This window comes from Streptomyces jeddahensis, assembly GCF_001642995.1.
Classification (GTDB): domain Bacteria; phylum Actinomycetota; class Actinomycetes; order Streptomycetales; family Streptomycetaceae; genus Streptomyces; species Streptomyces jeddahensis.
Genome location: NZ_LOHS01000089.1, coordinates 1 through 56,361 on the forward strand (window position 1 = coordinate 1; position 56,361 = coordinate 56,361).

A 56,361-nucleotide genomic window follows, 5' to 3' on the forward strand; every position below is an offset into this window, starting at 1 on the left:
CCTCTTCGAGGTCGTCCCGCAGCTCACCGAGGAGATCAAGACCCGCAAGGGCTGACAGCCCGACGCGCCGGGCGGGGCCGCCGCGTCGGCCCCACCCGCGCCGAGCTCGCCACGACGGATCCGTCATCCCAACAGACCCGCCATACCAACAGACCCACCACATCAAGGGATCCGTCAACCAAGGGAATCCGCGAGGAAGCCGCGATGCCGCCGCTGCACGACGACATGGGAACCGCCCTGAATCTGGCTCACTCGCCACGCCGGGTGGTGTCCCTCGTGCCGTCACTGACGGAGGCGATCGCCATCAGCCGCCCGGACGTCCTCGTCGGGGCGACCCAGTGGTGCACCCATCCCGGCGATCTCGACGTGGCACGGGTGCGAGGCACGAAGAACCCGGACCGCGCCGCGATCGTGCGACTGCGGCCGGATCTCGTGATCGCGAACAAGGAAGAGAACCGTGAGCTCGACGTCGCCAGGCTGCGCGCCGCGGGGGTGCCGGTGTGGGTGACCGTCATCGAGACCGTCCCGCAAGCTCTGGACTCGCTCGAGCGGATGTTCACCGAGGCCCTGGAGACCTCGGTCCCCGACTGGCTCGACGCGGCACGAGCCCTCTGGTCGGGCCCGCTTCCCGACGTCACCGCCACCGCCGCGATCCCGATCTGGCGCGACCCCTGGATGGTGGTCGGGAGGTCCACTTTCACCGGCGACCTGCTACGCCGGGCTGGGCTCGCCAATGCGTTCGCCGAGGACCCGGACCGCTACCCGCACGTGGCGCTGGAGGAGATCGACCGGCCGGACGTGGACGTCGTACTGCTGCCCGACGAGCCGTACGTGTTCAGCGAAAGCGACGGCCCCGAGGCGTTCCATCGGACACCGACCCGGCTGGTGAACGGCCGCCTGATCACCTGGTACGGCCCGTCACTGCTGCCGGCGCACCGCATGCTGCAGCAGCTCGTGGCGGCGCTGTGAGCCCGGCCGGAACACCGGCGGCCGACAAGTAGGCCCGCTCACCCGCCCCTGTGCTTCTCCTCACACCGCCTCCCCTCCCCGAGCATTACTAGGGCGTCCTACTATCTATTACTAGGACGTCCTAGTATCTCTTCAACTCGCGCTCCCGCGACGTGCTTTGGGAAGGCCCTCCATGAGCGATCTGCACCGTCCCGTGCACCCCGTCCGCATGGTCACCGCTTCGGCCCTGTTCGACGGACACGATGCGTCGATCAACATCATGCGGAGGATCTTCCAGTCCCAGGGCGCCGAGGTGATCCACCTCGGGCACAACCGGTCGGTGCAGGAGGTCGTGGACGCGGCGCTCGAGGAGGACGTACACGGCGTGGCCGTCTCGTCGTACCAGGGCGGGCATGTCGAGTACTTCGAGTACCTGGTCGAGTCGCTGCGCGAGCGGGGAGCGGAGCACATCCGTGTGGTAGGCGGTGGCGGCGGCGTGATCGTGCCCGAGGAGATCGCCCGGCTGCGCGGGAGCGGGGTGACCATCTTCTCTCCAGAGGATGGCCAGCGGATGGGCCTCGCCGGGATGGTCAACTCGGTGGTGCGTGACTGCGACTTCGACCTCTGGGACGGCAAGCCGGCCGACGCCGCCGCCGTACGCGCCGGCGACCGTTTCGCGGTCGCCCGTGCCCTCACCGGTGCCGAGCTCGGCAAGTTGCCCGCGGATCTTCTGGGGCAGCTGCGTGCCGCCGCGGGAGCCCGGACCACGCCGGTCCTGGGCATCACCGGCACCGGCGGCTCCGGGAAGTCGTCCCTGACCGACGAGTTGGTGCGCAGGTTCCGTGTCGACCAGCAGGACAAGCTTCGTATCGCCGTGATCGCCGTCGACCCGACCCGCCGCCGTGGCGGCGGCGCGCTGCTCGGCGACCGGATCCGTATGAACTCCCTCGACGGGGACCGGGTGTTCTTCCGGAGTCTGGCCACCCGCGGCAGCCACGAGCTGCCCGAGCATCTGTCCGACGTGGTCCACGTGGTCAAGGCCGCCGGTTTCGATCTGGTGATCGTGGAGACGCCGGGCATCGGTCAGGGCGACGCGGCGATCGTTCCGTTCGTCGACACCTCGATGTATGTGATGACGCCGGAGTTCGGGGCCGCCTCTCAGCTCGAGAAGATCGACATGCTCGACTTCGCGGACGTCGTGGCGATCAACAAGTTCGAGAGGCGCGGCGCCAAGGACGCGCTGCGCGACGTGGGCCGCCAACTGGTCCGCAACCGCGAGGCGTTCACCAGCAGGCCCGAGGACATGCCGGTGTTCGGCACCTCGGCGGCGACGTTCAACGACGACGGGGTCACCGCGCTCTACCAGCACCTGAAGACCACCCTGACCGAGAAGGGGCTACGGCTCTCCGAGGGCACGCTTCCGCGCGTCGACGTACGCCACTCCTCCGGCATCCGGCAGGTGGTGCCCGCGGACCGGGTGCGCTACCTCGCCGAGATCACCGAGACGGTCCGCAGGTACCACGACGAGACCGAGCGGCTCGCCGATGCGGCCCGGCGGGTCCAGCGCCTGGACATCGTCAGGGGCGAGCTCGTCGCGGCCGGATCCGACCCGGGGGACGTGGAGTCGTTGCTGGAGGGCGCCCACAAGCAGCTCCCGCACGACGTCGCGGAGCAGATCGAGAACTGGCCCGCCGTCGTGGCGTCCTACTCCGGTGACGAGCAGGTCGTGAAGGTCCGGGACCGGGAGATCCGCACCAAGCTGACCCGCGAGTCCCTGTCCGGCAACAAGGTGCCCCGCGTGGCGCTCCCGGCGTTCACCGACCATGGGGAGCTGGTGCGGTTCTGGCGCCGGGAGAACCTGCCGGGCTATTTCCCGTTCACGGCCGGGGTGTTCCCGTTCAAGCGGGACGGCGAGGACCCGGCGCGGATGTTCGCCGGTGAGGGAGATCCGTTCCGCACCAACCGGCGGTTCAAGCTGCTGTCCGAGGGCCAGCCGGCCACGCGGCTGTCCACCGCGTTCGACTCGGTGACGCTCTACGGCCGTGATCCCGACGAGCGCCCGGACATCTACGGCAAGGTCGGCACATCCGGCGTCTCGGTCGCGACCCTGGACGACATGAAGGCGCTCTACGACGGCTTCGACCTGGTCGCGCCGACGACCTCGGTGTCGATGACCATCAACGGCCCGGCCCCCACCGTACTGGCGTTCTTCCTCAACACCGTCATCGACCAGCAGGTCGAGAGGTTCCGCGCCACCGAGGGCCGCGACCCCTCCCCCGCGGAGGCGGCCGAGCTGCGCGCACACGCGCTGGCCAACGTGCGCGGCACGGTGCAGGCCGACATCCTGAAGGAGGACCAGGGCCAGAACACCTGCCTGTTCTCCACCGAGTTCTCCCTGCGGATGATGGCCGACATCCAGGAGTGGTTCATCGCCCACAAGGTCCGCAACTTCTACTCGGTGTCCATCTCCGGCTACCACATCGCCGAGGCCGGCGCGAACCCCATCAGCCAGCTCGCGTTCACCCTCGCCAACGGCTTCACCTACGTCGAGGCCTACCTGGCACGCGGCATGCACATCGACGACTTCGCGCCGAACCTGTCGTTCTTCTTCTCCAACGGCATGGACCCGGAGTATTCGGTACTGGGCCGGGTCGCCCGTCGGATCTGGGCCGTCGCGATGAAGGAGAAGTACGGCGCCAACGAACGCTCACAGAAGCTGAAGTACCACGTCCAGACCTCCGGCCGCTCCCTGCACGCCCAGGAGATGGACTTCAACGACATCCGCACCACCCTGCAGGCGCTGATCGCCATCTACGACAACGCCAACTCGCTGCACACCAACGCCTACGACGAGGCGGTCACCACACCGTCCGAGGAGTCCGTGCGCCGGGCTCTGGCGATCCAGCTCATCATCAACCGCGAGTGGGGCCTGGCGATGAACGAGAATCCGCTCCAGGGCTCGTTCATCATCGACCAGCTCACCGACCTGGTCGAGGAAGCGGTGCTCGCCGAGTTCGACCGGATCAACGAACGCGGTGGCGTGCTCGGCGCCATGGAGACCGGCTACCAGCGCGGCCGTATCCAGGACGAGTCGATGCTGTACGAGCAGCGCAAGCACGACGGCTCATTGCCGATCATCGGTGTGAACACCTTCCGCCGGCCCGGCGGCGACACCCAGCCCCAGGAGCTCGAACTCGCCCGCGCGACCGAGACGGAGAAGGAGTCCCAGCTGCGGCGCGTCCGCGACTTCCACACCGCGCACAGCGAGCAGGCCGCGCACGCGATAGCCCGCCTGAAGGATGCCACCATGAACGGCGACAACGTCTTCGCCGTCCTCATGGACGCCGCCCGGGTCTGCTCACTGCAGCAGGTCACCGAGGCGTTCTTCGAGGTCGGCGGCCAGTACCGAAGGAACGTGTGACGACCGCGCCGGCTGTCCCGTCGTCGGAAGCCGGCTGAACCACGGCGAAGGGCGCCCCTGGGCCTGAGTATGACTTCCGACCTGGGCGCCCTTCTGGACGACACTCTACGTGTCCATGGACGGCGGTGTGACTCCCTGTCACCGGATCGGGCGACCTGCGGAACGCATTGCGGACGCTGACCGATGCGGGACAGTTGCGTCTGGCTTTCGCACGTCGGGCCGTTGGTGAACGCGTCCGACAAACAGTCGTCACCGCTCGTGCTGACGCCGCGACGCTGCGTCAGCACGAGCGGCTCGATCGACCTATCTACTCACAGGCTGGAGGCGAGACCCGTGACGGCCGAGGTGTCGACGTGACCGGAACCCTGTCCGGACAGGGCGAACTCGGCCGGGACGAGACCGCCGATGCCGCCCGAGAGCCACGCGCCCTCGCTGTCGACGCCGGCGGAGATCCAGCCACCGGTGCCACCGGACACGTTGTCCAGGTCGGTCTCGGAGATTTCCTGGGTCGCAATCTGGGGGATGGAGCTCATGATGTGAGGTTCCCTTTCGCATGGCGTTGAGCGATGGATACGGCCGTCCTGCCAGGCAAGACGTGCACACAGTGCGGGCCGCAGTCGCGGGAGTCGATGCAGCGTCACGTGCCCGGAAAGGGCATCTTTTCGTACGACTTCCGCGCCGCGAAAAGCAAAGCATGCGCGCTGCCTGCAATGCCAACGGAGCCGCGTTCACTTGTGAAGCATTTCGCTTCCGGAGTGCGCGGTGTGCCCGCGCTTCCACGAAGTGGTGGCGGATTCTTCACGCGAGGGAAGGTGTACTTTCCGAGACCTCTGCAACCTGCCGTAACGAACAAGGCATAACGGCTCCAAGAGAATTGGCTGCCCCCTCGGCACGGCCGGGAATGCCGGAGACGGTGTGCCGTCTGCGTCACCTGTGTGCAGATTCGCTGCAGGATGTCGACCTGCGGGGAGTCCTCAGCGACTCTTCACATACGGGCTCGGCGCCGTAACGTCTCGTCACTCCGACGGCGCACAGTTCCCGCCCGTACCGGAAATTCGACGTCCCGGTCGCTGATATGTATAAATCGGGACATGATCTATCACGCCGTTCCGCTCGGTGAGTGGAATGCCCTTCCCGACCGTCCGTACGCACCTGCCTCCCTGGCCGAGGACGGCTTCGTCCACTGCTCCCCCGACGAGGAGACCACGCTGGCCGTCGTCAACGCCTTCTATCGGACCGCGCCGAGGCCGTTGCTGGCACTGATCGTCGACGATGACCGACTCGCCGCCAGGCTGGAATGGGAGCAGGCGGTCCCGGCCCCGCCCCCCGGGGTCGCTGAGGGCACCTTCTTCCCCCACGTGTTCGGGCCCATCAACCGCGACGCCGTCGAACGGATCCTGGAAGTCCAGTGGGATGAGCACGGCCGGGCTACAGGGCTCAAGGACATGAGCTGACGGATCTCAGAACACACCGCATGCCCGCGTTGTCGGTGGGGTGGGCCAGAATCCGGGGCATGAGCATCAACATGCAGCTGCGCGCCACGCCGGAGTCGGAGATCCGGGAGGACTGGACTTGGCTGGCGGAGTTCATGGGAGGCGCCCTCGACCACTTCCAGGACGAGCTCCGGGCTGGAATCGCCGAGATGGTGGAGTACCACTTCCACGCCCTCCATGAGGTCTACAGGGCGGCGTACGAGCCCCAGGGCTCCTGGGAGTGGGAGCTCCCGATCTTCGGCGGCAGCCCTGTCTTCGAGGCCACGCGCGACCACCCGCCGTTCGTCATACTCCGCCCTGCCGTGGTCCGCGAAGCGGCGGACTTCCTGACCACGGCATCTTTCGACGATCTCTGGGAGGCCGCCCGGCCGACGGTCCTTCCCCCCTTCTCCGCCTTCGACGAGGCGGAGGTCAAGGGCTGGTTCCTCGGGCACCACACCGACCTGCATGCCTTCTACTCCCGTACCGCCTCTGCAGGTCAGGCTGTCGTCAAGGCCTTCTGGTACTGACGGGCGTCGCTGTCAGCGGCGTCGGCGAGTACGTACGAGGCGGGTGCGGGCCACCATGAGGGTGGCGGCAGGCCCGCCCCCACCGGTCTCGCGTTCACGAGTGGAGGTCGGCTTGTGCGGGGCTGTCGTCGAAGGCGCTGTCGTCGAGGAAGCCGCCCGACTGGTGCTGCCACAGCTTCGCGTAGGCGCCGTCCGACGCGAGCAGCTCCTGGTGCGTGCCCTGTTCGATGATCCGTCCCCGGTCGAGGACGACGAGCTGGTCCATGTTCGCGACCGTGCTCAGCCGGTGCGCCACCACGAGCGCCGTCCGCCCCTCCATGAGCCGCCACAGCGCCTCCTGGACGAGGATCTCGCTCTCGGAGTCCAGGGCGCTGGTCGCCTCGTCGAGCAGCAGGATCGGCGCGTCGCGCAGGATGGCCCTGGCGAGTGCGACGCGCTGGCGCTGTCCGCCGGACAGCTTGACTCCACGCTCGCCGACCATGGTGTCGAAGCCGTCCGGCAGCGCGTCGGCGAACTCCGTGACGTGCGCCGCCTCGGCCGCGCGGCGGATATCGGCCTCGGTGGCATCCGGTCGGGCGAACGCGATGTTGTCGCGCAGCGTGCGGTGGAACATCGCCGGGTCCTGCGGCACGTAGGCCATCAGGCCCCGCAGGTCGGCCTGGCGCAGCCTGCTGATGTCCTGACCCCCGATCAGGATCCGGCCGTCGTCGATGTCCGTCATCCGCAGCAGCAGCCGGGTGAGCGTGGTCTTGCCGCCGCCGGACCGGCCGACGAGACCGATCTTCGCCCCGCTCGGTACGGCGAGGTCGAGGCCCTTGAAGAGCGGCTCGGCGCCCGCGTGGGCGAAGGTCACCTTCTCGAAGCGGACGTCGGCGGCCCGGGGCCGCAGCGGCTCCGGCGACGCGGGGTCGACCACGGTCGGGGGCGTCAGGAGCAGCTCGGTGAACTGCGCGGCCTCCGTCATCGAGCTCTCCAGGCGGCGGTAGATCTGGTTGAACTCGAACATGATGCGCGTCGCGTTGGTGTAGTACGTGAAGGCGACCACGACCGCCTCCACGCCGGCCCCGCCCCCGCCGAGTGCGATCGCGAGGAGCAGGCCCAGCGCGTTGGTCAGTACGGACATCGGCGCGACCAGCGTGTCGATGCGCAGGTTGCCGTAGTCCCATGACCGCAGGGTGAGCCGCCGTGATGTCGCGACGCGGGACCGGTGTTCGGCGGCCTCGCGTTCCTCGGCGGCGAAGGCGCGGACCGTGTCCATGTTCATCAGGCTGTCGGCGACGTGGCCGGACACCCGGGCGATGGCCTCCTCGCGCTGGTCGACGAGCGCCTGGCGGCGGCGGATGAGGGGCGCCACGATCAGCGCGGTCACTGCGATCATCACCAGGAGCCCGACGACGAGCAGTGGTTCGTAGCGCCAGAGCACCACCGACGCGAACAGCAGCGGCACGAGGCTGCCCACGACCGAGAACGTCAGGGTGTCGATGAACTCCTCGAAGCGGGAGGCGAAGCTCAGGACCCGCTTGGTCAGGGATCCGGCGAAGTTGTCGTGGAAGAACGCGGCGTCCTTGGCGAACAGCTCGTCCATGCCGATCACGTACAGGTGCTCGATGCCGAGGGCGTCGAGGCGGTTGAGGCAGTGGAGGCCGATGCGCCACAGCGTCTCGCCGAGCAGCAGGACGCCGGCGAAGCCGAGGATGTAGGGCATCGTCGAGCCGATGCTGAGGTCGGCGTCGTCGGCGATTTTGCCGACGAGCTTCGCGACGACCAGCGGCGCGATGTAGTTGAGGCCGATGTTGCCCAGCGCCGGCAGCAGCATCGCGGGCACCGTCAGCCGTCGGAGCCGGGCTAATTCCCGTCCGTAATAACGAAGTGCAAGAAGTACCGGGCCTTTGCCCGGCAGACTCTTGCGCGATTCAGGCGATCCCATCCCAACCCTGGTTCGTCGTGCGGCAGCCCGGCACGTGCTTCTCCGGGGAGATGCCGTTGCCTCGCCAGCCGCGCGGATCTTCGGTTCGCGTGAGTGCCCTCCCTCGGGTCGCCTTCCGACAGGCGGGGCACGACGACGGGGCCCCCGCGCAGCCCGCGGCAACGCGTCAGTGCGAGTACGGGGAGGCCAGGAACCGCAGTCTCCCGCGACGGCGCCCGCGGAGTCCAAGCGTTTTTCTCAGCCGGCGGCAGGTCGCACACAGGTGCGATCCTCGGGGCCTTCGGGGCCTCCGGGGATCGCAGGAACCGCGTGCCCGTGGCTCAGAACCACTCGGGCCGGCTGTCGGCAGCGGTGCGATCCAGGCTGTCGAGCAGGTCGAACTGCGGACCCGTCCGCGGCAGTTCCACTCGGAAGAAGTAACGGGCCGCCTGTCGCTTGCCCTCGTGGAAGTCGTCCGCGCCGTCCTCGAGTGCGAGGAACTGCTCCAGCCAGATCCAGGCCAGCACCACGTGGCCGACGGCTTCCAGGTACACGGAGGCGTTGGCCAGGGCGGTCGCCGGGTCTCCGGTCGACCACAGCGTGGCCGTGGTCCGCTCGACGCGGGCTGCGGCCTGCTCCAGACGGGCGGCCAAGTCGGCCGCCTCGCCACCGGCCGCCGTGGCCCGGGCGGCGGTCGCCGACAGGGTCTCGAGGAGCAGCCTCAGGCCCGCACCGCCGTTCATGACGACCTTGCGGCCGAGCAGGTCGAGGCCCTGGATGCCGTGGGTGCCCTCGTGGATGGGGTTGAGGCGGTTGTCCCGGTAGAACTGCTCGACGTTGTACTCGCGGGTGTAGCCGTAGCCGCCGTGCACCTGGATGGCGAGGTCGTTGGCGGCCAGGCACCACTGCGACGGCCAGCTCTTGGCGATGGGGGTCAGGACGTCGAGCAGCAGCCGGGCGCGAGCGCGTTCGGACTCCTCCTCGGCGGTGCGCTCCTCGTCGAGGAGGCGGCTGCAGTAGAGGCTGAGCGCGAGGGCGCCCTCCACATAGCTCTTCTGCGCCAGCAGCATCCTGCGCACGTCAGCGTGCTCGATGATCGGGACCTGCGGGGCGGTCGCGTCCTTGCCGGTCAGCGGGCGGCCCTGCGGGCGGGTGCGGGCGTAGTCGAGGGCGTGCAGATAGCCGGTGTAGCCGAGCGCCGTGGCGCCGAGTCCGACGCCGATGCGGGCCTCGTTCATCATGTGGAACATGTACGCGAGCCCGTGGTGGGCCTCGCCGACCAGGTAGCCGACCGCGCCGGGGGCGCCGCCCGGCGTGTGCCGGCCCTCGCCGAAGTTGAGCAGGGTGTTGGTGGTGCCGCGGTAGCCCATCTTGTGGTTGAGGCCGGCGAGGACCACGTCGTTACGCTCGCCCAAGGTGCCGTCGGGCTCGACCAGGAACTTGGGCACGATGAACAGCGAGATGCCCTTCACGCCCGCCGGGCCGCCGGGGATCTTGGCCAGCACCAGGTGGACGATGTTCTCGCTGAGTTCGTGGTCGCCACCGGAGATCCACATCTTGGTGCCGGTGATCCGGTACGTACCGTCGGCCTCCGGCACTGCCCGCGTGGTGATGTCGGCCAGCGAGGACCCCGCCTGCGGCTCCGAGAGGCACATGGTGCCGAAGAAGCGGCCCTCGACCATCGGCCGCACGTAGGTGTCGACCTGCTCCTTGCTGCCGTGCGCCTGGAGCAGGTTGGCGTTGCCGATGGTGAGGAACGGATAGGCGGCGGTGCCGACGTTGGCGGCCTGGAACCAGGCCGTGCAGGCGTTGGCGACGACGGTGGGCAGCTGCTGCCCGCCGACCTCGTAGTCCATGGCGGCGCCGGTCAGTCCGGCCCCGGCGAAGACCCGCAGGGCCTCCTTGACCTCCGGGATGATGTGCACCCGCTCGCCGTCGAAGCGGGGCTCCTCCGCGTCGTTCTGCTTGTTGTGCGGGGCGAAGTGCCGGGTCGCGATGGACTCGCTGAGGTCCAGCACCGCGTCGAAGGTGTGCCGGTCGTGGTCGGCGTAGCGGGGCCGGCGGGTCAGGGCCGTGACGTCCAGCCAGTCGTGGAGCAGGAAGTCCAGGTCGCGGCGCGAGAGCAGCAGAGAGTCCATGGCATCGGTCCGATCGGGAGGGCGGCGGAAAGGAGGAAAGGGCGTACGAGTACGAGTCCGGGCGGCGGTTCAGACGGTGGTGCCGGGCGGCGGTTCAGACCGTGGTGCCGATGCCGCCGTCGACGGGGATCACCGCGCCGGTGACGTACGCTCCGGCCCGGCTGGACAGGTAGACCGCGACGCCGGCCATGTCGTCAGGGCGTCCGATCCGGCGCAGTGGAGCGGCCTCGGCCACGGCGTCGCCGTGTGCCTTCAGCGTGGCGGCCATCATCTTGGACTCGAACGGACCGGGGGCGATCGCGTTGACGGTGATGCCCTGCGGGCCGAGTTCCTTGGCCAGTACCCGGGTCAGGTGGTGCAGCCCTGCCTTGCTCGCCGCGTAGGAGTAGGTCGGCAGGGCGCTCACGTGGAGCCCGTCGATGGAGCCGACGTTGATCACGCGCGCCGGGTCGTCATGGGAGCCGGCCTTGCGCAGCAGCGGCAGCAGCGCCTGGGTCAGCAGGAAGGGGCTGCGCAGGTTGAGGTCCATCACCTTGTCCCAGCCGCTGACCGGGAACTCGTCCAGCGGAGCGCCCCAGGTCGCGCCGGCGTTGTTGACCAGGATGTGCAGCCGGTCCTTCCGATCGGCGATCTCCGCGGCGAGCCGGTGGCACTCCTCCTCCCGCGACAGGTCCGCGGGCAGTGCGATCGCCTCGATCGACTCGCCGAGCGCGGAGAGCTCCTGCACGGCTTCCTCGCAGGCGGCGGCGTTACGGGAACTGACGTAGACCCGGGCCCCGGCTTCGACCAGTCCGCGGGCGATCATCAGGCCGATGCCGCGGGACCCTCCGGTGACCAGGGCGGTTTTGCCGGAGACGGAGAACAGTGAGGTCACGGCGGACTCCAGGGGTGGTGATCGGCGGGGTTCGGCGGTGATTGGGTCAGGCGGGCGCAAGAGCCAGCTGGATACTAAGCGGTTGCTTAGGAGCCGTCAACCGTCAGGCCTCTGTGCGACCGGAGCCGGGCTCTGCGCGACCGGAGCAGGGCGGCAATACTGAGTCCGTGTCGGCGTTCTTCCCTGGAAACGCAGCGGTCGCCGTCAGCCTGTCGTTCGACGACGCCCGAGAGAGCCAGCTGCAGGGAGCGCGGATTCTCGACGAGCACGGGATCCGGGCGAGCTTCTACGTCCTGCCCTCCGGAATCGCCGCAGCACCCGACCGCTGGTCCTCGGTGGCCTCGGCGGGCCATGAGATCGGCAACCACACCAGGACGCATCCGTGCAGCGGGAACTACGCGTTCTCGCGCACCAACGCGCTCGAGGACAAGACCATGGAGGACATCGCCGCCGACATCGACGAGGCCGGCCGGATGATCGAGGCCATGCTCGGTGTGAGACCGACGACGTTCGCCTACCCGTGCGGCCAGTCCTTCATCGGCCGGGGGTCCCGACGGCGCAGCTACGTCCCGCTCGTCGCGGAGCGCTTCGTCGCGGGACGTGGCTACGGGGGCGAGACCGGCAACATGCCGGACGTCTGCGATCTGGCGCACCTGGACGCGTACGTCATCGACGGGCTCAACGCCGACACGCTCATGTCCCTGGTGGACGGAGGTATGGCCCGCGGCGAGTGGGTGATCATGGCGGGCCACGACATCGGCAGCGACGGCCCGCAGACCGTCAGCGCGCGCGACCTGTCGGAGTTCTGCCGTCGGCTGGCGCGCGACCCCCGCATCTGGGTGGCACCCGTGGCCGAGGTCGCCGAGCACGCGCGGGCGGCTCGCGCGCACTGACTGGGCGGGGAGCGGTCCGCGGTCCCGGTCGAGCAACCCCCCTTGGTGCAGAGGGCGCCGGAAGCGATGAGGCGGAGTCACTCACGCCCCCGCGAACTGCTCACAACCCCGCGGAACCACACACGCCTCGTCCGGCATCTTGGTCAACAGCAGTACAAACCAAGGCGGTTAGGCGACATTTCCTGATCAGCTCACAGACCGAGCGAGATCGAGCAAGAACACCCAGCCCAGGAGGCAGTAGTTGAGCACCAAGACAGGACCCCAGCGTTTCCCGGGCGCGAGCCGTGCCAACTGGTACCAGGACGACTTCGGCGGTGACGCGATGGAGGTCAACGTCGTCGTTCTGCACACCACCGAAGGCCGCACCCTGCCCGGCTACGGCGGTGGTTCCTCGGCGCCGAATCTGACGGCGGTGCCTGATCTGGGTGCCAAGAAGTTCAAGTGGTATCAGCACTTCGACATCGAGACCTCGTCCAGAGCACTGGTCAACCTGCGCGGCGGCGTCGAGACGAACACCCTCAACGTGTGCCAGGTCGAGCTGGTCGGCACCTGCAGCCCGAAGACGCATGAGCAGTGGAAGGCCGCCGGCCAGGAGCACATCTACTGGCCGGACGCCCCCGATTGGGCGCTGCGCGGCATAGCGCGGTTCCTGGCGTGGATGCACGAGGAGCACGGCGTACCTCTGTCCGGCCCGAAGCAGTGGCCCGCGTACCCGGCGTCGTACGGGAACGGCGAGGGTCAGCGCATGACCGGCGCCGAGTGGAACGCGTTCAAGGGCGTGTGCGGGCACATGCACGTGCCCGAGAACACGCACGGCGACCCGGGGGCGATCGACTTCTCCAGGATCATCAAGTACGCCAAGGCCGAGCTGGATCTCGGCGACGACGCCCCGGAGGACGACACGCCCTCGACGCCGTCCAAGCCGGCCGTCCCCGTGTTCCCCGGCCGCAAGTACTTCCGCGACGGGGCCTCGAACACGTACGTCCTCCAGCTCGGCAAGCAGCTGGTGAAGCGCGGCTTCGGCGACCACTACAAGGTGGGCCCGAGCAGGACGTGGAGTGAGGCGGACCGGTTGAACGTGCGCGACTTCCAGAAGTCCCGCAAGGAGTTGCGCGGCGACGCCGACGGGTACCCGGGCCCGCTGACCTGGCGCCTGCTGTTCTCCTGAGCTCTCCTGAGCCACGAACGCGGAGCCCCGCCGGTCTCCGATGTCACCGGTCCGGCGCGCGTCGGGCGCCGGACCGGTCGCCGTCCAGGTCACCCTCACCCGCGGGCTCACGCGTACGCGCGGGCCTGGGCGGTGTAGAGCTCGGCGTAGGCGCCACCCGCGGCGAGGAGTTCGGCGTGCGTGCCGTGCTCGACGACGCGGCCGCCGTCGCCGACCGCGATGCGGTCGGTCATGTGGACGGTCGAGAAGCGGTGTGAGACCAGGATGGTGATCGCACCGCGCTCGCCGGCGGCTTCGCGGGCGTGGGCGATGAACTGCTCGAACAGCTCGTGCTCGGCCTGGGGGTCGAGGGCGGAGGTGGGCTCGTCGAGTACGAGCAGGAGCGGGGATGTGCGCAGAGCAGGCCGCGGGCGAGTGCCAGCTTCTGCCACTGGCCGTGGGACAGGTCGGCGCCCTCGAAGACCGTGCCGAGCTGGGAGTCGAGGCCGTTCGGAAGGGCGTCGACGAGGGGGCGTGCCTGCTGGACCAGGAGCGCGAGACCGAGAGCGGCCAGGTACGGCAACAGCGCCACCACCTCGGCGCCCTGCGCCGCGCGGTCGACGACCTCGGCGGTGAGCAGGGCGAGCGCGGGCATCGCGAGGGCGGAGCCGAGGGTGAGGCCCGCCAGGCCGAGCAGCGCGCCGCTCCCGGCGTGCCGCAGCAGGGCGAGGAGACGCAGCCGCTCGGCCAGCATGGCCCGCAGCTCGCGGGGGCGGAGGGGGCCGAGGGTGAGACGAGGATCGGGGGGGACGGGCGGCGCTGTCGTCATCTGCGGCGGCTCCGGGACGCGTTGGATCCGCTGCAGCGGAGCCTTGATTTTGCTGCTTGCCTGGCCGATAACACTGTTCGTCAGACAAGGGACCACGCCAGGCGGTCCTGCCCGGGTAAGGACCTTGCGGGTAAGGACCTTACGAGGGTAAGGGCCTCCCTACACGGGCAGATGGCAAAGCCCGATCGGACTGGTGCGCCGTGCGGGATTCCGGTGGACACTGGCCGATGGTCCCCGTTGGACGACAGGGGAGAGACCATGTCACAGCGCAGTGACCTCAGGCGTCGCAGGGCCGAGCTGGAGGACGAGTGGTCCCGGTGGGTGCCGCGGATGAAGGCGGCGCGCTGGTCCCCGACCGGTTCCGGAGCTCTGCGGTCCGAGGTCACCGAGTCGTGGGTCCGCTCCCTCGTCAGCGTCGATCCGGGCCGGGACAGCGCGCCTGTCTCCGACGGGGGCGCGCTGCGTCAGCGCTGGGCGGTCTCCCCGCTGCGCCGGCCGGTCGACGACCTGTCCGACGAGCTGCGCAGCATCGCAGAGGACGCGGGATTCGTCACAGCCGTCACCGACGAGTCCGGAACCATCCTGTGGACGTGCGGCGGCCGCACCATGCGGCGGCGCGCAGAGCAGGTCAACTTCGCGCCGGGCGAGCGCTGGGACGAGGAGGCCATGGGCACCAACGCCCTCTCCCTCGCGCTGCGCACCGGCCGTCCCAGCAGTGTCTTCTCCGCAGAACACCTGGTGACCGCGCTGCACGGCTGGGTTTGCTACTGCGCGCCGGTCCACGCCCCCGACGGGCGGATCCTGGGCGTACTCGACCTGTCCACCACCTGGGACCGCTCGCACCCGCTGGCCATGTCCACTGTGCGGACGCTGGTGTCCACGATCGAGACCAGGCTCCGCACCGAGCTGCCCGCGCAGGGCGACCGGGACGGCACTCCGGTTCGGCTGACCTGCATGGGCACCGAGGAAGCCGCCAAGGGCGGTCGGCCGCTGGCGCTGCGTCCGCGCCAGCTGGAGATCCTCACGCTCCTCGCGCTGGAGCCGGACGGCTTCGCACCGGACCGGCTGCGCGAGGCGCTGTACGGTGAACGGCCCGTCACCGCCTCCACGTTCAAGGCCGAGATCTCCCATCTGCGCCGGGCGCTCGGCGGCGGCATCACCCCCCGTCGGTACGCGCTGACCGCACCGATCTCCTGTGACGCCGTCGACGTGCTGTGTGCTCTGGAGAGGGGCGACACGGCGACCGCCCTGCGCCATTACCGCGGACCGCTGCTCCCCCGGTCCGAGGCACCGGGGATCGTCGAATGGCGCGCCCGGCTGGAGGTCACCGTGCGCGAGGCCGTACTGGCCAGCGCTCGCCCCGAGCACGCCCTGCGCTACGGCGAGCGGGCACCGTACGACGCGGAGGTCCACGAGCACGCGCTGCATCTGCTGGGCCCGGGCGACGCGCGCCGGGCCATCGCGGCCGGACGGCTGAGCACCGCCCTGCGCGACTGAACCCGTACGAACCCTCGCGACTGACAGGCCGCCGGGGCGCACGGGCGGCCGGCGCGCCAACCTGACGCCAACCTCTCGGGATCAGAGTGAACCGCACACGGCGGCCCGGGCCGCCGTACGACCGCACTCGCATCACCGAGGAGAGCCGCCATGGTGTACGCGCAGCCAGGAACGGAAGGCAGTCTCGTCAGCTTCGCCCGCCGCTACGACAACTTCATCGGCGGCGACTGGGTCGCGCCCGTCGAGGGCCGGTACTTCGAGAACCCGTCGCCGGTCACGGGAAAGGTCTTCTGTGAGGTCGCCCGGTCGTCGGCGGCGGACGTCGAACTGGCCCTGGACGCCGCCCACGCGGCGGCCGGCCAGTGGGGCCGCACGTCGACGACGGAGCGGGCGAACATTCTCAACAAGATCGCGGACCGGATCGAGGAGAACCTCGAGAAGCTCGCCGTGGCCGAGACCTGGGAGAACGGCAAGCCCGTACGGGAGACGCTGGCCGCCGACCTCCCGCTGGCCGTGGACCACTTCCGCTACTTCGCCGGGGTGGTTCGCGCCCAGGAGGGCAGCATCGCCGAGATCGACGCCGACACCGTCGCCTACCACTTCCACGAACCCCTGGGCGTGGTCGGCCAGATCATTCCGTGGAACTTCCCGATCCTCATGGCCGCCTGGAAACTGGCGCCCGCGCTGGCCGCCGGCAACTGCGTGGTCATCAAGCCGGCCGAGCAGACCCCGGCCAGCCTGCTCCTGGTCATCGAGCTGATCGCCGACCTGCTGCCGCCCGGGGTGGTCAACGTCGTCAACGGCTTCGGCGTCGAGGCGGGCAAGCCGCTCGCGTCGAGCCCGCGCGTGGCGAAGGTTGCGTTCACGGGTGAGACGACGACGGGCCGCCTGATCATGCAGTACGCGAGCGAGAACATCATCCCCGTCACGCTCGAGCTGGGCGGCAAGAGCCCGAACATCTTCCTGCCCGACGTCATGGCCGCCGACGACGACTTCCTGGACAAGGCCGTCGAGGGCTTCGTGATGTTCGCCCTCAACCAGGGCGAGGTGTGCACCTGCCCGTCGCGCGCCCTGATCCACTCGTCGATCTACGACGACTTCATGGCCCGCTGCGTCGAGCGCACCCAGGCCATCGTCGGCGGCGACCCGCTGGACCCGGCGACCATGATCGGCGCGCAGGCCAGCAACGACCAGTACGAGAAGATCCTCTCCTACATCGACATCGGCACGAAGGAGGGCGCAGAGGTCCTCACCGGTGGCCGTCCCCGTTCCGTCGCCGGTCTGGACGGCGGCTACTACATCGAGCCGACGATCTTCCGCGGCACCAACGACATGCGGATCTTCCAGGAGGAGATCTTCGGCCCGGTCGTCTCCGTCACCACGTACGACTCGGTCGACGAGGCCCTGAAGATCGCCAACGACACCCTGTACGGCCTGGGGGCGGGCGTGTGGACGCGGGACGGCAACACCGCCTACCGCCTCGGCCGGGAGATCAAGGCCGGCCGGGTGTGGACCAACTGCTACCACGCCTACCCGGCGCACGCGGCCTTCGGCGGCTACAAGAAGTCCGGCATCGGCCGCGAGACCCACAAGATGATGCTGGACCACTACCAGCAGACGAAGAACCTGCTGGTGAGCTACTCGCCGAAGAAGCTCGGGTTCTTCTGATGAGCGCCCGCACCAGGCGCGTCGAACTCACCGAGGCCGCCGGGGACCTGGTGCGGCAACTGGTCGCCCGGCACGGCCCGGTGATGTTCCACCAGTCCGGTGGCTGCTGCGACGGCAGTGCGCCCATGTGCTATCCGCGCGGGGAGTTCCGGGTCGGTGCTTCGGACGTGCTGCTGGGCCATGTCGGCGGTGACACCCCGTTCTGGATGAGCGCCGACCAGTACCAGTACTGGCGGCACACACACCTCACGGTCGACGTGGTCCCGGGCCGGGGCAGCGGCTTCTCGCTCGAGGCTCCCGAGGGCGTGCGCTTCCTGCTCCGCTCCCGGCTGATGACGGACGAGGAGTGGGAGCGCATCGAGGGGGAGCCGCCGCTTCCGACCGGTGCCGAAGTGTCGGAATGATCTCGCAGGTCGGCGGGGCAGGACACCCAGGTGTCCTGCCCCCGGCCCGCAAAGTCCGGCCTGCAGCCGCGCGATACGGATCACGCGATCTCGACGAGCAGGTCACCGCCCTCCACCTGCTGGATCTGGTGGATGGCCAGCCTGGCCACCGTCCCGGCCCTCGGGGCGGTGATCGCCGCCTCCATCTTCATCGCCTCGATGGTGGCCACCGTGGCCCCGGCCGCCACCTCGTCCCCCTCGGCGACCGCGAGCGTCACCACTCCGGCGAACGGCGCGGCGACATGGCCGGGGTTGGTCCGGTCGGCCTTCTCGGTCGCCGGGACGTCGGAGGCCGCTGCGTTGTCGCGTACCTGGATCGGCCGCAGCTGACCGTTCAGGGTGGACATCACGGTGCGCATGCCGCGTTCGTCCGCCTCGCCGACGGCCTCCAGCTCGATGAGCAGCCGGACACCGGGTTCGAGGTCGACGGCGTACTCCTTCCCGGGACGCAGCCCGTAGAAGAAGTCCTTGCTGTCCAGGACGCTGGTGTCGCCGTACGCCTGACGGTGCGTCTCGAACTCGCGCGTCGGCCCGGGGAACAGCAGCCGGTTGAGCGTCGCGCGCCGGTCCTTCGCCAGCGCCGTGCGGTCGTCCACGGTGAGCTCCTGCACGGGCCTGGGGTCGGCGCGGCCCTCCAGCGCCCTGGTGCGGAACGGCTCCGGCCAGCCCCCGGGCGGATTGCCCAGCTCGCCGCGTAGGAAACCGATGACGGAGTCGGGGATGTCGAACCTGTCCGGCGTCGCCTCGAAGTCCTCCGGGGACACGTCGGCGCCCACCAGATGGAGCGCGAGGTCGCCGACCACCTTCGACGAGGGGGTGACCTTCACGAGCCTGCCGAGGATACGGTCGGCGGCGGCGTACATCGCCTCGATCTCCTCGAACCGCTCGCCGAGGCCCAGCGCGATCGCCTGGGTGCGCAGGTTGGAGAGCTGCCCGCCGGGGATCTCATGGTGGTAGACGCGCCCGGTCGGCGAGGCCAGGCCCGCCTCGAAGGGTGCGTAGATCTTGCGGACGCTCTCCCAGTACGGCTCGAGATCGCCGACGGCCTGCAGGTCGAGACCGGTCGGCCGCTCGGAGTGGTCGGTCGCCGCCACGATCGCCGACAGCGACGGCTGCGAGGTGGTGCCCGCCATCGACGCCACCGCCCCGTCCACCGCGTCCGCACCCGCCTGGATCGCGGCGAGGTAGGTGGCGAGCTGACCGCCCGCGGTGTCGTGGGTGTGGATGTGCACCGGCAGGTCGAACTCCCGGCGCAGGGCCGATACGAGCGTCGCGGCCGCCGGGGCGCGCAGCAGCCCCGCCATGTCCTTGACGGCCAGGACATGGGCGCCCGCGGCGACGATCTGCTCGGCCAGCCGGAGGTAGTAGTCCAGGGTGTACAGCCGCTCGGACGGGTCGGACAGGTCCGATGTGTAGCACAGCGCGACCTCGGCGACGGCCGTTCCGGTCTCCCGCACGGCCTCGATGGCGGGCCGCATCTGCTCGACGTCGTTGAGCGCGTCGAAGATGCGGAAGACGTCGATGCCGGTCGTCGCGGCCTCCTGAACGAAGGCGTCGGTCACCTCGGTCGGGTACGGCGTGTAGCCCACGGTGTTGCGGCCACGCAGCAGCATCTGCAGGCAGATGTTCGGCACGGCTTCGCGCAGCGCGGCCAGGCGCTCCCAGGGGTCCTCGGCGAGGAAGCGGAGCGCGACGTCGTAGGTGGCGCCGCCCCAGCACTCCAGGGACAGCAGCTGCGGCAGCGTCCGCGCCACCACCGGGGCGACCGCGAGCAGGTCCTTGGTACGGACGCGGGTGGCGAGCAGCGACTGGTGGGCGTCCCGGAACGTGGTATCGGTGACGCCGATGGTCGGCGACTCGCGCAGCCACCGGGCGAAACCCTCCGGGCCGAGTTCGGCGAGCCGCTGCCGGGAGCCGGCGGGCGGTTCGAGGGCCGGCAGCGGTGGCAGCTTGGTGATCGGGTCGAGCAGCTCGGGCCGCTCACCGTGCGGCTTGTTCACCGTGACGTCGGCGAGGTAGGTGAGGAGCTTCGTACCGCGGTCGGCGGAGTGGCGGGCGGTGAGCAGGTGCGGGCGCTGTTCGATGAACGACGTGGTGACCCGTCCGGCCTGGAAGTCCGGGTCGTCGAGGACTGCTTGCAGGAACGGGATGTTCGTGGCCACGCCGCGGATGCGGAACTCGGCCACGGCACGCCGGGCGCGGCCGATCGCGGTCGTGAAGTCCCGGCCGCGGCACGTGAGTTTGACCAGCATGGAGTCGAAGTGCGCACTGATCTCCGTACCGGCGTGAGTGGTGCCGCCGTCCAGACGGATGCCCGAGCCGCCCGGCGAACGGTAGGCGCTGATCCTGCCGGTGTCCGGACGGAAGCCGTTGGCCGGGTCCTCGGTGGTGATACGGCACTGCAGTGCGGCGCCGCGCAGTGTGACCGTCTCCTGCGACAGCCCTAGATCGGCCAGCGTCTCACCGGCCGCGATACGCAACTGCGACTGCACGAGGTCGACGTCGGTGACCTCCTCGGTCACCGTGTGCTCGACCTGGATGCGCGGGTTCATCTCGATGAAGACGTGGTTGCCGTCGCGGTCGAGCAGGAACTCCACGGTGCCCGCGTTGCGGTAGCCGATCTCGCGCGCGAAGCGGACCGCGTCGGCGCAGATGCGCTCGCGCAGCGCCGGGTCGAGGTTCGGCGCGGGCGCGAGTTCGATCACCTTCTGGTGGCGGCGCTGCAGCGAGCAGTCGCGCTCGAACAGGTGGATGACGTTGCCGTGTCCGTCGGCGAGGATCTGCACCTCGATGTGGCGGGGATCGACGACGGCCTTCTCCAGGAAGACGGTGGGGTCGCCGAACGCGGAGGCCGCCTCACGCGCCGCCGCCTCGATGGACTCGCGCAGCGCCGCCGGGTCCTCGACGCGGCGCATGCCGCGCCCTCCTCCCCCGGCGACGGCCTTGACGAACACGGGAAAGCCGATGTCATCGGCGGCACGGACCAGTTCGTCCACGTCGGTGGAGGGCGCTGACGAGCCCAGCACCGGCACGCCCGCCGCACGAGCTGCGGCCACCGCGCGCGCCTTGTTCCCCGTCAGCTCGAGCGTTTCCGCGCTCGGCCCGACGAAGACGATGCCCGCCTCCTCGCACGCGCGCGCCAGGTCGGGGTTCTCGGACAGGAACCCGTAACCCGGATACACCGCGTCGGCTCCCGCCCGCTGCGCCGCACGGACGATCTCCTCGACAGAGAGGTAGGCCCGCACCGGGTGTCCCGGCTGGCCGATCTCGTACGCCTCGTCGGCCTTCAGCCGGTGCAGCGAGTTGCGGTCCTCGTGCGGGAAGACGGCGACGGTTCTCGCGCCCAGCTCATAGCCGGCACGGAACGCGCGAATCGCGATCTCACCACGGTTGGCGACCAGCACCTTGCGGAACATTCCGGATCCCTTCAGCCTGCCGGTGTCGGGGACCATGCTGTCGGCCACGCCCCTTCCGTGCCATATGAGCCACGCCACTCATGTGGATCATTCTGGCGGGCGGAGCGGCCCTCGGAACGCAGGCGGCCACGGCTCGCCTACCGGTGCTCGGGGTTCGGGAAGTCGAAGCGGCACCCCGCGTCCCACTCCGAGCGCTGGTTGCCGTGCGCGGGGATGCCGCCCGCCTGCTTGAGCAGGGCGGCCATGTGCAGCAGGTTCCAGGTCATGAAGGTGGTGTTGCGGTTGGTGAAATCGTTCTCCGGTCCGCCCGAACCCGGGTCGAGATACGAGGGTCCGGGGCCCGCCTCCCCGATCCAGCCCGCGTCGGCCTGCGGCGGAATGGTGTAACCGAGGTGCTGGAGGCTGTAGAGCACGTTCATCGCGCAGTGCTTCACACCGTCCTCGTTGCCCGTGATCAGGCAGCCGCCGACGCGCCCGTAATACGCGTACTGCCCACGGTCGTTGAGCAGTGTCGAGCACGCGTACAGTCGCTCGACGACCTGTTTCATCACCGAGCTGTTGTCGCCGAGCCAGATCGGCCCCGCCAGCACCAGGATGTCAGCCGCCATCACGCGCTCGAACAGTGCGGGCCACTCGTCGCTCGCCCACCCGTGCTCGGTCATGTCCGGCCATACGCCGGTCGCGATGTCGTGATCGACCGCCCGCACCAGCTCGGTGGCGACGCCGTTCGCCTCCATCACCTCGCGGCTCTTGTCGATCAGCCCCTGGGTGTTGCTGACTTCGGGCGAGCGCTTGAGCGTGCAATTGACGAACAGCGCACGCAGATCGTCATAGCGGGCGGGCGGCTGGGCGGTCACGAAGCCTCCTGGATCCTGCCACCGTGCGGTCACGACGGCGCGACGCCGTCCATCGTGCTGACCGGGCGACCGCTGCGGCTGCTCCGGCACAGCCTGCCGACGATGATCACTCCGACGGCCGTTCCGACCGGCCCGTTCCCTAGTCCCCGCCGTCCCAATTGTTTCGAAAATTCGTCAAGAGTCTTGACGCAGATTTGGCGCAACACTGAAGCTCATCGCGCCCATACACCACATCTGCACGAAAGGCAGAGGCTCTGCCTGCACGCCGCGCGGGGGCCGCGCAAGGCGGCTGCAGCACCGGGGTCTCCGCCTCCGGCCACAGATGACCACGCCCACGTTCCGTCAAGGAGTCACCATGAGCTCGTCCCTGTCCCGGCGAACCACCCTCCAGGCCGCCGGCGCCCTCGCTGTCGCCGGCCTGGCCGGCAGCGTCGCCGGCACAGCACAGGCCGCCGCTGCCACGGCGGACGAGACCGGCACCGTCGACGACCGAGTGGTCATCCACCCGACCCTTCCGCAGGTGCCCGTCAACAACTCCTTCACCGTCAAGTTCCGGCCCGTCGGCGGCACCTGGCAGAGACTCGACGTCTATCTGGCCAAGCTCGCGCTGATCGACCCCGTCACCGGCAGCAACAGGGCCCAGAACTCCTCTGTGGCCATGTTCGACTTCTCCGGCACCGTCGAGGTCGAGGTCACCTACAACCCGGGCGCCTTCGAGAAGGTCCGTATACGCCCGGACTCGTACGGCATCAAGCCCGAGGTGCTCGGCAGCACCGCGCGCTTCACCCTGGACCGGCCCCGCAACATCGTCGTCCAGGTCGACGACAAGATCTTCGACTGCCTCCACCTGTTCGCGAACCCGATCGAGCAGGACGTGCCCGCCGAGGGCGACAAGAACGTCATGTACTTCGGGCCCGGTTTCCACACTCCCCCCAACGGGGAGCTGAAGGTGCCCAGCAACACCACCGTCTACCTGGCTCCGGGTGCGGTCGTCCAGGCCTTCGTGGACATCCAGGGGGTGGAGAACTCCCGGGTGACCGGCCGTGGCGTCCTCTACAACTCCAAGTGGGGCGCGATGCTGATCCGCAAGTGCGAGAACGTCACGATCGACGGCGTCACGATCCTCAACCCCCGGTACGAGAACATCAGGGTCGCGGAGTCGCAGAACATCACCATCAAGAACCTGCGCGCCTTCAGCCACCAGGGCTGGGGCGACGGCATCCAGCTCTACTGCTCCGAGAACGTCACCATCGATGGCTGCTTCCTGCGCACCTCCGACGACTCCATCGCCCTCTACACCCACCGCTGGGACTTCTACGGCGACACCCGCAACATCACGGTCAAGAACTGCTCCCTCTGGGCCGACGTCGCCCACCCGATCAACATCGGCGTGCATGGCAACACCGACACCCCCGAGATGCTGGAGAACCTGAACTTCGAGAACATCGACATCCTCGACCACCGCGAGCCGCAGGTGACCTACCAGGGCGCCATCGCCTTCATGGTCGGCGACAGCAACCTCGTCCGGGACGTCAGGTTCGACAACATCCGTGTGGAGGACTTCCGCTGGGGCCAGCTCGTCCACATACGGGTCGAGTACAACCCGAAGTACAACACCTCGGCCGGCCGCGGCATCGAGAACGTCTACGTCAAGGACCTCAGCTACAACGGCAAGAACGCCGACCTGTCGATCATCACCGGTCTGGACAAGGATCACGTCGTCAAGGACGTCACCTTCGAGAACCTCCGCGTCAACGGCAGGGTGATCGCCGACAGCACGGGCAAGCCGAGGTGGTACCTGGCCTCGGACGGCGTGCCCATGTTCGTCAACGAGTACGTGCAGAACCTGCGCTTCCTCACCACCGAGGAGGCCGCGGCCCTGTAGCCGCCTGGCCTGTAACCGCCTGGCGGTCCGGCTCCGGCGCCCCTGAGGGAACGCCGGAGCTTTTTTGCGAGTTCAGCGGGCTGACCCGCGCCGCCGCCCTTGGTGCGTCGGCTAGCCGAGGTACCTGCCTGCGAGTTCGCGTGCCCTGCGGCGGACGCGATCGTTTCCCGAGGGGCTGTTGAACGCGGCGTAGGGCGGCCACAGGAAGACGAAGATCGCGAGTTCTTCTGCCACCAGTGCGCGTTCCAGAGCGCGGCGGTCGCAGGGGCGAACGTCCAGATAGGCATCGACCAGGGCCCGGGGCACAGCCGTCCCCGATGGGGTTGCGCGCACGCTGAGGAAGGCCAGGTCGGAGGCGGGCCGGCCGACTCCCACCGCCTGCCAGTCGCAGAAGACCAGCGACCCTGCAGCGTGGACGATGTTGTCCGTGTGGCAGTCCCCATGGATGAGCACCGGTGGTAGCGCGCTGATCTGATCGTGTAGCTCGGTGCGGCCGGAGACCAAGGCGGGAAGCTGGGGAAGCGTGGCCGCCCAGAAGTCGTTGATCTCCTTCAGGTTCGGCGCGGCGAGAGCCTCCAGCAGCGCATCAGGACGGCTCGAGTCCCCGGCTTTCGGCAGCGGCATGCTGTGCAGGGCGGCCAAGTCCCTTCCCAGGTTCGTCCACATGTCCCGGGTCCACGACGCGACGCCCTGAGGCGTGCCGGCCGCCGTGAGCAGCATGGCCACACCCTCCTCGGTGTCCAGGGAGTTGAGGAGGCGTGGTGTGCGAATGGGGGCGACGGGTGCGAGGTCCTGATAGAAGCGCAGTTCCCGCCGGGCGGCTGCCAGCGCTTCTGGACCCAGCGCGACCGGAGTGACTTTGAGGTACGCGGCCTCCGCGTCGATCGTTCGTACGGCCTGAACGCTGGCGCCGGACCGGGACTCTACCTGCACTTCGAATCGCTCGACGGCCACTCGGAACTCGCCCAGCGCCAATTCCATGAGGTCACTCGGCACGCGGACAGCTCCTCCTGAGCACTACGAGCGTCGGTACAGCACAGACCGGAACCAGGCTCCCGGGTGTGGCCGAATGCCGGAACCGGGCACGCCCTCCTGGACAGGGGGCTTCCCCGTGAGGGGTACGCGGGGAGCCCTTTGGTCGTGAATCTTCACCTTACTTCCGCTCGGCAGCTCTTTCTCCCCGGCCAGATGGATCGTGACAGAAGAGGCAGGGACGGCCCGCAAAGCCGACACGTCCGCGTCCAGAGTCGTGAAAGAGCGGTGGTCTATCTGGGCACTCAACGTCCTGAGGTTGGGAAACACCTCCAGGAGTTCGCTGAAATCAATGCGGCTTCGGACTTCCGCCCTGAGGTGCAGGGACTGGATCTGCGGAAGCGGCGGCAGACGAAGTTCGGCGAGACGGGAGATCTGGGCGAGATCGATATCCAGCTCGTTGAGCTCGTGCAGCGCCACCAGCTTCCTCAACTCGTCTGGGACGAAGCGAGAATCGGTGTCCGCGGCCAGATGGAGCTTCGTGAGACCCGGCCAGCGTTCGATGCCGTCGAGCGACGATGTGCTCAGAGTCGACGGCACCAAGGTGAGGGCCTGCAGGCCCGAAGGCAGGGGCAAGTCCCTCAGGGCGCCCCAGGCCTGGCGGCTGTTGACGGAGACCGATCTCAGGCCCTGCAGTTCGGCCAGCGGGCTCATGTCGGGCCCTACAGGCATCATCTCCAGCTGCAGATGCTCGATGCTCACCTCGGAGATAGAGGAATAGTCCTTGAGGCTCCGCAGTCGACGAATCCCAGTGAGCGAAGACGCGGACGGCGCAGCTCGACCGTGAACTCGAGATCGATGTCCCCCACCTCGAAGCGCAGGTCACGCCCCGTCCCGCGCGCCCCAGCGGTGAGCAGTTAGTCGCGTACGGCCTGGACGGCGTCGGCGAGCTCGATCCCGTCCATCAGATTCCTTTCGAGGGGACCACCGGCTTTAGTACTCCAGTGCGACTTCGTGATCGAGTCCGTGGCGTTCGTGCCCCTTACTGTGGCGGCATGGGCTATGACGTGCACATCACCAGGCGTACGCCGTGGTGGGAGGAAGAGGGCGAGCAGATCACCACGCAGGAGTGGGCGGCGGTAGTCGCTGCCGACTCCGACCTGGAGATGGTTCAAGTGGCCCGAGTTTCTCCGTGCGGCCAGGACGCCGTGTTGGAGTACCGACACGAGTGGCTGGCACAGATGTGCACCCACCCGCAACGGGACACTCACGGTGCCTGGTTGGACTGGGAACAGGGGCAGATCGTGGTGAAGAACCCGGATGAGATCCTGCTCAAGAAGATGCGGGAGATCGCGCGGGTACTGGGGGCGCGCGTCCAGGGCGACGACTGTGAGTACTACGACGAGTAAACACTGCCGGTCCGCCGCAGGGACGGCCACCGCGTGATCATCGGGGGTTGTGTGGACTCCTGAAGATCGTGTGGTGGCCGCAGGCCATAGCGTAGACCCTGCCCGCTGGCGGGCGATGTTCGACCAGGTTATGGCCCGGATCGCAGGCCGATTCAGGCGAGTTGAGCCCAGGGCCGCGGCCCGCTCCTATCTGCTCGGGCTGCTGTCGGGCGTGGAACGAAAGAACTGCTGGCAGCTGGCCGAACAGGCGGGCCATACGCGGCCCGGGCCGATGCAGCGCCTGCTGCGCTGCGCCCGCTGGGACGCCGATGCCGTCCGCGACGATTTGCGTGCGTACGCCGCCGAACACCTCGGCACCGACGGCGGCGTTCTCGTCGTCGACGAGACCGGCTTCCTGAAGAAGGGCCGGTCCTCGGCAGGAGTGCAGCGGCAGTACACCGGCACCGCAGGACGCATCGAAAATGCCCAGGTCGGTGTGTTCCTCGCCCTGGCCACCAGCCGGGGACGGGCCCTGATCGACCGACGGCTCTACCTCCCGGAACACTCCTGGTCCACTGATCCCGAACGCCGCAACACGGCCGGGATACCCGAGACGGTGCAGTTCGCCACCAAGCCCCGTCTGGCCGAGGAGATGATCGAGGCCGCACTGGACGCCGGAATCGGTGCCTCCTGGGTGACCGGCGACGAAGCCTACGGACAGGACCCCCAGCTCCGCGCCGCCCTCGAGGCACGCGGTATCGGCTACGTGATGGCCGTCGCCTGCTCGATGCGCGTGAGAATCAACCACGGCCGCACTTCCGTCCGCGCGGACACCGTCGCCGGCCGCCTGCCCGCCACAGCCTGGCAGCGGCGCAGCGCCGGAAACGGCGCGAAAGGGCCGCGATACTACGACTGGGCCTGGATCCGCATCGGCACCGGCAACCACCGGCACCTGCTCATCCGACGCAACCGGTCCACCGGCGAACTCGCTTTCTATCTGTGCTGGTCGCTCACCGAAGTGCCCGCGTCGGAACTGGTCCGCGTCGCCGGTGTCCGCTGGAGCATCGAGGAGTGCTTCCAGGCCGCCAAGAGCCAGGTCGGACTCGACCACTACCAGGTTAGGCACTGGACTTCATGGCACCGGCACATCACGCTCGCCATGCTCGCCCTGGCCTTCCTGACTGCCCTCGCCGCCGACGCGGCCCGCGAACGGCCCGCCGACGCGCACCAGCTTGCCCGCAGCAGCGATCCGATCACGCTGACCGTCCCGGAGATCCGCCACCTACTTGCCGCTCTCTTCAACCCACCGGCCGTGACTCCGACCAGGCCGCTGCACTGGTCCAACTGGCGCAGACGGCACCAGGCAACAGCCCGACGCAGCCACTACCGACGACGGACCGCCAGCGAACCCACTGGGTAGATCACGAAGCCACACTGGAGTATTAGCCGGTGGGGGAATCGAATCCGCTCCTGCGCTGCGGAGCAGCGCAGCGTCTGGTCTTGGACGTGAGCCACCGCCAAAAAGGGTGGCATTTTGGTTGTGGCTAGAGGTGACCGCCGGGAGTCGCTGAACCTCCGCGTACCCCCAGACTTGAAGCGGCAGATCGAGGAATACGCCCACCGGGCGGGCATTTCGATCAACGCTGCTGCGTGCGTGCTCCTCGCCGACGCCTTGCGCCTTGAACGGAGGCGCAAGGGGTGATCCGCGCCTACAAGTTCCTTCTGCGTCCCACGGCCCGTCAGGCGGTCGCGTTGGGCGAGATGCTGCGGGAGCACTGCTCGCTGTACAACGCCGCCCGTCAGGAGCGCCGGGACGCCTACCGGCACAGCTCGAAGATGAGCATCAAGTACGGCGAACAGTCCGCCCAGTTCAAGGAGATCCGCGCGTTCGAACCCGACCGCCAGGGCCGCTGGTCTTTCTCCTCCCAGCAGGCCACCTTGCGCCGCCTGGACAAGGCGTTCGCCGCGTTCTTCCGCCGGGTCAAGGCCGGGCAGAAGCCCGGGTACCCGCGGTTCAAGGGCGTCGGGCACTTCGACACCGTCGTCTTCCCCAAGGACGGCGACGGCTGCCGCTGGGACTCCACTCCGCACGATATGCAGACCCGCGTCCGCCTCCAGGGCATCGGACACGTCCGTGTGCACCAGCACCGGTCCATCCAGGGCCGCGTGAAGACGATCAGCATCAAGCGTGACGGCAGCCGCTGGTACGTCGTCCTCTCGTGCGACGACGTGCCCGCCGAGCCGCTGCCGGCCACCGGCGCCGTGGTCGGCATCGACATGGGCGTGTCGCACTTCCTGACCACCTCGGACGGCGCACACGTCGCCAACCCGAAGTTCCTCGACGCGGCGGCGGACGAGCTGGCCGACGCCCAACGGCACCTCGCCACGTTCCCCAAGCGCACCCGGCAGCGCACGAAGAGGCACCGCGCCCCCGCCCGCAAGGTCGCCAAACTCCACGCGAAGATCCGGCGGCAACGCCTCGACTTCCACCACAAGACCGCGAACGCGCTGATCCGCGACCACGACCTGATCGCGCATGAGCGACTCAACACGGCGGGCATGACGAAGGCGCCAGCACCCAAGCCCGACCTCAGCACGCCCGGCGCGTTCCTGCCGAACGGCGCCGCCGCGAAGACCGGGCTCAACCGCAGCATCCTCGACGCGGGTTGGGGGCAGTTCCTGGTGATCCTGGCGAACAAGGCTGAGAGTGCCGGTCGCCTGACCATCCCGGTGGACGCCCGCAACACCTCCCGCACGTGCTTCGAATGCGGGCACGTCGCGAAGGAGAAGCGCGTCACCCAAGCGGAGTTCCAGTGCACGGCGTGCGGCTTCACCGCGAACGCGGACCACGTCGGCGCGACGAACGTCCTCAACAGGGCCGGGCTGGCCCTCTGCGACGTGGCCTAGCTACCGACGCAGGAAGCCCGCGCGTTTACGCGTGGGTGGAGTCACGAGTTCGGAACCCGGCGATCCGGCGCCGCAGAGCCGCCCGCTCTCCGGTCCGCTGGAGCCCTCTTCGAAGCCCCTGAGTGGGCGTCAGGACCTGAGAACCGTGCTGGCCAGGAGCACGTGGACGGCCGTGCCGCCGAGGATGCTCAGCAGGGCGTTGCGGCGCCACAGGTGCAGGCCGACGGTGACGGCCAGGGCCGCCGACGGAGCCAGGACACGGGGCTCGGTGAGGGGCAGGTCGCGCAGGCAGTAGACGACCAGGATCACCATGATGCCGGCCGGCATACGGGTGCTGAGGTACTGCACGGTGCTGCTCGCGCGCAGCGGAGCGAGCACGGCGAAGGGCAGCGCACGCAGGCCCCAGGTGACGGCGGCGGTGACGAGAACCGCGGCGATGAGGTAGGGGGTGTCAGGCATGGCTCGGCTTCCTCCTGGTCGTGTTCCCGCTGGTCGTGTTCCTGCCGGTCATGACGTGGCGAGCCAGTAGCCCGGCGGTGAACAGGGCGAAGGCGACGAGGAGCATCTGGCTCGGATAGACGAGCCGGGCGGCCAGGGCGCTTAGGAGGGCGAGCACGGGGGTCGGCAGGTCGCCCCGCCGGTCGCGGACGGCGTCCAGGGCCAGGACGGTGAACAGGGCGGTCAGCGCGAAGTCCAGGGCGGTGACGCTGTCCGGAATGAGGGAGCCGAGCAGGGCTCCCGCGGTGGCGCCGCCGGCCCAGTACAGGTGCATGAAGAGCTGCAACCACAGGATGCGCCGGCTGGACCAGGAGCGGGCCTGCTCGGCGGCGGTCAGGGCGTATGCCTCGTCGCTCAGGGCGAAGGTGCTGTACGTCCTGCCGAGGCGCCCCCTCACACGGTCGAGCGGGAAGGACAGCGCGTAGAAGACGTGCCGGACGTTCACGAGGAACGCGGACACCGCGATCGCCCCCAGTGGGGCGGCGGCGGTGACCATGCCGATGAGCAGGAACTCGAACGATCCGCCGTAGATCACCGCGCTGGACAAGGCCGTCCACCACCAGTCGACGCCGGAGTGGGTGACGAGCACCCCGTAGGCGATGCCCAGCGGGACGAATCCCAGGCCCACGGAGGCGGAGTCCTCGAAGGCGGCCCGCGCCTCGGAGGGCGTCCGGGACGGAGGGACGGGTGCAGACCGCGATGGGCCGTCAGCCACGTGAGGCGCTATCTGCATGCAGACATTTTAGGACGAGTTACGCCTTATATGGTTGCGGATTATGACTCTATGATCGCTTCATGGGCAATGAAATCAACCTGGACGCCACTGACCGAGACATTTTGTTTCACCTGCGTCAGGACGGGCGGCTGACCAACGTCGAACTGGCCAAACGAGTCGGCCTGACCCCGCCCCCGTGCCTGCGCCGGGTCAAGCGCCTGGAAGAGACCGGCGTGATCACCGGATACCGGGCCGTCATCGACGCCGGAGCCCTGGGCCGCGGGCTGGAAGTCCTCATCGACGTTGAGATCTATGCCCAGGACCGCAAGACCGTCGAGGAGTTCGAGACCACCGTGGCCTCCTACGAGGACGTCATCGAATTCCGTCGCATGTACGGCCGCCCCGACTATTTCATCCGCGTCGCCACCGCCGACCACGCCGCCTACGAGGCCTTCCTCATCGAGAAGCTCAGCGGCCTGCCCGCCGTCCTGCGCCTCGAATCCCACTTGACCATGAAGGTGATCAAGGCGGCCCCGTAATGGGCGGTGCAGAGGTACCCCCTCCCGGCCCCTTCCGGCTACTTCCGGGTGACTTCCGGGCCGAGGGTGTTGCCCCAGAGGGACGTGTCGTCGCTCTTGAGACTGGGCACGCCGTCGTACGTCCCGCCGTCCGCGGTCACCAGCGGTGCGGACAGCTGGTCCTCCAGCACACCGTCGCGGACCTTGACGATGGTGCTGTCGTGGTCGGTCTTGCCGGGCTTGAATGTCTTGCCCTCGATCGCCGCCTTCAGGTAGGAGAGGGCGTACTTGGCGTAGAGGTCGGCGGGCTGCGAGACCGTGGCGTCGATCTTTCCCTCGGCGATTCTCCTGAGCTCCTCTGGGGTGCCGTCGTTGGAGACCACGAATATGTGCTTCTTGTCCTTCGGGCCGACCAGCAGGCCCTGCTGCTTGAGCACGTGCAGGGTGCCGGAGAGAGCGAAGCTGGCCTGCATGTAGACGCCCTTGATGTCCGGGTGGGCGGTGAGAGCCGCCTGCAGCTTCTGCGCCGCGACCGTCCCGTCCCAGTTGGTCGCCTGGCCGAGGACCGTGATCTCGGGGTAGTGCTCGTTCATGCAGTCGTTGAAACCCTCCGTGCGGTCCCGGCCGTTGATCGAGGCAAGGTCGCCCTCGAGCATGACCACCTTGCCCTGGCCGCCGAGCTTGGCGCCGAGGTATCGGCAGGCCTTCTCGCCGAAGGCGCGGTTGTCGGCGCGTACGACCATGTAGACCTTGCCGGTGTCGGGACGGGTGTCCACGGTGACCACGGGGATCTTCTGCGCGGCCATCTGCTGGAGGGTGGGCGCGATCGCGGCGGTGTCCTGCGGGGCCATCGCGACGCCCTTCACCCCGTGGCTGATGAACGTCTGTGCATTGGCGGCGAGCTTGCCGACGTCGTTCTGCGAGTTGGTGGTCTTCAGCCCCAGGCCGAGCTCCTTGGCGAACTGCGGGGTGTATTTGATGTACGAGTTCCAGAAGTCGGTGTCCGAACGGGGGTAGTCGACGCCCACCACCTGGGCACCGGCCGGGTCGCCCCCCGAGTCGGCACCGGAGCCGCCGCAGGCGCTGAGTGTGGTGACGGCGAGGGCGCTGACCGCGCCGAGGCAGGAATACCTGAGGCATCTGCTCTTCATGAGGCATCTGCTCTTCATGGCTGGTTCTTCCTGCGGACGGTTTCGCGCGGCAGGTCCGGCGCGGGACCGAATCCGTAGTCCGCCCATGCCGCCGACGAGGGCGAGATGATGCCCTGGGCGCCGATCCCGGCGCTGCTCGCAAGGATGCCGAGGCCGCCGAACCAGCGTGCGGCCTCCTCGACCGCCGCCCGTACGGTCACGTCGTCGGCCGCGTCGGCCGGTGTGTCGACCAGCGGTGCGGGCATGGCGTCGGGCCTGAGGTCGAGGCAGGCGACACAGGCCCCGCGGGCGGCGAGCAGCCGTGCCGTGGCCAGCCCTACCCCTGATGCGCCACCGGTCACTACAGCCATCAGACCAGCGAATTCCGACGCGCCCATGCGGTGCCTCCGCCTTCCACACTAAAGCCGTCGGGGCGGCGATGGGCGGTCACGGATGCCGGGTGGAGTTCGGCCCTGACGCCGGGGGGCGGCAGCACGAGCACGAGAGGGTTTCGAGGGACTTCGGAGTCATGCCCAGGCGTTGCCGACTCGCCGGCGTATTCCAGGGCGAGGGTCCGGTCGCCGCCGCGGCCTTGTCCCGCACGCGGCCGACCGCCTACTGCGGCCGTGTCGCGATCTGGATCAGGTTGCCGCAGGTGTCGTCGAAGACGGCGGTGGTGACGGCGCCCATCTCCAGGGGCTCCTGGGTGAAGCGGACGCCGAGGCCGCGCAGGCGCTCGTACTCCGCCTGCACGTCGTCGACGGCGAACTGGGCGAGCGGGATGCCGTCCTGCACGAGCGTGTCGCGGTAGGTCCTGGCAACCGGGTGACCGACGGGCTCCAAGAGCAGTTCGGTGCCGCCGGGCTCCTCGGGCGAGACGACGGTCAGCCACCGGTCCTTCTCGCCCACCGGGACGTCGTGCTTCTTCACGAAGCCGAGGATCTCGGTGTAGAAGTGCTCGGCCTTGGCCTGGTCGTCGACGAAGACGCTGGTCAGACGGATCTTCATGGGGTGCTCTTCTCCGGTCCGGATGTGTCGGGCACGAGCCATCGCTCGGCGATCTGCCGCAGCGGGGCTGTGTTCAGGTCGTGGAACTTGTAGCGGCCCTCCCGCCGGGTCTCGACGAGCCCGGCGGCCTCGAGCACGGCGAGGTGCTGGGAGACACCCTGGCGCGAGATGCCGAGCTGATGCTTCATGCTCAGTCGCGAGCAGATCTCGAACAGTGTCTGTCCGGACTTCTCCGCGAGCTCGTCGAGGATGGTGCGCCGGGTGGGATCGGCCAAGGCTTTGAAAAGGTCGTCGGCCACAACCACAGGATAGGCAAGTTTGCACTTGCCTATCAAGTCGAGGTGGACCGCGTCCCGAGTCGACTCGCTCCCACACACACGTCAGGGGCCCTCCGAAGAGTGCTCCTGATCTGCGGAAACATCCGACTTCTGAAAGTCGGGACGACAGGATTTGAACCTGCGACCCTTTGACTCCCAGCAACACGGTCGATCTTGGTTTGAAGACTTGTGCGGATGTTGCGCGCCCGAGCGCGCAGCGCCCCATTCCTGTGCCGATCGCCGACCAGCCCATGCCCAACACCGCATCAACCGTCACACCGGTGCAAGTTCCACCGCGGAACAAGGCGAGTCTCTGATCCGTGCGGGCTTCTGCCCCCACCCCCCAGCGCAGCAGTGTGCGGTGCCAGGTGAGCAGGGTGCCGGGGTGACCAGGGGGTGGCGCGGCGCAGCCGGCCCGGAGCCCGTGGCCGAGGCTGTCCGGTTGAGCCGGTTGTCGTGATCGGCAACAACGGAGGTTGGGATGAGCCGACGAGCCGGCTCACCCCAAGCCACGGATCAGCGTTCGGCGCCAGCGGCCCGCACGGTGACCGCGTCCCACATCAGCGGTGTGTCGTCGAAGACCACGGCGATCTTGATCTTCCTCCCGCCAGCGATCGTCGCCGGAAGCGCCACGCTGCCCTTCTGGTCCTCGTCGAAGGAGACCGGCCCGAGGTCGGTGGCCTTCCCGTCGGCTGTGAACGCGTAGACGTGGCCCGTCGTGTTCGCGTGCAGGGCCGTGCCCCCGGGATCCGACGCCGCCGCGTCCAGCGACACGGTTGCCTTCACCCCGACCTCGTTCGCCGCAATCAAATTCTCCGACCGCTTGTCCGTCGTCAGGTCCTCGGAGGTCGGAGCCCGCTGGACGAGCTGCCACTCCTGCGAGCCGTCCGCGACCGCGTTCTGCAAGGTCAGCGCCGCGCCTCGGGATGCACCGGTCAGGTACACGTTCGGGTTCTTCACCGCCTGGAACTTGTAGTAGCCGTCGGCGGCCTTGATGACGTTCCAGCTGCCTGTGGCGCTGTTGTCGACCCACTGGCCGATCCTCTGGCCCACCGTCGCGTTCCCCGTCCAGATCGCTGCCGCGCGGCCTCCGGACTGGTTCAGCAGCGTAGTGCCGCCCTGGGGCCCGGTCACCACGTGCCAGAACTGGGTGTCCTTGTCGGCCGCCGAGCCGGGGTCCTCCAGGACGACGTCAGGAACGTCTCCGTTGCCGATGTTCGCGTCGTTGGTCTTGTTCCCGGTGCCGATCACCTGGCCGGTCTTGCGGTTCACCAACTGGTAGTAGGCGCCCTCCGAGTGGCCGAGATCGACCTCTGCGTAGGCGATCGTCGACGTGCCCTGGTGGTTGAGGATCGCGATGCGACCGGTGCCCTCGACGTACTGCAGGTTGCGGGTGTAGCCGGCCTGCGAGGTCGTCTGGTACTCCTTCCACACGCCGTCGCTGCGTCCGCTCTCGTTGACCCAGACGTTGCCGCTGCTGGCGGCGTTGTAGACCAGGCGCCCGTCCGGGAGCCGGATGATGACCGGGCTGCCCCACACCGCGAGAGGACGGGAACCGGCGTCGACCGGCAACGAGGTGACGGGGTTGCCCACAGAGCCGCGGTAGAACTTCAACGGGTCATCGGCTATCGCGTACCGGGTGTTGGTTCCGCCGCCCCAGTACTCGTAGGTGAGGAGCCACTTGCCGTCCGTCGTTGGGACGACGTTTGTCATGCCCGGTCGGCCGCCTCCGATCTCCGTCTTGCCGCCGCCCATGTCCTGGGTCAGTCCTGCGACGTCGACGACGGGCTCGCTCCACTCCTTGCTGCGGCCGTTCCAGGTCTTGTGGACGAGGATCTGGCCGTGCGAGTCCGGGGCGGTGTCGTTCGCGGGGTCCAGTGTCGGTACGCCGGTGACCGGGTCGAAACCCAGGTAGTCGTTCTCGTCCGAGTAGTAGCAGACGAGCTTGCCGTTGTAGACCATCAGGTACGGCTCCCAGAGGGGATCCACCTGCCGGTGCGTGTTCGCGCTCGCGACGTTCCGGCCGATCGCGCCAGCGCTGCCGCCCTGCCAGCCGCCTGTCGCGATGACGTTGACGACCTTCCACGTCACGCCTTCGTCGGTGCTGGAGAACAGGGCGATCGCCATGTCACTGCGGTCTCCGTCGTTGGACGGCGTCCAGTTCGGGTCGGCTGCCTTGTGCTCCTTGTAGTAGTAGTCGTCGCCCGTCACGACGCTCGCGAGGAGCAGCGTGCCCTTCTTCAGGTTCCCGACGTCCTGCGGAAGGACGTAGAGATAGGGGGCTCCCCAGTTGCTCGTGTACTTCACGTACTTTGGGTCGCTGGAGAGGTACGCCGGGGCCTTGACCTCCGACAGCGGCTGCCATGACGTGCCGTAGTCGTCGCTCTTGTAGACCGGGAGAGTCTCTCCGTCTGCGCTCCCCGTCGTCGGCACGACAGTGGCCTTCTCGAACGTTGCGACCAGGCGTCCACTCGGCAGTTGCGCCGATTTCACGTAGATCGCGCAGTTGCCCCGCCCTTTCAGGCACGGTTCATTTCCGAGTTGGTACAGGATCCCGCCCGTCGGGTTGTACGCCTGCGCGCTGGCCATGGGGACCGCCACCATCGCAGATACCGCGATGAAGGTGCCCAGCGCCTTTCCCAGCCGTCTTCTGTGCATTGCCTCTCCTTTGAGGGATGACCAGGGGTGATGCTCAGTTCTTCGGCGACCGTCGCGGTGACGGCCGTTGGGACCGCGGTTCAGGCGAGGTCGTCGTCGGCCGGGCCGCTGCCCGCCCGGTGACGACAACCCTCACGTCCCATGCGCCGGGCTCCAGTTCGGCACCTGGGGGCGCTCGTGCGTCACTGCTTGACGCTTCCGGTCGCCAAACCGCTCTGCCAGTAGCGCTGGAGCAGGAGGAAGGCGATGACGAGCGGGACGATGGAGATGAGGGAGCCGGTCACGACGAGCGGGAGCATGTCGCTGCTCGCGCCGGCCCCGCCGTTCTGCGCCTGGGCGGCCCAGGAGGAGAGGCCAACCGTGATCGGGTACAGGTTCGGATCGTTGAGCATGATCAGTGGCAGGAAGTAGTTGTTCCAGGTCGCCACGAGCGTGAAGAGCAGGACGGTCACCAGGCCGGGGGCCAGCAGCCTGAGGGCGATCCGGAAGAAGATCCGTGCCTCCCCTGCCCCGTCGATGCGGGCGGCCTCCAGGAGGCTGTCCGGGACCGCGTCGGCCGCGTAGACGCGCATGAGGTAGAGGCCGAAGGGGTTGACGAGGGAGGGCAGGATGATCGCCCAGGGGGTGTTGACCAGGCCGACCTTGGCGAACAGCAGATAGGTCGGGATCGCCAGCGCGGTGGCCGGGACCATGATGGCGCCGAGTACGAGGTTGAAGGCGGCACGGTCGCCGCGGAAGCTGAACTTGGCGAAGCCGTACCCTGCGGCGGCCGCGAGCAGGGCGGCGCCGAGTGCGCTGACGACGGCGTACACGGCGGTGTTGAGGAGCCAGTGCACGAAGACGCCGTCGCCCTGGGTGAAGGTCGCCGTGATGTTCACCAGCAGCTGCGGGGCACGGGAGAACCACAGGCCGAAGCTGTTGAACAGGTCCTGGGTGTTCTTGGTCGAGGCGACCAGCAGCCAGAACAGCGGGAGGAGGAAGTAGGCCAGGGCCGCCAGCATGGCGATCGTCAGTGGGGCGCTGCGGCGGTGGAAGGTGGAGCGGCGCCGCTTCTGTGCGGTGGGGGCCCGATCGGCCGGTGCGGCGGTGGCCATCTGCCGTGGGGGTGTCGCCTGTTCGAGCGAAGCTGAGAACTTGGGGGAGGTCGTCACGTGGCCCTCCTGCGGTTCGCGGTCAGCAGCACGACGTAGGAGGCGATCACGATGACCAGGCCCAGCAGGAAGGACACCGTGGCGGCGTAGTTGACCTGGTTGCCGGTGAAGGCGAGGGAGTAGGCGTAGAGGTTGGCGGTGTAGGAGCTGCTGATGACATCGGGAGCGATCTTCATCAGCAGGCTGGGCTCGTTGAACAGCTGGAAGCTGCCGATCACTGAGAACAGCAGAGTCAGCAGGAGCGCCGGCCGCAGCGCGGGCAGCTTGATCGACCAGGCGATCCGCCAGGAGCCCGCCCCGTCCATCGCGGCCGCCTCGTACAGGTCCTGTGGGATGGTGCGCAGGGCCGCGTACAGGATGATCATGTTGTAGCCGACGAACTCCCAGGTCACGATGTTCGCCAGGCTGCCCAGCATCCAGCTCTCGCTGAGGAAGTGCGGGGCCGGCAGGTCCAGCTTGCGGCTCAGCTGGGCGAACGGGCCGAAGTCGGGACCGTAGAGGTAGCCCCACATGAGCGTGGCGACCACGCTCGGGACCGCGTAGGGGACGAAGATGCCGAGCCGGATCACGCGTGCCATCCGCAGCAGACCACTGTCGAGCGCGAGGGCGAAGAGCAGGGCCAGCAGCAGCATCAGCGGCACCTGGATCACGAAGAACAGTGCCACGCGTCCGACGCCATGGAGAAGGAGCGGGTCCTTGAGGGCGGTGACGTAGTTGTCCAGGCCGACGAAGACCGTGCCGCCGATGAGCCGTTGCTGAAAGAGGCTGAGGTAGGCGGCGTAGCCGAGCGGGGCGAGGAACAGCAGCAGGAAGAGGATCAGGAACGGGGCTACGAACCATGGTCCTGCCGCACCGGACCAGCGACGTGGCGTGTGCGCTCGGCGCGGCCTCTTGGTGTAAGCCGCGGTCGGTGGGGACACTCCCTGCTCGAGCGCAGTCGCGAACTTGGCCATCTCAGGCCCCCTTGACGGTGAAGCCCTGGTTCTTGGCATAGGTCGTGAGCCGGGACTGCCACGTGCCGAGCGCGGCGACGGTGTCGGACTTGTCGGCTAGGGACTTGCCGACGGTCTCGGTCCAGTCGGTCGCCGCCTGGTCCAGGAACGGTGGCCACTGGAACGAGGTCGAGACCGTGTCGCTGATGTCGGCGAAGATCTGGTTGACCTTCTGGCCGCCGTAGAACGAGGGGGCATCTGACGTGAAACTCGCGTCCGTGAGCAGGGCCTTGGTCGCCGGGAAGGAGAACTGGTTGGTGGCGAACATCTTGGCGCTCGCCGGGTCACTGTTGAGGAACTGGGCGAACTGCGACGCCGCTATCGGGTTCTTGGTGGACCTGATGACCGCGGTCGTGGAGCCGCCCCAGTTGCCCGACGCCGGCTTGGACGCGTCCCACTGCGGCAGCGGCGCCGCCCGCCACGTGCCGGCGGTGGACTTGGCCGAACCGGACAGGAAGGCCGGGCCCCAGGCCGCGGTGAGCCAGGTGGCGTACTTGCCCTTGTTGAACCCGGCGTACCATGCATCGGCGAAGTCCGGGTCCGTGCTGATGACCCCTTCCTTCGCAAGCCCGCCCCAGTACTCGCCGAGCTTCTTGGAGACGGCATCGTCAACGCTGATGGAGAGGGTGCTCTTGCCCGAGGTCGCATACGGCTTGGCGCCCGCCTGCCACAGCAGGCCGTGCCAGGCGGCGGGCTCGTTCGCCGCGAGGTTGGTCAGGTAGACCCTAGGGTCGGCCTTGTGGAGCTTGCGGGCCGCAGCCGCGAACTGGTCCCAGGTCCCCGGCACTTGGATGCCGTGCTTGTCGAAGATGTCCTTGCGGTAGAGCAGCCCCATGGGTCCTGTGTCCTGGGGGATCGCCCATACCTCGCCACCGGGTCCGCTGACCTGTCCCCACGTCCAGTCGACGAATTGGTCCTTCAACGCCGAGGCACCGTACGGGGCAAGGTTCAGCAGGCTGCCCGTGATCGTGAAGGTGGGGATCGCCTGGTACTCGATCTGCGCCAGGTCGGGTGCACCGGTGCCGGCCTTCAGCGCGGTGCGCAGCTTGGTGTAGTGGGCAACGCCCTGGCCGGCGTTGACGATCTTGACCTTGATCGCGGGGTACTTCTTCTCGAAGAGTGCGACCTCATGCTGGATGTTCGGGACCCAGGTCCAGAACGTCAGTTGGGTCGGCGTCTTCATCGCCTTGTCGATGTCGGCCTGGCTCACCGGCTTGGCGGAGGCGGAGGAGCCACCGGAGTCGCTGTCGCCGCTGCACGCGGCGAGCGCGGCGCCGAGGGACACCGCACCGGTCGCGGCGAGGAACCGCCTGCGGCTCATGGAGGACGTGGGAACGAAGGATCGGGGCATGGTGAACTCCCGCCGATGGGCAGAGGGACGGAGCGCCTGGCAAGGCGCGTCGCAAAGGTGAAGGGGGAGAGATGTGTGGAGAGTGCGGGGCGCGGACGTCGCTACCGGGCATGGGGGTCGCCATGTTCCGGTCTGCGTCGCGCGCGCTGCGGCCGGCATGCGCGTCACGTGCCGTACAGCGAAGGTTCCACGGTGGGGGAAGGGTTTTGAGGGAAGGGTGAGCTCAGGCGTCTCACCGCCCGGTCACGAGCGGTGCCGCTCGGGCCGATGAGCACGGATCAGTCGGTGGTGGGCGGTCCGTCCCCGGCCGGGGGTGCGTGTGCCGAGCCGCTCGAGCGGGAGGCCGTGCGCCGCCCGCGCGCCGTGGCCTTCCGGGTCGGCGGAGGTGCGGTCGAACCGCGTACGACGAGCTCGACCGGCGGCTCGCTCGCCGAAGGCAGGCCGGTCTCCGGCTCCTGGATGGCGTGCACGAGCAGCCTGATTCCTTCCCGTGCCGCGGCGTCGAAGGGCTGACGCACGGTGGTCAGGGCAGGAGTGACGTAGGCGAAGACGGGGTTGCCGTCGAAACCCACGACGCTGATGTCCTCCGGCACGCGGCGCCCGGCTTCCCGCAGGGCGTGGATGAGGCCGATGGCCATGTCGTCGCCCGCCACGAACACAGCGGTCACGGAGCTGTCCGCAGCCAGTTGGCCCCCTGCCGCGTAGCCGGAGGCGGGTGACCAGTCTCCCTCGATCACCGGCGGTTCGTGCGCCCCCCGTGCCGCCAGCGCCGCCCGCCACCCCTTGAGACGGTCCTGGGAGGCGTACCACCGCCCCGGACCTGCGAGGTGATGCACCGTCGCGTGTCCCAGATCCAGCAAGTGATCGGTGGCCGCCCGCGCCAGTTCGTAGGCGCCCACGCCCACACTCAGGGTGCGGGCAGCGGTGAATGCCGGCGGTGCGCCCAGGAAGAGGACCGGCACATCGACCCTGATAGAGACCTCTCCTTCCACAATGGGCTCGGAGACGACGACGCCGTCAACTCCCTGCTCAAGGAGCGACATCACAGCGCCCGCGATGCCTTCCGGATCGCCGTCCGCCGTGTTGACCACACGCAGTGCGTAACCGGCGTCCCGTACAGCTTTCTCGATGCCCACGAGGAGCGAGGCGGTTCCGTAACCGGCTGTCCCCAGGGCGACGACACCGATGGAGCGGTTCCGCCCGGAGGCCAGCGCCCTGGCGGCGTGGTTCAGTCGATAGCCCAGTTCCTCGGCGGCTTCGAGGACGCGTCGGCGGACCTCGTCGGAGACGTATGGCTCGTTGTTGAGGACCCGCGACACGGTCTTGCGCGAGACCCCGGCCACACGGGCCACGTCCTCGCTGCGCGGCGCGGACGAACCCGCGCTCCGCCTCACCACTCGTGCCATGAAGTCTCCCGACGGCGTATGCCTGCATCAGGCGAAGTCAGCTGTATGACCGCGCGGTCACTGACAGCGCGGTCATATCTACGCAGTTGGAGGAGCACGCGTCAAGAGCACGCACAGCGCCATGCCTCTTCTACGGGACTCTTCCGACGCTGCCGAACGCGTGCCGAGGACCGTCACGGCCTGCTCCCGCAACAGCGCTCGGCCATGCGTCGATGCAGGTGAGACCTGAGGGCCCGGTGTGGCCAGCGCCGGCCGAAACCCCTGAGCGCCTGTCCCGGCAGTCGGACGGGCGGCTTTGCAGGGGTCGGCCCGTGCGACACGCCGTCCGCAGCGTCCGATCGCGCGCCTGGTCAGAAGCAGTTTTTGCGCCGCAGGCAGGGCTTCGCCCGACACCTGGCTACCGGCTTCTCCGCGAGGGCGCGGGGTTGAAAGAAGCCGTGCGCACACCCTTGACGCGCGTTCTTGGACTGCGTAGACAATGACCGCGCGGTCATACAGCGGGCCTCGAAAGGTTCCCGCGTTCGGCCAGAGGAGACACCATGACACGAGTGGTAGGACGGGGCGCGAGCCCCTCTGTGCCCCGCAGTGCCGATGTCGCCCAACTGGCTGGCGTGACCACCGTGTCGAGGACCTGACAGAAGCCGGTCGACGCGTGCCCCACGACGTCAGCGTCATCGGCTTCGACGGCAACCCCGTCTTCGCCCACGTCACCCCGCCCATGACCACCGTGCGGCAGCCGTACGACGCCGCAGCCAGAGACGGACTCAGGCCTTTCGTCCACGCCATCGAAAAGCCCGACACCCACATGCCACCGGCGAGCGACCCACCGGTCGAACTCGTCGTCCGAGCCTCGACTGCACCCCCACCGTCCTCCCCCAGCTAGACGGCGCACTTCATCGTCACGTTCTCCCCCATCCCCACGGTCACACGTCTGATCGCAGCTACCCAACTGCGTCAGACCTCCCCCGCAGGCGATCAAGGCCCCCTCCGGCAAGACGAGGCCGGCACACCCAGAAGAGCCATGCCGCACGTCATGGTTTGTCGCTAAACAAGGGGCGGCGCTCGCCCTCACATCTCCCAGAAAGGCTGAACTGCCTTGCCAAGATCCCGACGTAGCTTCATCGCCGCCTCTGGCGCGGCCGCCACCGCAGCCGTCCTCGGCGCAGCGTCTCCGTCATCCGCGGCGGCTTCCGCCGACGGCGTGTCAACGACGTCTTCGACCGCGGTGGACACCGATCTCATGCGGCTTCCGGACATGCCGCTGCACGACCCGTTCATCGTCGCCGACAAGGAGACCCGGACGTACTACCTCTACACGTCCAACGACCGCTCGGTATCGGGTGTGGCCGGCACCGGCACGATGGTCTACCGCAGCCACAACCTGCGCGACTGGATGCGCCCGGTCGTGGTCTTCCTGGCCGCCGACCAGGAGGGACTCTGGGCGACCGACGGCGGGTGGGCGCCGGAGGTGCACAAGTGGGACGGCAAGTACTACCTGTTCACCACCCTGCACAACCAGAACAAGCCGCTTCCGGTCCCGCCACCCAACCAATGGGGCACGCCGTTCCCCATCGGGAACTACATGCGTGGCACGATCATCGCTGTCTCGGAGTCGCTGCTGGGGCCCTTCACCGTCATCGACCCGTCACGCCCCACCCCGCCCGAGAACCTCATGACCCTCGACGGGACGTTGTACGTCGACCCGTCCGGGCAGCCCTACATGGTCTACGCACACGAGTGGCTGCAGACCATCGACGGAACCATGGAAGCGATCCGGCTGGCTCCGGACCTGTCGGGAACCGTCGGCGATCCGACCTACCTGTTCAAGGCATCGGACGCGTTCTGGGTCAGCGAGCAGATCCCCAGCGGAGTACCGCATCAGCTCCCGCCCTATGTCACCGACGGCCCGCAACTGTACCGCGCCCCTGACGGATCCCTGGTCATGCTGTGGTCGACGTACGAAAAGAACTCGGCCAACCCGGACGGCACCGTTGGCGGCTACTACGTGCAAACCTATGCCGTCTCGAAGTCCGGCAACATCAAGGGGCCGTGGAGTCAGCGCCGACCGCTGGTCCGGAACGACAGCGGTCACGGCATGCTGTTCCACACCTTCGATGGCCAGCTGATGATGGTCCTTCACCGCCCCTTCAACAACGCGCGGGGGAAGCTGTACGAGATGCAGCTTGTCGGTCACGAGCTTCGGGTGCTCCGCCAGCGCACCGATCTCGATGGCGGCGGGTGAAGCCCACTGTATGACTGCTGACTGCCGGTGGACCCGAACACCTGGCACCTCGCCGGCTCGCAGCCGATGGTTCGCCGCCCGGGACAGGCTCAGAGGCCGGTGCGCGGCCCTCGCGGCAGGGCGCGTCAGCCGTTCGGGGCGCTGTGGCGCACGAGGGACTCCGTCTTCTGGCGCAGGCCATCGAGCGCCCAGCACGGTGGAAGGTTCCGGCACGGCTCGGGCGGCGCCGTACCGCCGCTCCGCCGGGTGCCGCCGCCACACCTGCCGGGCACCGGCAGATGGCGGGCGTCGTGGTGAAGGGGCCGGCGCATGACGGACTGGGGCGTCGAGCCTCCCGAGTGCACCGCGCTTGCGAACGTCCCTGGCCTCACCTCGGCAAGGCGCCAGTCGTGCGGCGCTGGCGGCCCGCTGCCTGGCCGGTGTGGGACCGCTACGGGCACGACGAGCCGTGGCGGCGTGCCCACCGAGGCTCCGGCCGGTATCCGGAGGACTCGCTGTGGGAGGCATCAGCACCCCTGCTACATCCCCCTCTGGCGCAGAGCAGCCGACAACTGCGGGGCAACTGCGTTCAATGTTCTTGACCGGATCGGGCGACGGCCGGTCAACATCAATTGACGCCGCCGACGGCGACTGGGAGCGATGGGAGCACGGGGAGCAGAAGAGGGCTCCCAATCCGTTCCCAAACATGCGTGAGGGACCCTCCGAAGAGGGCCCCTCACCTGCGGAAATATCCGACATCTCTGTCGGGACGACAGGATTTGAACCTGCGACCCCTTGACCCCCAGTCAAGTGCGCTACCAAGCTGCGCCACGTCCCGGTGCTCGTATGACCTGGGGTTTCCCCTGGCCGAACGCGCACGGAAACCATACCGCACTCCGGCCCGTGGTCGCTCACGGCTTTTCGTCTTGATGACATGCCGACGGCTGCCGCCAGGCCCTTTGCAGGTCGCATGACCTGCGCATCCGGGCCGGTCGGGGGCGTAGGCCAGTCGGGGGTGTGGAGGCGAACGTACGGGGGCGGCGGAAGCGTCGCGGCAGCCCCTGCCGCGTGTCGGTCGGAGAGCCGGCAGACCCTGCCGCGTGTCAGTCGGCAGCCGGCAGCCCCAGCTCCGGGTGCGCCTCGAGGAGACGGCTCGGTGCGGCCTGGCGCCAGGAGTCGGCGAGGATGTCGTGCAGCTCGCCGTCGTCCTCGAGCGCGGCGAGCCGCACACGGACCCATGCGAAGCCTGCCTCGTGGTCGGCGATCCAGAACTTGTCGGGCTCCGCGAGGACCAGCTCGTCGCGCTCCTCCTTGGGGCAGCGGACCGCGATGGACGTCTCGTCCTCCGGCAGGGTGGCGAACATCTTTCCGGCTACGCGGAAGGTGGGCATCCCCCAGGCGATCTTCTCCGTCGTATCCGGCAGTGAGAGGGCGATGCGGCGTACGTCGTCTGCGTCTGGCATGACACGAACCGTAGCCAACGCCACTGACACTCCTCGCCGGAAAGCGTTGTCCCCCACACCCCGCGTCGGCGAGGGTCCTCACCTGCCGGGCCCCACCGCCTCGAGCCCCACGTGCTTGTAGAACAGCGTCGTCGGATGCAGGGTCCCGGACGGGTCCGTCGCGAAGTCCGGGATCACACCGGCCTGGGTCCAGCCGGCCGTGCGGTACAGGGACTCGGCGGGGCTGGCCGTCTGGGTGTCGAGGATCATCAGGGTCACGCCGGCGGCGGCCGCGGCGTGTTCCGCTGCGGTCAGCAGGGTGCGGCCGAGCCCGCGGCCGCGTGCCGTGCGGTGCACCATCAGCTTGTTGATCTCGGCACGGTGGCGGCCGTTGGGCTTGTCCGCGAAGGCGATGCTGACCGTTCCGATCACGCGGTCCCCGTCCCGCGCGGTCCAGACGGCGAGGCGGTCGTCCGCTACCGCGGGGGCCAGGCTCCGCCACCACTCGGCGGCCTCATCCGGGCTGAAGGGCACCAGGAATCCCAGTGAGGAGCCGTCGGCCACGACGTCGCTGAGGAGATCACCCAGGGTGTCCGCCGCGGCCAGGAGTTCCGTCGCCGACAGCCGCTGTATCCGCGTTCGAATCCGCGTCATGGCGCCACCACCACCAGCGCGTACCGAACCGCTTTCGGCCCGGGGCAGTGGAAACGGGTCGGCCCCCACACCCGGAACCGCAGGCAGTCACCGCTGTTCAGGATGTGCTCGTCGCCCTCCGTGGTGAGGTGCAGCGTCCCGTCGAGGACCCAGACGTGCTGCTCCAGACCCGGCACGGAAGGACGGTCGTACGCGATGTCCGCACCTGCCTCAAGGCGGCCCTCGACGATCTCGCCGCGCAGGCCCGCGAGTGGCGGCGACACCGACCTTCGTACGAATCCGGAGGCGCTGTCCGTCCACACTGCCTGGTCGGCCGCGCGCACCACCTGGGCCGGTTCGGTCTCCACCTCGCTCAGCAGCTGGGACATGGTGCGCTCGTAGACGGCGCAGATTCGGTTGAGGACGGACGCCGTGGGGCTGATCTCCGCGCGCTCCGCACGGGACAGGGTCGAGCGGCTGATTCCGGTGCGTTCCGCCAGTTCGCCCAGCGACCAGCCTCGTTCGGCACGCAGTTCCGCAAGGCGCGCCGCCAGCCGGACGTCGACCGGATCGGCGTCGAGCACCGTCATGTCCTGTTTCATATCAGGGATGCTATCCCATATTTGAAACGCCGCCGGCGACCTGGCCACCACGTAAGGAGGCGATCAGGCGGTCACGTACCGCTGCTCACGTGCCGGTGCCCTCCCGCCGCAGGAGCTGTTCGGTCAGCTCCGCCGCCATCGCCTTGATCGTCTCGAGGCCGGGCCTTCCCCAGGGCCGCGGCTCTGTGTCCACGACGCACACGGTGCCGAGTGCGATGCCGGTGCGGTCGATGAGCGGGGCGCCCATGTACGAACGGATCCCGATCTCGTCGACGACCGGGTTCCCGGCGAACCGCGGAAAGTCGCAGACATCCTCCAGAACTAGCGCCTTGCGTCGGACGACCACATGGGGGCAGTACCCATGGTCCCGGGCCATATAGCGGTTCACACCATGCGCCTCAGGCACCCGGGGTGTCCGATGTACCCCGGCCTGGCCGCCAATTCCGGCCTGGCCGCCGATACCGGCACCGGCCTGCCCGCCGATACCGGCCTGCCCGGCGCCGCGCACGTGCAGCCCCGCGAAGAACTGGCGGTTCTCGTCGATGAAGTTGACCATGGCGTACGGCGCCCCGGTCACCTCGGCCAGCCTGTCCGCGAAGGCGTCGAGCGCGGGTTCGGGCCGCTCCCCCAGGCCGAGGGCGCGTAGCCGCTGCATGCGCGCAGGAGCCTCGGTGTCGACGGGCGTCAACAGGAGCGGGGCCGCGGAGGCGGGCGGGTGGTACCTCATGTGTGGGCTCCGTGGGCTCCGTGGCTGTGCGCGTGGGAGGGGGCGTGGGCCAGCAGATGCCTGACGAGGGTGAGCAGGGTCTGGATGGCGGAGCTGGAGATCCGCGCGTCGCACCGCACGATCGGCACACGCGGATCGAGGTCTATCGCTGCCCGCACTTCCTCGGGGTCATAGCGGTACCCGCCGTCGAAGTCGTTGAGCGCGAGGATGAACCCCAGGCCGCGCTCCTCGAAGAAGTCGACGGCCGGGAAGCAGTCCTGCAGCCGCCGGGTGTCGGCGAGGATCACCGCCCCGAGGGCACCCTCGGAGAGCTCGTCCCACATGAACCAGAACCGCTCCTGCCCGGGCGTGCCGAAGAGGTAGAGGATGTGCTGCGGGTCGAGGGTGATCCGCCCGAAGTCCATCGCGACGGTCGTCTCGACCTTGTTCTCGATGCCCTCCAGACTGTCGGTCGCCGCGCTGACCGTGGTGAGCAGCTCCTCCGTACTGAGCGGCGCGATTTCGCTGACCGCGCCCACGAAGGTCGTCTTGCCGACCCCGAACCCGCCCGCGACGAGGATCTTCAGCGCCGTCGGGAAGGGGTCAGAGCTGTCGTCGTAGTCCATCGAGCACTCTCTCAAGGAGGGACCGGTCAGTGGGGTTGTGGTGGAAGGCGGGGGGCTTGGTGGTGAGCGCCCCGCAGTCGACGAGGTCGGAGAGCAGCACCTTCGTGACGGCTGCGGGAAGCCTCAGATGCGCGGCGATCTCCGCGACCGAGAGCGGGCCCCTGCACAGGTCGAGGACCTGTCGGTGTTCGGGTCCGAGATAGCCGAGGGCCTTGGCTCCGGTGGCCATGACCTGCGACAGCAGATCCAGAGCCGCGGTCGGACGGGTCCGGCCGTTGCTGACCGTGTAGGGGCGGACGAGCCGTCCGGCCGCCCCGTCCAGCCACGGCCCGTCCTGCGGCGCCGCCACGCTCAAGGCCTCATCGCCGACGGATCGGCGACGGGCTGCCGGGGTGCTGTCACGAGATACGGACGGACGCTCTTGACCAGCATCGCCATCTCGTATCCGAGCACGGCCGCGTCGGCCTCGCGCCCGGCGAGTACGGCCAGGCAGGTGCCGGAGCCGGCGGTGGTGACGAACAGCAGCGTGGAGTCGAGCTCCACGACGACCTGGCGCACCTCCCCGCCGTCTCCGAACCGGACGCCCGCGCTGCGGCCCAGCGAGTAGAGGCCCGACGCGAGGGCGGCCATATGGTCCGCGCTGTCCGGGTCGAGGCCGTGGACGGACTTCACGAGTCCGTCGGAGGAGAGCAGCACGGCGCTTCGGGTGTGCGGCACGCGCTGGACGAGGCCGCTCATCAGCCAGTCGAGATCGGAAACTTGACCGGTCGGCACATCGCTCGCCATGGGGGGATCGACTCCTTGGGGTTGTACGAAGGTCTGCGGGCGCGGGGGTTGCGGGACATGTGTGCGGGACATGTGGGGGCACGGAGGGGTGGGCGCGTCAGCCGGGCGGTTCGTCCGCGTCGTGCCGGGCGCTGGGACGGTCGTCGGGTGCCCGATCGCCTGCCTGGTCACGTGCGTACTGCGCTTCGGCCAGGCCGATGCCGCGTCGGAACGCGGCCACGAGGCCCGGATCATGACAGACGTGCTCCTCATTGCGGCGAGGGACCGGCCCTTCCCGGAGCTGCGGCACGAGGTGCTGCTGAGCGCGCCGCTTGGGAAGCTGGGGCGGCCGGTCCGTGGTGGTGCGCACCGCTTCCGAACGGGGAGTGAGCAGGGTCGACGCATGTTCCGCCGGGACCTGCCTGTCCTCAGGCCGGATGCCGGGCAGGGCTTCGGCGATGCTCGGGCGGTTCTTCCGGGCTCCGCGGACGGGCAGGGGCGCGAGGCCTCTGCCCTTCGCGGGCTGAGCGGGAGGTGCGGCAGGCTGAGTGGTCGTCGTGGCGGCCGGTGCGATGGCCGGGCGAGCCAGTGTTCCGTTGGTGGAGACCATCGACGGCGCGGCTGCCCCGTCGGGCGACGGATTGGCTGTCCCGTCGGGCGACGGCGTGGGTCGGGGAGCGGTCCCGTCGGGCTGCTGCGGCAGGCTCCGCGACCAGGGCTGCAACGCGGCGTGCTGGGGCGGTGTCGGTTCCTGAGGCCCTGCCGGTTCCGGAGGCCCTGCCGGTTGCGGTTGCCCCTGCCGTTGCCGGGGGACGGCGATGCGCGTGCCGTGCGGCGCCGGGGCCTCGGCTACGGTGACCCGCTGCCGCCCCTGCGCATCCACCACGTCGCCGTCGCCGGTGCCGCGGTTCTCCGACGGCTGCGGCGCGCTGGGCGCGACGTGTCCCTGGATGCCACGCGCCTCCGGCTGGCCCGGCTCCGCGCCGAGCAGCTCCTGCGGTACGACGATGACGGCCTGGACGCCGCCGTAGATGTTGGTCCCGAGGCGTACCGCGATGCCGTGCCTGCGGGCCAGTTGGGAGACCACGAACAGGCCGATCCGTCCGTCCTGGAGGAGGCTCGCGACGTTGACCTGGTCCGGGTCGGCGAGGAGGGCGTTCAGCTTGTTCTGCTCGGTGACGGGCATGCCGAGGCCGCGGTCCTCGACCTCGACGGCAAGGCCGGTGGTGACCTTGCCCACGCGCAGCAGCACCTGGGTGCCCGGAGCGGAGAACGCGGTGGCGTTCTCGACGAGTTCGGCCAGCAGGTGGATGACGTCGGCGACGGCGTGCCCGCGCAGCGTGCCGTCGATGGGGGGCACGAGCTTGACGCGCGAGTACTGCTCGACCTCCGCGATGGCCGAGCGCAGGACCTCGGTCATGGAGACGGGGTTGGTCCACTGGCGGCGGGAGACCGCGCCGCCGAGCACGGCGAGGTTCTCCGCGTGCCGGCGGGTGCGGGTGGCGAGATGGTCGACGTGGAAGAGCCGCTTGAGCAGTTCGGGGTCCTCGACCTCGTGCTCCAGGTCGTCGAGGATGGTGATCTCGCGGTGCACGAGCGACTGGAGTCGCCGCGCGAGATTGACGAAGACCTCGACCTTCTGCTCGCTTCCGGCCTGGCTGGAGAGCTGGGCAGCCTTGACCACGGAGGCCACGGCCACGTCGTGGGTGCGGGAGAGTTCGTCGGCGAGCTGGGCGAAGTCGTCGCCCTTCGGGGCGGCCTGGGCAGGCGCCCGACGAACCGGCGGCGGCCCGTCCCCCCTGCGGAGCGCCTCCACGACGTCGCGCAGTTCGGACTGGCTTCGGGCGGCTGCGCGGCGCAGGACGCCGACGCTGTCGCGGACGGTCCTCGCTGCACGATTCGCCGCGACGGCGGCGATCACGACGCCTGCGAGCGTGACCCCGACGGCTCCGGAGAGCACGGCCCACAGCGTGGGGCTCGGCGCGGCACCCGTCGACCGGACGGTGAACAGCACGGCCGCGCACGCGCTCAGGGCGACCGCGACGGGAGGCAGTACCGCGATGCGCAGCAACTGCGGCCGTATGGGCGTCTCGGGCAGGTGCGGCACGGTACGGCCGCCCGGATTGCCGTGCCGCCCGCCTTCACGGCGGTCTGCACGTGCGGCCGGTGCACGAAGGTGAGACATCAGCGTCCTAGTACGAATGCTTCGAGTGCGTCGGTGTGCTTCGGGGTGCGGGGAGGTGCTTCGGGGTGCGGGGAGGTGCTTCGCGTTGCTTCGGGGTACGTCGGAGTGGGCCGTGGTGCGCCTGCGGGCTCCGGCGTGCGGCGCGACTCAGGCATGCGGCATCGCAGTGCCGTGCGTGACCCGGGGAGGGCCCTGCGTCGCGCGACGAACACTGACGGTAGTCGCCAACTCATCATGTGCACCGGGCAGTTGACAAACCCAGGCGAGCAACGTCCCGCTCTGGTATGACGCTTCGTGCGACAGTACGAAATTCATTGCGGACTGGTGTTCGCCCCACCGCACCAGTCCGCCCGGGGCTGACCCCTCTGACCTCTGCCGAGAGAACGGTGCCCATGACCGACCACGCGACCACGCCCGGACCGGCGGCGAACCAGAAGATCGACACCTCGGTGCCGCACTCGGCCCGTATCTGGAACCACTGGCTGGGCGGCAAGGACAACTACCCCGTCGACCAGGAGGCCGGCGACGCGTACAGCGCCGTCTTCCCCGGCATCGTGACCATCGCCCGCAGCAGCCGCGCGTTCCTGCGGCGCAGCATCCACTACCTGGTCGCTGAGGCGGGTGTGCGGCAGTTCCTGGATGTGGGGTCCGGCCTGCCGACCGTGGACAACACGCACGAGGTCGCTCAGCGGACCGCGCCGGACGCCAGGATCGTCTACGTCGACAACGACCCGCTGGTGCTCGCGCACGCCCGTGACCTGCTCGGTTCCACCCCGCAGGGTGCGACCGCCTATGTGGACGCCAGTCTGTACGAGCCGGAACGCATCCTGGCGGCCGCCGCCGGGACGCTGGACCTCACGCGTCCGACGGCTCTGATCCTCAGCGGCATCCTGGGCCATGTCGCGGACTACGATCAGGCACGTTCTCTCGTCCGCCGGCTGATGGACGGTCTGCCGCCGGGCAGCTATCTGTCCGTCAACGACGGTTCGCGGGGCACCGACCCGGCATACGAGCAGGCCCAGGACGGCTACAACGAGACGGGCGCGGTCCCTTACTTCCTACGGCCTGTGGCGGAGATCGCGGCGTTCTTCGACGGCTTGGAACTCGTGGAGCCAGGAGTCGTCTCGGTCCCCATGTGGCGGCCGGAGGAGTCGTCGTCTGGCGAACCGGTGCCGATCGGCCAGCACGGCGGGCTCGGCCGTAAGCCCTGACCTCGCCGGCCGCGCGGTCGCTCCATGAGCGCACGGGCCACAGGCGGTGACCGGGCGGTCATGGCGATGGGCGGGCGGGACCGAGCCGTGCCGCTCGGTCCCGCCCGCCAGTGACACTCTTCGGATCAGGCCTTACTCAGGCCTCCGCGAGCACTCCGTCGGTGGAGGCGCCCGAGGCGATCCCGTACTCCGGCTCCGGCACCGACTCAGGGGCGAGCAGCACCGAGCGGCGGCCGTCCACGCCGACCGGGACGTCTCCGTCGATGGTGACGCGGCGCAGGGTGCGCTCGTGGTCGTCGGAGTCGTCCACGCCGTAGTGCTGCGTCGCGCGGTTGTCCCAGATGGCGACGTCGCCCGCGCGCCACTGCCAGCGGACCGTGTTCTCCGGGCGCTCGACGTGCGACTGCAGCACGTCGATCAGCGCGCGGGAGTCCTGGCGGTTGAAGCCGGTGAGCTTCTGGAGGAAGTTGCCGAGGATCAGCGTGCGTTCGCCGGTCTCCGGGTGGACGCGCACCACGGGGTGCTCGGTCTGGAACGTGACGGAGGTGAACACCTTCCGGTGCTGCTCCAGTGCCTCGGACGGGGCGTCCGGGCGGACGGCCGCGTAGTCGTAGTCGTTGGTGTGCACACCGCGCAGGCTGTCGGCCAGCACGCGCAGCGGCTCCGGCAGTTCGGCGTAGGCGGCCGCGGTGTTGGACCACAGAGTGTTGCCGCCGTAGGGCGGGATCACCTCGGCGCGGAGGATGGAGAAGGCGGGGTACGCGGGCACGAAGGTGACGTCGGTGTGCCACTGGTTGGCCCGGCCGCCGTGGTCGTTGTCGATGCCGAGGGCGTAGCGGCCGTCGACGGAGGGCACGGTCGGATGGGCGACCGGGGTGCCGAGGAGACGGGCGAAGGCCTCGTGGCTGTCGGCATCGAGGTGCTGCTGGTCGCGGAAGAAGACGACCTTGTGCTCGAGGATGGCGGCGCGGATCGCGGACACGGTGGCCTCGTCCAGGTCGCCGCCGAGACGGACTCCGGAGATCACGGCGCCGATGCGGCCGCCGACCTTCTCGACGGTGAGAGCGGTGTTCGCCGTCGCAGGTGCGGCGGGTGCAGCGGGTGCGGATGTCATTGGAAGGGGTCCCTTCGCCAGAGCGACTGTTAGTTGCTGTCGGAGCGGAAGCAAATCGATGCAGGTGAAACCACGCCGGTGTACGACCGGTGTACGCAATGAGGGCCGACGTACGAGAGGAATCACGACCGCACGGAAAGCGGTGCGACACGGGCGCGGCCGCTGGAAGACGCGGCTGTCAGCGGTGCCGACACGCCGCCGAGGCGAGGTGCCCCAGATCGACGTGGAGCCGCGTCACGAGAGGTGTCGTCGCGGTCATGTCCAAGAGCATGGCCACCGCTCCGGAACGGGGTCAAGGCTCCTCCGGTCCGCTTCACGACTCTGCAATGCGCCCGACATCGTCGCCGTGGCCCGTGCCACCACCGGTCGCCAAACTCCCGGCGCACACGGCATCTTGGAGCCCCTCACCCTGACACCCCTGACCCTTGACACAACGAAGGACCACCATGCCGACCCCTCTCCCCCACAGCGCGCGAACCTCCGGTGACGGCCGCCGGGAGGCCAACGCCGCGTCCGTCCTCAGAGCCGTGCTCGACCACGGCCAGCCGCTCTGCTCCCCCTCCCGCGCCGCCCTGCTGACCGGCTGCAACCCGAACCGCGTCGGCTACGCCATGGTCGCCAACGCCGACCCTGGATTCCCCGGTTACGGCATGGAGATCGCGGACGACATCCCCACGCTGGCCGAGACGCTGCGCGACGCCGGGTACGCGACGTACGCGGTCGGCAAGTGGCACCTGGCCCGCGACTCGTCCTCCAGCGCCGCCGCCGACCGCGCCAACTGGCCGCTGCAGAAGGGATTCGACCAGTACTACGGGGTGCTGGAGGGGCTGACCAACCTCTTCCACCCGCACCAGCTGGTCCGGGACAACTCGCCGCTGGACATCGACGAGTTCCCGGAGGGCTACTACTACACCGACGACATCACCGACCAGGCCATCTCCATGGTGAAATCGCTGCGCGCCCACGACCCGGACAAGCCCTTCTTCCTCTACCTGGCCCACAACGCCGTACACGCCCCGCTGCAGGCGAAGCCGGCCGACATCGAGCGCCACCGGGGCCGCTACGACGGTGGCTGGGACGAACTGCGCCGGGCCCGCTTCGCCAAGCAGAAGGCGGACGGTCTCTTCCCCGAGGAGACGGAACTGCCCGCACGCAACGCCGAGGACGGCCTGGACGTGGCCGCGTGGGACGACGTCACCGCGGACGAACAGCGGCTCTACGCCCGCTACATGGAGGTGTACGCGGCGATGGTCGACAACGTCGACCAGAACCTCGGCCGCCTGGTGGACACCCTGGACGCGCTCGGTGAACTGGACAACACCATCATCGTCTTCACCTCCGACAACGGCGGCAGCGGTGAGGGCGGCGCCGAGGGCAGCCGCAGCTATCTCAGTCGCTTCGCCCACCATCCGCGGCTGCCGGAGGACTGGCCTGCGGACGTGGACCGCGACCCGGAACTGATCGGCGGGCCGCGCAGCCTGGTGCACTACCCGCGCGGCTGGGCCATGGCGTCCAACACGCCGTTCCGCCTCTACAAGCGACACACGTACGCGGGCGGTGTGCGCGTGCCGTTCCTGATCTCCTGGCCACAGGGCCTGCACCGCTCCCCCGACGACGACGGCCTCCGCCACCAGTACCAGTACGCCACCGACATCGCGCCGACGCTGCTGGAGCTGGCCGGGATCGAGCGACCGGGCCACCGCCGTGGAATCCCCGTCCAGGAACAGGACGGCAGCAGCTTCGCCCCCGTCCTCACGGACCCCTCGGCCGACAGCACCCACCCCGAGCAGTACTGCGAGATGACCGGCAACCGCAGCTACTACCGCGACGGCCACAAGCTGGTCACCCTGCACCGTCCGGGGGCGCCGTACGACGACTCCGAATGGGCCCTGTACGACATCCGCACCGACCCCACCGAGATCCACGACCTCGCAAGCAGCCGCCCGGACCTGGTGAAGGAGCTGGCCGCCGCCTGGGAGGAGGCCGCCTGGCGCAACGGCGTCTTCCCGCTCCCCGACGCCTCAGGGGCACTCGCCCTGCGCGGCCCGGCGGAAGCGAGACTCTCCCGCCCGGTCACCCTGCTCCCCGGCACACCCGAGCTGGAGCGCTACCGCTCCTCACGGCTGATCGCCTTCCGCTCCTTCACGATCACGCTCGAACTGGAGTCGTACGAGGAGGGCGACAGCGGCGTCCTGGTGTCGCACGGCGACCAGGGCGGCGGGTACAGCCTGTACGTCGAGGAGGGGCGGCTGCACTTCGCGTACAACGAGTACGGGGCGCTGCGTGATACGGACGCGGGCCCGCTGCAGCCGGGCACCCGCACGATCCTGCTGGCGGCGACCGCCGAGCCGGGTCTGCGCTGGCGCTTCGGGCTCACGGTCGACGGGGACGAGCGCGCCGCGCCCGACCCGGTCCACCAGCTGATCGGCATGGCCCCGTTCCAGGGCATCAGTGTCGGCGTGGACCGCAAATCGCCGGTTTCCTGGCCGGTGCACGAACGGCACGGCGTGTTCCGCTACACCGGCGCCTTGCGCTCGGTCACCTACCGCCCGGGCGCCCCGGGCCCGGACTCTCCGGAGGCGGTGGCCCGGGCCCTGCACGACGCGGCGGCGGCGTTCGAGTGACACCCAGCGCGGACCACAGGACGGCACGCCCGGCGGCGCCCGTTCCGCAGCGACGTCTGCGGCTGGGGCTGCGACTGGGCCTGCTCCGGGACACCGTCGGGGCGTTCGTGCATCGGTTTCCGTCAGCCGACTCCGTCGCGCTGCGGGCTCGCGCGGCCACTGCCACGTCTGCGGCCTCGACGGGTGGTCGGTGCCGCGATCACGCGCTTGATGCCGATCAAGACGTGGTAGCGCTCCCGTTCGGCGAACTCGGTCATCGTCCAGACTGCCGGGCGTCCGGTCTCCGCACACAGGTGCAGGACCTGTCCCCCGCCCGCCCAGACCCCGACGTGAGCGCCGTAAGCATCGTCCGTGGCGTTGAACAGCAGCAGGTCCAGTGGCTGCGCCTCCGCAACGCGGATGGTGGCTTGCGTATCGCTCCACAGGTCGCTCGACCGCAGATCGGGCGGCGCCAGGCCGAAGTGCCGGAGCACCTCGTACGCGAACAGCTGGCAGTTCGCGCCCGCCGCCAGGCCAGGCCGACGCGCCACGGCCGACGACCCCGGAAAGCGGGAGCCCACGTAGGGGACGCTCCAGAACGAGGCAGGCAGTCGGTCGAGCACGAGGCCATCCTCCCAAGAAGCCCTCCCAAGTCCTCCCAGGAAGTCTCGCAAGAAGTCCTCTTAGAAGGCCGGATGTGATCTTGCCTACCTGCGCAGGTGTGCAGCTATGCAGGAATGGACGGCCGCGCCTACGGTTGTGGGGCCGTGGTGTTCGGGAAGACCGGTGAAAGCCCTGTGGAGTTCGCGGGGCTCAGGCCGGAGCGGCCCTCGCCACTGTGATCGGGGAGTTTCCGTCCCAGTTGAGCACGGTCACTGTTCGCCGCCAGGCGGATGGGAAGGCCGGGACGGACACGGCGACCCGTCAGCCAGGAGACCGGCCACGGCATCTCACGAACTGATCCACGAGGTGCTGGAGCGTGACCGCATGACCCTGCCCACCGGGCCCACCGCTTTTCACTGGCGGCGCGAGGACACCGTCCGCACCGCCGGACTTCTGGCGGTGATCGCCGCCCTCCACGTCGTCGCCTTCGGGGTGCTGTTCCTGCTCGTCGTGCCGGAGCACTACGAGGTCGGCTCCACCGTGTTCGGTATCGGGCTCGGCGTGACCGCTTACACGCTGGGCATGCGGCACGCCTTCGACGCCGATCACATCGCCGCGATCGACAACACCACCCGCAAGCTGATGGCCGACGGCAAGCGGCCCGTGTCGGTGGGCTTCTGGTTCGCGCTCGGCCACTCCAGCGTGGTCGTCGTCA

The 56,361-nt window shown here is 69.0% G+C and carries 50 protein-coding genes, 1 tRNA gene, 2 pseudogenes and 1 riboswitch (1 of these 54 only partly in view); of the genes and pseudogenes, 20 read left to right on the plus strand and 33 right to left on the minus strand.

All coding sequences use genetic code 11. The annotated features are described in order from the left end of the window. Nucleotides 1-204 precede the first annotated feature (204 nt). Entirely contained in the window at nucleotides 205-969 is a 765-nt protein-coding gene (locus STSP_RS20065) for a helical backbone metal receptor (protein ID WP_067279838.1), read from the plus strand. A gap of 172 nt (nucleotides 970-1,141) precedes the next feature. Next, nucleotides 1,142-4,369: a fused isobutyryl-CoA mutase/GTPase IcmF gene (gene icmF / locus STSP_RS20070; protein WP_067279840.1), complete on the plus strand. Its 3,228-nt coding sequence runs from the start codon at nucleotides 1,142-1,144 to the stop codon at nucleotides 4,367-4,369. A gap of 311 nt (nucleotides 4,370-4,680) precedes the next feature. Here icmF and STSP_RS20075 read toward each other — a convergent pair whose 3' ends face one another. Further along, the gene (locus tag STSP_RS20075; RefSeq protein WP_067279843.1) at nucleotides 4,681-4,902 is read right to left on the minus strand and encodes a hypothetical protein; all 222 of its coding nucleotides are present in this window, start codon (nucleotides 4,900-4,902) and stop codon (nucleotides 4,681-4,683) included. A gap of 558 nt (nucleotides 4,903-5,460) precedes the next feature. Here STSP_RS20075 and STSP_RS20080 point away from each other — a divergent pair. Next, complete coding sequence (locus tag STSP_RS20080) at nucleotides 5,461-5,823, plus strand: DUF952 domain-containing protein (RefSeq protein WP_067279845.1); 363 nt, start codon at nucleotides 5,461-5,463, stop codon at nucleotides 5,821-5,823. 59 nt (nucleotides 5,824-5,882) lie between these two features. After that, nucleotides 5,883-6,371: a DUF1877 family protein gene (locus STSP_RS20085; protein ID WP_067280148.1), complete on the plus strand. Its 489-nt coding sequence runs from the start codon at nucleotides 5,883-5,885 to the stop codon at nucleotides 6,369-6,371. 94 nt (nucleotides 6,372-6,465) lie between these two features. Here STSP_RS20085 and STSP_RS20090 read toward each other — a convergent pair whose 3' ends face one another. The 3 genes from STSP_RS20090 to STSP_RS20100 form a co-directional block, all read right to left on the minus strand. After that, entirely contained in the window at nucleotides 6,466-8,298 is a 1,833-nt protein-coding gene (locus STSP_RS20090) for an ABC transporter ATP-binding protein (RefSeq protein WP_078067346.1), read from the minus strand. Between the two features lie 320 nt (nucleotides 8,299-8,618). Then, nucleotides 8,619-10,415 carry an acyl-CoA dehydrogenase gene (locus STSP_RS20095; RefSeq protein ID WP_067279851.1) on the minus strand — a complete coding sequence of 599 codons (1,797 nt, stop codon included), beginning with the start codon at nucleotides 10,413-10,415 and terminating at the stop codon, nucleotides 8,619-8,621. Between the two features lie 94 nt (nucleotides 10,416-10,509). Next, nucleotides 10,510-11,289: an SDR family oxidoreductase gene (locus STSP_RS20100; protein WP_198547392.1), complete on the minus strand. Its 780-nt coding sequence runs from the start codon at nucleotides 11,287-11,289 to the stop codon at nucleotides 10,510-10,512. A 167-nt stretch (nucleotides 11,290-11,456) separates the two neighbouring features. On the opposite strand from STSP_RS20100, the gene STSP_RS20105 reads away from it, so the two are divergent. After that, nucleotides 11,457-12,182, plus strand: coding sequence for a polysaccharide deacetylase family protein (locus STSP_RS20105; protein ID WP_067279853.1), 726 nt, complete (start codon nucleotides 11,457-11,459; stop codon nucleotides 12,180-12,182). 241 nt (nucleotides 12,183-12,423) lie between these two features. Further along, nucleotides 12,424-13,350: a peptidoglycan-binding protein gene (locus STSP_RS20110; protein WP_067279856.1), complete on the plus strand. Its 927-nt coding sequence runs from the start codon at nucleotides 12,424-12,426 to the stop codon at nucleotides 13,348-13,350. Between the two features lie 107 nt (nucleotides 13,351-13,457). On the opposite strand, the gene STSP_RS40810 is transcribed toward STSP_RS20110, so the two are convergent. Continuing rightward, nucleotides 13,458-13,583 carry a hypothetical protein gene (locus STSP_RS40810; protein WP_269801050.1) on the minus strand — a complete coding sequence of 42 codons (126 nt, stop codon included), beginning with the start codon at nucleotides 13,581-13,583 and terminating at the stop codon, nucleotides 13,458-13,460. Further along, a complete protein-coding gene (locus STSP_RS20115) occupies nucleotides 13,580-14,158 on the minus strand; it encodes an ABC transporter ATP-binding protein/permease (RefSeq protein ID WP_067279859.1) in 579 nt (192 codons plus the stop codon). Before STSP_RS20115 ends, STSP_RS40810 begins: the two co-directional genes overlap by 4 nt. 258 nt (nucleotides 14,159-14,416) lie before the next feature. Here STSP_RS20115 and STSP_RS20120 point away from each other — a divergent pair, with 258 nt between their 5' ends. From STSP_RS20120 to STSP_RS20130, 3 genes are all read left to right on the plus strand, one after another. After that, the gene (locus STSP_RS20120; protein ID WP_067279862.1) at nucleotides 14,417-15,655 is read left to right on the plus strand and encodes a helix-turn-helix domain-containing protein; all 1,239 of its coding nucleotides are present in this window, start codon (nucleotides 14,417-14,419) and stop codon (nucleotides 15,653-15,655) included. Nucleotides 15,656-15,805: 150 nt separating this feature from the next. Continuing rightward, nucleotides 15,806-17,323, plus strand: a complete 1,518-nt coding sequence (gene adh / locus STSP_RS20125) for an aldehyde dehydrogenase (RefSeq protein ID WP_067279864.1) — start codon at nucleotides 15,806-15,808, stop codon at nucleotides 17,321-17,323. Continuing rightward, nucleotides 17,323-17,727, plus strand: a complete 405-nt coding sequence (locus tag STSP_RS20130) for a DUF779 domain-containing protein (RefSeq protein WP_067279866.1) — start codon at nucleotides 17,323-17,325, stop codon at nucleotides 17,725-17,727. The genes adh and STSP_RS20130 overlap by 1 nt, the downstream gene beginning before the upstream one ends. Nucleotides 17,728-17,807: 80 nt before the next feature. Here the strand turns inward: STSP_RS20130 and STSP_RS20135 are convergent, their stop codons facing one another. Together STSP_RS20135 and STSP_RS20140 are read right to left on the minus strand one after the other, a co-directional pair. Further along, nucleotides 17,808-21,182 carry a pyruvate carboxylase gene (locus STSP_RS20135; protein WP_067280154.1) on the minus strand — a complete coding sequence of 1,125 codons (3,375 nt, stop codon included), beginning with the start codon at nucleotides 21,180-21,182 and terminating at the stop codon, nucleotides 17,808-17,810. Between the two features lie 137 nt (nucleotides 21,183-21,319). After that, a complete protein-coding gene (locus tag STSP_RS20140; RefSeq protein WP_067279868.1) occupies nucleotides 21,320-22,039 on the minus strand; it encodes a flavodoxin family protein in 720 nt (239 codons plus the stop codon). Between the two features lie 355 nt (nucleotides 22,040-22,394). Between STSP_RS20140 and STSP_RS20145 the strand changes: the two genes are divergently transcribed. After that, nucleotides 22,395-23,924, plus strand: a complete 1,530-nt coding sequence (locus STSP_RS20145; protein WP_067279871.1) for a glycosyl hydrolase family 28 protein — start codon at nucleotides 22,395-22,397, stop codon at nucleotides 23,922-23,924. A 111-nt stretch (nucleotides 23,925-24,035) separates the two neighbouring features. Here the strand turns inward: STSP_RS20145 and STSP_RS20150 are convergent, their stop codons facing one another. The 3 genes from STSP_RS20150 to STSP_RS40335 are packed head-to-tail and all read right to left on the minus strand — an operon-like array spanning nucleotide 24,036 to nucleotide 25,813. Beyond that, nucleotides 24,036-24,920, minus strand: coding sequence for a phosphotransferase family protein (locus STSP_RS20150; RefSeq protein WP_157902873.1), 885 nt, complete (start codon nucleotides 24,918-24,920; stop codon nucleotides 24,036-24,038). 21 nt (nucleotides 24,921-24,941) lie between these two features. Further along, nucleotides 24,942-25,658: a hypothetical protein gene (locus tag STSP_RS20155; RefSeq protein ID WP_067279877.1), complete on the minus strand. Its 717-nt coding sequence runs from the start codon at nucleotides 25,656-25,658 to the stop codon at nucleotides 24,942-24,944. After that, nucleotides 25,655-25,813, minus strand: a complete 159-nt coding sequence (locus STSP_RS40335; RefSeq protein WP_332835384.1) for a trypco2 family protein — start codon at nucleotides 25,811-25,813, stop codon at nucleotides 25,655-25,657. Before STSP_RS40335 ends, STSP_RS20155 begins: the two co-directional genes overlap by 4 nt. 138 nt (nucleotides 25,814-25,951) lie before the next feature. Here STSP_RS40335 and STSP_RS20160 point away from each other — a divergent pair, with 138 nt between their 5' ends. The 4 genes from STSP_RS20160 to STSP_RS20170 all read left to right on the plus strand — a co-directional run bounded on the left by STSP_RS20160 (nucleotide 25,952) and on the right by STSP_RS20170 (nucleotide 29,191). Then, nucleotides 25,952-26,305: a hypothetical protein gene (locus STSP_RS20160; RefSeq protein WP_067279879.1), complete on the plus strand. Its 354-nt coding sequence runs from the start codon at nucleotides 25,952-25,954 to the stop codon at nucleotides 26,303-26,305. A 115-nt stretch (nucleotides 26,306-26,420) separates the two neighbouring features. After that, nucleotides 26,421-27,704 carry an IS701 family transposase gene (locus STSP_RS20165; protein WP_078067348.1) on the plus strand — a complete coding sequence of 428 codons (1,284 nt, stop codon included), beginning with the start codon at nucleotides 26,421-26,423 and terminating at the stop codon, nucleotides 27,702-27,704. A gap of 120 nt (nucleotides 27,705-27,824) precedes the next feature. Next, a complete protein-coding gene (locus tag STSP_RS41265; protein WP_408646333.1) occupies nucleotides 27,825-27,986 on the plus strand; it encodes a toxin-antitoxin system HicB family antitoxin in 162 nt (53 codons plus the stop codon). Further along, nucleotides 27,983-29,191: an RNA-guided endonuclease InsQ/TnpB family protein gene (locus STSP_RS20170; protein ID WP_067279882.1), complete on the plus strand. Its 1,209-nt coding sequence runs from the start codon at nucleotides 27,983-27,985 to the stop codon at nucleotides 29,189-29,191. The genes STSP_RS41265 and STSP_RS20170 overlap by 4 nt, the downstream gene beginning before the upstream one ends. Before the next feature lie 129 nt (nucleotides 29,192-29,320). Here the strand turns inward: STSP_RS20170 and STSP_RS20175 are convergent, their stop codons facing one another. Both STSP_RS20175 and STSP_RS20180 read right to left on the minus strand, forming a co-directional pair. Next, on the minus strand, nucleotides 29,321-29,650 hold the full coding sequence (locus STSP_RS20175) for a branched-chain amino acid transporter permease (RefSeq protein ID WP_067279884.1): 330 nt from the start codon (nucleotides 29,648-29,650) through the stop codon (nucleotides 29,321-29,323). Next, complete coding sequence (locus STSP_RS20180; RefSeq protein WP_067279887.1) at nucleotides 29,643-30,422, minus strand: AzlC family ABC transporter permease; 780 nt, start codon at nucleotides 30,420-30,422, stop codon at nucleotides 29,643-29,645. The genes STSP_RS20175 and STSP_RS20180 overlap by 8 nt, the downstream gene beginning before the upstream one ends. A 62-nt stretch (nucleotides 30,423-30,484) precedes the next feature. Between STSP_RS20180 and STSP_RS20185 the strand changes: the two genes are divergently transcribed. Beyond that, nucleotides 30,485-30,943 carry an Lrp/AsnC family transcriptional regulator gene (locus tag STSP_RS20185; protein ID WP_067279890.1) on the plus strand — a complete coding sequence of 153 codons (459 nt, stop codon included), beginning with the start codon at nucleotides 30,485-30,487 and terminating at the stop codon, nucleotides 30,941-30,943. Between the two features lie 38 nt (nucleotides 30,944-30,981). Here the strand turns inward: STSP_RS20185 and STSP_RS20190 are convergent, their stop codons facing one another. The 9 genes and pseudogenes from STSP_RS20190 to STSP_RS20230 form a co-directional block, all read right to left on the minus strand. After that, nucleotides 30,982-32,073: a sugar ABC transporter substrate-binding protein gene (locus tag STSP_RS20190; protein ID WP_067280158.1), complete on the minus strand. Its 1,092-nt coding sequence runs from the start codon at nucleotides 32,071-32,073 to the stop codon at nucleotides 30,982-30,984. A gap of 14 nt (nucleotides 32,074-32,087) precedes the next feature. Continuing rightward, complete coding sequence (locus STSP_RS20195; protein ID WP_332835383.1) at nucleotides 32,088-32,423, minus strand: SDR family NAD(P)-dependent oxidoreductase; 336 nt, start codon at nucleotides 32,421-32,423, stop codon at nucleotides 32,088-32,090. 244 nt (nucleotides 32,424-32,667) lie between these two features. Next, complete coding sequence (locus STSP_RS20200; protein WP_067279896.1) at nucleotides 32,668-33,060, minus strand: VOC family protein; 393 nt, start codon at nucleotides 33,058-33,060, stop codon at nucleotides 32,668-32,670. Further along, on the minus strand, nucleotides 33,057-33,359 hold the full coding sequence (locus tag STSP_RS20205; RefSeq protein WP_067279898.1) for an ArsR/SmtB family transcription factor: 303 nt from the start codon (nucleotides 33,357-33,359) through the stop codon (nucleotides 33,057-33,059). Before STSP_RS20205 ends, STSP_RS20200 begins: the two co-directional genes overlap by 4 nt. An 876-nt stretch (nucleotides 33,360-34,235) precedes the next feature. Then, nucleotides 34,236-36,035 (minus strand): annotated as a pseudogene (locus STSP_RS20210) (RICIN domain-containing protein); the annotation flags it as partial. A 182-nt stretch (nucleotides 36,036-36,217) separates the two neighbouring features. Continuing rightward, on the minus strand, nucleotides 36,218-37,129 hold the full coding sequence (locus STSP_RS20215) for a carbohydrate ABC transporter permease (protein ID WP_067280160.1): 912 nt from the start codon (nucleotides 37,127-37,129) through the stop codon (nucleotides 36,218-36,220). Nucleotides 37,130-37,182: 53 nt separating this feature from the next. Next, nucleotides 37,183-38,139, minus strand: coding sequence for a carbohydrate ABC transporter permease (locus tag STSP_RS20220; RefSeq protein ID WP_232789727.1), 957 nt, complete (start codon nucleotides 38,137-38,139; stop codon nucleotides 37,183-37,185). A 1-nt stretch (nucleotide 38,140) separates the two neighbouring features. Continuing rightward, complete coding sequence (locus STSP_RS20225) at nucleotides 38,141-39,529, minus strand: ABC transporter substrate-binding protein (protein ID WP_067279904.1); 1,389 nt, start codon at nucleotides 39,527-39,529, stop codon at nucleotides 38,141-38,143. 278 nt (nucleotides 39,530-39,807) lie between these two features. Further along, complete coding sequence (locus tag STSP_RS20230) at nucleotides 39,808-40,935, minus strand: LacI family DNA-binding transcriptional regulator (protein WP_067279906.1); 1,128 nt, start codon at nucleotides 40,933-40,935, stop codon at nucleotides 39,808-39,810. A 622-nt stretch (nucleotides 40,936-41,557) separates the two neighbouring features. Here STSP_RS20230 and STSP_RS40340 point away from each other — a divergent pair. Together STSP_RS40340 and STSP_RS20240 are read left to right on the plus strand one after the other, a co-directional pair. Beyond that, nucleotides 41,558-41,818, plus strand: a pseudogene (locus tag STSP_RS40340) (substrate-binding domain-containing protein); the annotation flags it as partial. 357 nt (nucleotides 41,819-42,175) lie between these two features. Next, nucleotides 42,176-43,177 carry a glycoside hydrolase family 43 protein gene (locus tag STSP_RS20240; protein ID WP_078067360.1) on the plus strand — a complete coding sequence of 334 codons (1,002 nt, stop codon included), beginning with the start codon at nucleotides 42,176-42,178 and terminating at the stop codon, nucleotides 43,175-43,177. A gap of 743 nt (nucleotides 43,178-43,920) precedes the next feature. Here STSP_RS20240 and STSP_RS20245 read toward each other — a convergent pair. The 9 genes from STSP_RS20245 to STSP_RS37315 form a co-directional block, all read right to left on the minus strand. Beyond that, nucleotides 43,921-43,994 (minus strand) — tRNA-Pro (locus STSP_RS20245). 265 nt (nucleotides 43,995-44,259) lie between these two features. After that, nucleotides 44,260-44,619, minus strand: coding sequence for an MmcQ/YjbR family DNA-binding protein (locus STSP_RS20250; RefSeq protein ID WP_067279914.1), 360 nt, complete (start codon nucleotides 44,617-44,619; stop codon nucleotides 44,260-44,262). Between the two features lie 78 nt (nucleotides 44,620-44,697). After that, nucleotides 44,698-45,252, minus strand: coding sequence for a GNAT family N-acetyltransferase (locus STSP_RS20255; protein WP_067279917.1), 555 nt, complete (start codon nucleotides 45,250-45,252; stop codon nucleotides 44,698-44,700). Then, nucleotides 45,249-45,833 carry a helix-turn-helix domain-containing protein gene (locus STSP_RS20260; RefSeq protein ID WP_067279920.1) on the minus strand — a complete coding sequence of 195 codons (585 nt, stop codon included), beginning with the start codon at nucleotides 45,831-45,833 and terminating at the stop codon, nucleotides 45,249-45,251. The genes STSP_RS20255 and STSP_RS20260 overlap by 4 nt, the downstream gene beginning before the upstream one ends. An 85-nt stretch (nucleotides 45,834-45,918) precedes the next feature. Next, nucleotides 45,919-46,560, minus strand: a complete 642-nt coding sequence (locus tag STSP_RS20265) for a GAF domain-containing protein (RefSeq protein WP_067279922.1) — start codon at nucleotides 46,558-46,560, stop codon at nucleotides 45,919-45,921. Continuing rightward, nucleotides 46,557-47,165, minus strand: a complete 609-nt coding sequence (locus STSP_RS20270; RefSeq protein WP_067279925.1) for a GTP-binding protein — start codon at nucleotides 47,163-47,165, stop codon at nucleotides 46,557-46,559. The genes STSP_RS20265 and STSP_RS20270 overlap by 4 nt, the downstream gene beginning before the upstream one ends. Continuing rightward, complete coding sequence (locus STSP_RS20275) at nucleotides 47,143-47,514, minus strand: DUF742 domain-containing protein (RefSeq protein ID WP_067279928.1); 372 nt, start codon at nucleotides 47,512-47,514, stop codon at nucleotides 47,143-47,145. Before STSP_RS20275 ends, STSP_RS20270 begins: the two co-directional genes overlap by 23 nt. A 2-nt stretch (nucleotides 47,515-47,516) precedes the next feature. Continuing rightward, nucleotides 47,517-47,951, minus strand: a complete 435-nt coding sequence (locus STSP_RS20280) for a roadblock/LC7 domain-containing protein (RefSeq protein WP_067279931.1) — start codon at nucleotides 47,949-47,951, stop codon at nucleotides 47,517-47,519. 97 nt (nucleotides 47,952-48,048) lie between these two features. Further along, entirely contained in the window at nucleotides 48,049-50,115 is a 2,067-nt protein-coding gene (locus STSP_RS37315) for a sensor histidine kinase (protein WP_078067350.1), read from the minus strand. 392 nt (nucleotides 50,116-50,507) lie between these two features. Between STSP_RS37315 and STSP_RS20290 the strand changes: the two genes are divergently transcribed. After that, entirely contained in the window at nucleotides 50,508-51,326 is an 819-nt protein-coding gene (locus tag STSP_RS20290; RefSeq protein WP_067279934.1) for an SAM-dependent methyltransferase, read from the plus strand. Nucleotides 51,327-51,462: 136 nt separating this feature from the next. Here the strand turns inward: STSP_RS20290 and STSP_RS20295 are convergent, their stop codons facing one another. Beyond that, nucleotides 51,463-52,440 (minus strand): TauD/TfdA dioxygenase family protein, encoded by a 978-nt coding sequence (locus tag STSP_RS20295; protein ID WP_067279936.1) that lies wholly within the window; start codon nucleotides 52,438-52,440, stop codon nucleotides 51,463-51,465. Nucleotides 52,441-52,886: 446 nt separating this feature from the next. Here STSP_RS20295 and STSP_RS20300 point away from each other — a divergent pair, with 446 nt between their 5' ends. Next, entirely contained in the window at nucleotides 52,887-55,064 is a 2,178-nt protein-coding gene (locus tag STSP_RS20300; RefSeq protein ID WP_078067351.1) for an arylsulfatase, read from the plus strand. Between the two features lie 122 nt (nucleotides 55,065-55,186). On the opposite strand, the gene STSP_RS20305 is transcribed toward STSP_RS20300, so the two are convergent. Next, nucleotides 55,187-55,666, minus strand: coding sequence for an NlpC/P60 family protein (locus tag STSP_RS20305; RefSeq protein WP_078067352.1), 480 nt, complete (start codon nucleotides 55,664-55,666; stop codon nucleotides 55,187-55,189). 128 nt (nucleotides 55,667-55,794) lie between these two features. Next, nucleotides 55,795-56,002, plus strand: a riboswitch (cobalamin riboswitch). Nucleotides 56,003-56,030: 28 nt separating this feature from the next. Between STSP_RS20305 and nicT the strand changes: the two genes are divergently transcribed. Further along, a protein-coding gene (gene nicT, locus STSP_RS20310) for a Nickel transporter NicT (protein WP_067280168.1) crosses the window boundary here: on the plus strand, nucleotides 56,031-56,361 show its start. Its footprint extends 761 nt past the window's final position; 331 of the gene's 1,092 nt are visible here — the first part of the coding sequence; its start codon is at nucleotides 56,031-56,033; its stop codon lies beyond the right edge, outside the window.

What these genes read in the sequence shown, in the direction of transcription:
- STSP_RS37315 (WP_078067350.1), bottom strand. Translation starts at nt 50,115, where the DNA reads ATGTCTCACCTTCGTGCACCGGCCGCACGTGCAGACCGCCGTGAAGGC.
- STSP_RS20250 (WP_067279914.1), bottom strand. Translation starts at nt 44,619, where the DNA reads ATGCCAGACGCAGACGACGTACGCCGCATCGCCCTCTCACTGCCGGAT.
- STSP_RS20215 (WP_067280160.1), bottom strand. Translation starts at nt 37,129, where the DNA reads ATGGCCACCGCCGCACCGGCCGATCGGGCCCCCACCGCACAGAAGCGG.
- STSP_RS20295 (WP_067279936.1), bottom strand. Translation starts at nt 52,440, where the DNA reads ATGACATCCGCACCCGCTGCACCCGCCGCACCTGCGACGGCGAACACC.
- STSP_RS20240 (WP_078067360.1), top strand. Translation starts at nt 42,176, where the DNA reads ATGCGGCTTCCGGACATGCCGCTGCACGACCCGTTCATCGTCGCCGAC.
- STSP_RS20270 (WP_067279925.1), bottom strand. Translation starts at nt 47,165, where the DNA reads ATGGACTACGACGACAGCTCTGACCCCTTCCCGACGGCGCTGAAGATC.
- STSP_RS20260 (WP_067279920.1), bottom strand. Translation starts at nt 45,833, where the DNA reads ATGAAACAGGACATGACGGTGCTCGACGCCGATCCGGTCGACGTCCGG.
- STSP_RS20200 (WP_067279896.1), bottom strand. Translation starts at nt 33,060, where the DNA reads ATGAAGATCCGTCTGACCAGCGTCTTCGTCGACGACCAGGCCAAGGCC.
- STSP_RS20075 (WP_067279843.1), bottom strand. Translation starts at nt 4,902, where the DNA reads ATGAGCTCCATCCCCCAGATTGCGACCCAGGAAATCTCCGAGACCGAC.
- STSP_RS40810 (WP_269801050.1), bottom strand. Translation starts at nt 13,583, where the DNA reads ATGACCGACCGCATCGCGGTCGGCGACGGCGGCCGCGTCGTCGAGCAC.
- STSP_RS20255 (WP_067279917.1), bottom strand. Translation starts at nt 45,252, where the DNA reads ATGACGCGGATTCGAACGCGGATACAGCGGCTGTCGGCGACGGAACTC.
- STSP_RS20120 (WP_067279862.1), top strand. Translation starts at nt 14,417, where the DNA reads ATGTCACAGCGCAGTGACCTCAGGCGTCGCAGGGCCGAGCTGGAGGAC.
- STSP_RS20280 (WP_067279931.1), bottom strand. Translation starts at nt 47,951, where the DNA reads ATGGCGAGCGATGTGCCGACCGGTCAAGTTTCCGATCTCGACTGGCTG.
- STSP_RS20225 (WP_067279904.1), bottom strand. Translation starts at nt 39,529, where the DNA reads ATGCCCCGATCCTTCGTTCCCACGTCCTCCATGAGCCGCAGGCGGTTC.
- STSP_RS20290 (WP_067279934.1), top strand. Translation starts at nt 50,508, where the DNA reads ATGACCGACCACGCGACCACGCCCGGACCGGCGGCGAACCAGAAGATC.
- STSP_RS20130 (WP_067279866.1), top strand. Translation starts at nt 17,323, where the DNA reads ATGAGCGCCCGCACCAGGCGCGTCGAACTCACCGAGGCCGCCGGGGAC.
- STSP_RS20090 (WP_078067346.1), bottom strand. Translation starts at nt 8,298, where the DNA reads ATGGGATCGCCTGAATCGCGCAAGAGTCTGCCGGGCAAAGGCCCGGTA.
- STSP_RS20190 (WP_067280158.1), bottom strand. Translation starts at nt 32,073, where the DNA reads ATGAAGAGCAGATGCCTCAGGTATTCCTGCCTCGGCGCGGTCAGCGCC.
- STSP_RS20135 (WP_067280154.1), bottom strand. Translation starts at nt 21,182, where the DNA reads ATGTTCCGCAAGGTGCTGGTCGCCAACCGTGGTGAGATCGCGATTCGC.
- STSP_RS20265 (WP_067279922.1), bottom strand. Translation starts at nt 46,560, where the DNA reads ATGAGGTACCACCCGCCCGCCTCCGCGGCCCCGCTCCTGTTGACGCCC.
- STSP_RS20160 (WP_067279879.1), top strand. Translation starts at nt 25,952, where the DNA reads ATGGGCTATGACGTGCACATCACCAGGCGTACGCCGTGGTGGGAGGAA.
- STSP_RS20115 (WP_067279859.1), bottom strand. Translation starts at nt 14,158, where the DNA reads ATGACGACAGCGCCGCCCGTCCCCCCCGATCCTCGTCTCACCCTCGGC.
- STSP_RS20095 (WP_067279851.1), bottom strand. Translation starts at nt 10,415, where the DNA reads ATGGACTCTCTGCTGCTCTCGCGCCGCGACCTGGACTTCCTGCTCCAC.
- STSP_RS20220 (WP_232789727.1), bottom strand. Translation starts at nt 38,139, where the DNA reads ATGGCCAAGTTCGCGACTGCGCTCGAGCAGGGAGTGTCCCCACCGACC.
- STSP_RS20185 (WP_067279890.1), top strand. Translation starts at nt 30,485, where the DNA reads ATGGGCAATGAAATCAACCTGGACGCCACTGACCGAGACATTTTGTTT.
- STSP_RS20300 (WP_078067351.1), top strand. Translation starts at nt 52,887, where the DNA reads ATGCCGACCCCTCTCCCCCACAGCGCGCGAACCTCCGGTGACGGCCGC.
- STSP_RS20080 (WP_067279845.1), top strand. Translation starts at nt 5,461, where the DNA reads ATGATCTATCACGCCGTTCCGCTCGGTGAGTGGAATGCCCTTCCCGAC.
- icmF (WP_067279840.1), top strand. Translation starts at nt 1,142, where the DNA reads ATGAGCGATCTGCACCGTCCCGTGCACCCCGTCCGCATGGTCACCGCT.
- STSP_RS20175 (WP_067279884.1), bottom strand. Translation starts at nt 29,650, where the DNA reads ATGCCTGACACCCCCTACCTCATCGCCGCGGTTCTCGTCACCGCCGCC.
- STSP_RS20085 (WP_067280148.1), top strand. Translation starts at nt 5,883, where the DNA reads ATGAGCATCAACATGCAGCTGCGCGCCACGCCGGAGTCGGAGATCCGG.
- adh (WP_067279864.1), top strand. Translation starts at nt 15,806, where the DNA reads ATGGTGTACGCGCAGCCAGGAACGGAAGGCAGTCTCGTCAGCTTCGCC.
- STSP_RS20165 (WP_078067348.1), top strand. Translation starts at nt 26,421, where the DNA reads ATGTTCGACCAGGTTATGGCCCGGATCGCAGGCCGATTCAGGCGAGTT.
- STSP_RS20065 (WP_067279838.1), top strand. Translation starts at nt 205, where the DNA reads ATGCCGCCGCTGCACGACGACATGGGAACCGCCCTGAATCTGGCTCAC.
- STSP_RS20180 (WP_067279887.1), bottom strand. Translation starts at nt 30,422, where the DNA reads ATGCAGATAGCGCCTCACGTGGCTGACGGCCCATCGCGGTCTGCACCC.
- STSP_RS20145 (WP_067279871.1), top strand. Translation starts at nt 22,395, where the DNA reads ATGAGCTCGTCCCTGTCCCGGCGAACCACCCTCCAGGCCGCCGGCGCC.
- STSP_RS20230 (WP_067279906.1), bottom strand. Translation starts at nt 40,935, where the DNA reads ATGGCACGAGTGGTGAGGCGGAGCGCGGGTTCGTCCGCGCCGCGCAGC.
- STSP_RS20195 (WP_332835383.1), bottom strand. Translation starts at nt 32,423, where the DNA reads ATGGCTGTAGTGACCGGTGGCGCATCAGGGGTAGGGCTGGCCACGGCA.